The sequence below is a fragment of the Xanthomonas sp. NCPPB 2250 genome (assembly GCF_056725265.1).
The window spans coordinates 1609624-1667294 of the sequence record NZ_CM161520.1; the positions used below are offsets into that span (position 1 = coordinate 1609624).

The following is a 57671-nucleotide window of genomic DNA, read 5'->3' on the forward strand; positions in this document are numbered from 1 at the left end:
CCTGTTCCGCCGCGACCGCGCCGGGCGCTGGTTGCGTGCGGACTGGATCGGCGCGCTGCATCGCGCGGCCAACGCGATCGCCGAGGACGGGGCCGGCGGCTACTGGCTCGGCAACGGCGAAGGCCTGTGGCACAAGCCGGCCGACGGGCCGGCGCGGCGGGTGGACACCGGCGGCGCGGCGGTGTCCGGCGCCAGCGTGGTGGAGACCGTGCTGCGCGACCGCGAGGGCGGCCTGTGGGTGCCGCTGCCGACGCGCGGCCTGGGCTACCTGCGTCCGGACTGGCGCCGCCTGGCGGTGCTGGGCACCGCGCAGGGCCTGCCCGCCGACCAGTATGTCGGCCTGGCGCCGGCGCGCGCCGGCGGCGTGTGGCTGCTCGGCTCCGGCGCCAGCGTGTTTCGTCTCGACACCACCAGCGGTGCGCTGAGCGCGCCGCATTGGGCCAACGGTGCGCCGAGCGGGCGCTTGCTGTCGGTGCTGGACGACCCGCGCGGGGCGTTGTGGATGGGGGGCAGCAGCACGCTGCTGCGCGGCCCGCTGGACGGGGGCCGCCTGCAGCGCTGGACCCGCGCCGCCGGCGAGGCCGATCCGATCCCGGACGGCACGCTCGCCTGGCTGCAACTGGACGCACGCCAGCGGCTGTGGATCGCCGCGCCGGGCTACGGCGTGCAGGTGCGCGATGGCGACGGCCACGTGCTGCAGAACCTTCCCGGCGGCCAGCACGGCCTGGCCGGCACCGACATCGCGGCGTTCGCGATGGCGCCGGACGGCACGCCGTGGGTGGCCGCCGAACAGTTCCAGCACTGGGACGGCGCGGCCGGGCAGTTCCGCACGCCGCCGGAACTGGCCGGCGAGAAGGTGCAGTCGTTCGCCTTCGCCGACGCGCGCACGCTGTGGGTGCACCGGCTGTCCGGGCTGGAACTGTGGCGGCGCACCGGCGCGCATTGGCAACGCAGCCAGCGCTATGCGGTGGCCGACGGGCTGCCGGCCACCGAGTCCAGCGCGCTGGTCGCCGATTCGCAGGGACGCGCCTGGCTGGGCATGCGCCGTGGCCTGTTCCGGGTCGATCCGCGGCGCACGCCGGCGGTGCGCGCGTTCGGCACCCGCGACGGGCTCGGCAGTCAGGAACTGGTGCGGCGCGGCCTGCTGATGACCGCCGACGGCGTGCTGGTGGCGGCCGCCGCGGACGGCAGCGTGGCGCTGCTGGACACGCAGCAGCCGGATCCGGTGCCGGTGCCGCTGGCGCTGAGTATGGAGAGCGTGCAGGTGCGGCGCGGCCCGCAGCTGCTGACGCTGCCGACGCGCGGCGACTTCACCCTGCGCTCGGACGACCGCGACCTGCGCGTGGCGGTGCGACTGCTGTCCTACATCGATCCGGAACACATCGTCTACCGGTTCCGCCTGCCGGGTTACGACCGCGACTGGGTCAGCACCGGCGCCAGCGGCGAACGCACCCTGCCGCAGCTGCCCGATGGCGCACAGGTGCTGGAGATCCAGGCGCGCACCCGCAACGGCGCCTGGTCGCCGACGCTGCGCCTGCCGTTCCGGGTGCAGCCGCCGTGGTGGCGCAGCGTCTGGGGCATCGTCGGGTTGCTCGCCGCGGCCGGCCTGCTGCTGCTGATGTCGCTGCGCGCCTACCGGCGCCGCCTGGGCCGCCAGCACGCCTGGGAACTGGCCCTGCACAAGCAGGAACTGGCCGAGCAGGCTTCCTTGGCCAAGACCCGCTTCCTGGCCACGCTCGGCCACGAGGTGCGCACGCCGCTGACCGGGGTGCTGGGCATGAGCGAACTGCTGCTGGCCACGCCGCTGGATCCGAAGCAGCGCGGGTATACCGAGTCGATCCGCCGCGCCGGCACCCACCTGCTGCACCTGGTCAACGATGCGCTGGACCTGGCGCGGATCGAGGCCGGGCGCCTGCGCCTGGAGTCGCAGCCGTTCGCGCTGCAGGCGCTGATCGCCGAAGTGGTCAACCTGATGGCGCCGCTGGCGCAGGCGCGCGGGCTGCGCTTCGATCTGCACGACGGCATGCCCGGCGCGACCACGGTGGAAGGCGATGCGCTGCGGGTGCGGCAGATCCTGCTGAACCTGCTCGGCAACGCGATCAAGTTCACCAGCAGCGGCTCGGTGGCGCTGAAGGTGGCGCCGGGGCAGGACGGCCAGGGGTTGTGCATCGAGGTGGCCGATACTGGCCCGGGCATCGGCAGCGAGCAGCAGGCGCGGCTGTTCCAGCGCTTCGAACAGGGCGACGGCCCGCGCACCGCGGTGCGCCAGGGCGGCAGCGGCCTGGGCCTGGCGATCAGCCAGGAACTGGCGATGGCGATGGGCGGGCGCATCCAGGTCGAGAGCCGGCTGGGGCATGGCGCGCGTTTCCGCGTGGGCCTGCCGCTGCGCTGGCGTCCGGCGCAGGAACCGGCGGCGGTCCCGGCGCCGGCACCGCGGGCGCGCACCGCGCTGCGCATCCTGCTGGTCGAGGACGAACCGACCGTGGCCCAGGTGATGGTCGAACTGCTGCGCGGCCGCGGCCATCAGGTAACTTGGGCCGCGCACGGTCTGGAGGCGCTGACCGAAGCCAGCCAGGGCAGCTTCGACATCGGCCTGCTCGACCTGGACCTGCCGGCGCTCGACGGCCTGGCGCTGGCGCGGCAGTTGCGTGCGCTGGGGCATGGCTTCCCGCTGCTGGCGGTGACCGCGCGCTCCGACGGCGAGGCCGAGGCCGCCGCACGCGCCGCCGGATTCGCCGGGTTCGTGCGCAAGCCGGTCACCGGGCAGATGCTGGAAGGGGCCATCGACGCGGTGCTGGACGGGGCGCCGCCGCCGCTCTGAGTCGATGCGGGACGCGGTTGCCAGCGCCGGCGCTTATCGCCGACGATGGCGTCGGTGGCGCGGGACGGATGCCCGTCGGGGAGACAGAGGCGATGCGGTCGAGACGGATCTTGGGATGGCTGCTGCTGGCGTGGTCCGCGGTCGCCGGCGCGGCAGTGCCGCCGACGCCGCAGCCGCGCCAACTGACCGTGGCCGACGGCTTGCCGTCCAACAGCATCAATGGCTTCGCCGAGGACAAGCTCGGCTACCTGTGGCTGGCCAGCAGCGATGGTCTGGCGCGCTTCGACGGACGCGGCTACCGCATCTGGCGGATCGAGGACGGCCTGCACCACAACAAGATCTGGTCGGTGCACGTCGATGCGCAGAACCGGGTCTGGTTCGGGACCGACGGCGCCGGCCTGGGCATGCTCTCGGCCGATCGCCGGCAGTTCCGCTACTACGATCGCAGCACCTATCCGCAGATCGGCTCCACCACTGTGTGGGCCATCGCGTCCACGCCGGACGGCAGCGTCTGGTTCGGGACCTCCGCCGGCGGCCTGCACCAGCTGCAGCCGGACGGCCGCCTGCGCCGCTTCATGCCGATCCCCGGCGACGCGCGCAGCTTGCCTTCGGCCAGCGTCGCCCACCTGGCGACCACGCCGGACGGCACGCTGTGGGTGGGCACCCGCGGCGGCCTGGCGCGCTGGACCGGCCACGATTTCCAGCGCGTCGCCGCCGACGCGCTGCCGCGGCCGGACGTGCAGGGGCTGACGCCCGAACGCGACGATACGCTGTGGGTTTCGACCCTGGGCGGGATGCGCCTGCTGCGCGCCGACGCCAGCGTGGTGGAGCCGTACTGGCGCAACATGCCCGGCGACAGCGTGCTGGGCATGCTGGTCCACGACCGCCACGGCACGCGCTGGTTCGACACCATGGACGGGCTGGGCCGCGAGAGCGAGTCCGGGGTGATCCGCAACGTGCCGCTGTACAGCAATTCCGCGCACGGGCTGGTCAAGCCGAACTGGTCGCTGGCCTTCGAGGATCGCGAGGGCGGGCTGTGGTTCGCCAGTACCAATGCCGGCCTGTGGCACCTGCCGGCCAACTGGCAGCAGTTCTCGGTGCTGTCCTACCGGGTGGACGACCCGGAGTCGATGGGCAATCCCTACGTGCTGGCCACCGCCGCTTCCCGCGACGGCGGCGTGTGGCTGGCCGGCACGCGTGGCGTGCTGGACAAGCTGGATCCGGCCACCGGCGCCGTGCATCGGCACATGCGCGCGATGTTCGGCCTGGACTGGGCGCGGGCGATCGCCGAAGACCCGCAGGGCCGGCTGTGGGCGGCAGCGGCGGGGGCGGTGCTGCGCTACGACCCGACCAGCGGCGAGGTCCGGCGCTGGGGCAAGGACGCCGGGGCCGATGCGCCGATGATGGACCAGGTGGATCGGATCGTCTTCAGCAGCGACCGCCACGTCTGGATCTTCAGCGACATCACCGGCGTGCAGGTGCGCGACCTCGATGGCCACGTGCTGCGCACCATGGCGCCGGGAAGCGCCGGCCTGCCTGCGGATCTGACCGTGCAGGAGGCCAGCCTCGGGCCGCAGGGCCAGCCGTGGTTGCTGGGGCAGCACGGGCTGCTTGCCTGGAGCCCGGAGCGCGCGCGATTCGAAGCGGTGCACGGCGCACCGCAGCGCCCGCTGAGCGCCCTGGCGATCAGCGACGGCAACGTGGTCTGGCTGGCCAGCGTCGGCTGCCTGGAGCGCTATCTGTGGGACGGTAGCCGGCTGAGCCTGCTCGACCGCATCGACGCCGAGCAGGAGTTCCCGGCGCTGGCGCCGAACGGCCTGGTGGTCGATGCCAGCGGCGTGGCCTGGCTGAGCAGCGTGCGCGGGCTGATCCGGGTCGATCCGGCGAGCAAGGCGATCCGCTCCTACGGCGTGCACGATGGCCTGCCCAACCAAGAGTTCCAGATCCGCACCCTGGTGCAGGCGCGCAGCGGGCAGATCCTCGGCGGCACCCCGGACGGCGTGGTGCTGTTCGAGCCGGCGCAGGTGGTGCCGTCGCGGCGGCAGCCGCCGCTGGTGATCGAGCGTATCGGCGTGCGCCGCGGCGAGCGCGGGCTGGACCTGCTGCATGCCGACCGCATCGTGCTGCAGGAAGGCGACCGCGATCTGCACGTGGTCGCGCGCCTGCTGTCGTTCTCCGACACCGACGCCAACACCTACCGCTTCCGCCTCAGCGGCTACGATCCGGATTGGGTCGATGTGGGCGCCAGCGGCGAACGCCTGTTCTCGCGGCTGCCGTCGGGTCACTACACCCTGGAGATGCAGGCGCGTACCGCCGACAAGGTCTGGTCGAACGTGGTCAGCCTGCACTTCCGCGTGCTGCCGCCGTGGTGGCGCAGCCCCTGGGGCATCGCCGGGCTGGCGGTGCTGGCGGTGCTGGCGCTGTGGCTGCTCGCGTACCTGTACCGGCGGCGCCTGCGCCGGCGCGCCGCCTGGCAACTGGCGGTGCACAAGCAGGAGGTGGCCGAGCAGGCCTCGCTGGCCAAGACCCGCTTCCTGGCCACGCTCGGCCACGAAGTGCGCACGCCGATGACCGGGGTGCTGGGCATGAGCGAACTGCTGCTGTCCACGCCGCTGGACACCAAGCAGCGCCGCTACACCGAATCGATCCGCGACGCGGGCTCGCACCTGCTGCGCCTGGTCAACGATGCGCTGGACCTGGCGCGGATCGAGGCCGGGCGCCTGGAACTGGAACAGCAGCCGTTCGACCTGGGCCGGCTGATCGCCGAACTGGAGGCCATGATGGGGCCGATGGCGCGCAGCCGCGGGCTCGCCTTCGCCCTGGACAACGCAATGCCGCCGCAGGTCACCGCGCGTGGCGACGCCACGCGGGTGCGGCAGATCCTGCTGAACCTGCTCAACAACGCCATCAAGTTCACCGAGCACGGCAGCGTGCAGTTGCGGGTGGCGCCGCTGCAGCCGCAGCAGGGCGTGCGCTTCGAGGTCGCCGACACCGGGCCGGGCATCAACGCCGAACAGCAGGCGCGCTTGTTCCAGCGCTTCGAGCAGGCCGACGGGCCGCGGACCGCCGCACGCTACGGCGGCAGCGGCCTAGGCCTGGCGATCAGCCAGGAACTGGCGGTGGCGATGGGCGGGCGCATCGAACTGCGCAGCCGCCTCGGCGCCGGCACCCGCTTCGTGGTCGACCTGCCGTTGCCGTGGGTGCCCGAGCCGCTGCCGCAGGCGCCACGCGACGCCCGCGCATCCGCCAGTGCCGCTGCGCCGCGGCGGATCCTGCTGGTCGAAGACGATCCGACCGTGGCCGAAGTGGTCGGTGGCCTGCTGCGCGCCCGCGGCCACCACGTCACCCACGCCGCGCACGCGCTGGCCGCACTGACCGAAGCGGCGGCCAGCGCGTTCGACATCGCCTTGCTCGATCTGGACCTGCCCGGCCTGGACGGCCTGGCGCTGGCGCGGCAGTTGCGCGCCTTCGGCTACGGCATGCCGCTGATCGCGGTCACCGCCCGCGCCGACGCCGACGCCGAGCCGCAGGCCCGCGCTGCGGGCTTCAGCGGCTTCCTGCGCAAGCCGGTGACCGGCGAGATGCTGGCCGAGGCAGTGGAGGGGAAGCCGGGCCTGGAAGAAGCGCCGGGTTCCGGGGAGCGCGAGGGCAGCGACGATCGCGCTTAGCCCGCGCGCTGCGCCGCCTCTGTAGGAGCGGCTTCAGCCGCGACCGGCATTCTCGGCAATGCCCGGTCGCGGCTGAAGCCGCTCCTACGAGAGCCCAGGGACCGTACAGACCGCAACGCCGCCGCCGTTGCGAATCCCCAATCCCAACTCCCTAATCCCGGCTACTCGGCCACCTCCTCCACCTGCTTCGGATGCGGCCGCGTATCCGGCAGCTGCCAGAAGATCAGCGTCGAGGTCAGGGTGATGGCGCCGACGCAGACGAAGGTCGCGTGCAGCGCCGCGGTGGCGCCATGGGTATCGCCGAGGTGGGTGTTGAATGCCGCCAGCAGGCTGCCGGCCGCCGCGGCGCCGAAGCCGGTGGCCAGCATCATCACCATCGACAGCAGGCTGTTGCCGGCGCTGGCCTGGTCGCGGTCCAGGTCGCGCAGCGTCACGGTATTCATGACGGTGAACTGCAGCGAGTTGACCGCGCCGAACAGCGCCAGTTGCAGCAGCCGCCAGCCCAGCGGCTGGCCGGCGTCGAACAGCAGGAAGCTGGCCATCGCGGTGCCGACCAGCACCGTATTGGTCATCAGCACGCGGCGGTATCCGAAGCGCTCCACCAGCTTCACCGCCGCGCGCTTGGAGGCCATGCCGGCCAGCGCCACCGGGATCATCATCAACCCGGCGTTCATCGGGCTCATGCCCAGGCCCACCTGCAGCAGCAGCGGGATCAGGAACGGCATGCTGCCGCTGCCCACGCGCGAAAACAGATTGCCGAGGATGCCGATGCGGAAGCTGATGACCTTGAACAGGTGCAGCGGGAACAGCGGCGCCGCCGCGTTGGCCGCGTGCAGCCAGTAGCCGATCAGCGCCGCCAGCCCGGCGATCGCCAGCAGCATCACGAAGGCGTGGCGCAGGCCCAGTTCGGAGATGCCGTCCAGCGCCAGCGACAGCGCGACCATGCCGAAGGCCAGCATCGCGTAGCCGACCAGGTCGAAGCGGGTGCGTTGCTCGCCGTAGAAGTCCGGCATGATCCTGAGCGCGGCGGCGAAGCCGATCGCGCCGATCGGCAGGTTGATCAGGAACACCCAGTGCCAGGACGCCACCTGCACCAGCCAGCCGCCCAGGGTCGGGCCAACGAGCGGCCCGATCAGCGCAGGAATGGCGATGAAGCTCATCGCGCTGAGGAACTGCGCGCGCGAGACCGAGCGCATCACCGCCAGCCGGCCTACCGGCAGCAGCATCGCACCGCCGATGCCCTGCAGCACCCGCGCGGCCACCAGATACGGCAGCCGCGGCGCCGCCGCGCACAGCAGCGAGCCGAGGGTGAACAGCACGATCGCGGCCAGGAAGGTGCGGCGGGTGCCGTAGCGGTCGGCGATCCAGCCGGAGGCGGGAATGAACATCGCCACCGCCAGCGCGTAGCTGAACACCACCGACTGCATCTGCAGCGGGCTCTCGCCGAGGCTGCGCGCCATCGCCGGCAACGCGGTGTTGACGATGGTCGCATCGAGCATCTGCATGAAGATGGCCAGCGACACCAGCCACAGCAGCGGACGGAAACTGCGCGCGTCGGGAACGGCGATCGGATCGGAGGAGGGCGCGGACATCGGCACGCAGGGCGACGCGAGGGAGCGATAGGATCGCGCAGATCGCGTCGCCGTGTCGTGCAGTTGCGCGCGTTGCGCGCTTGCGATGCAGCGCGCGCTCAGCGATCAGCGCTGTCGACGCAGGGGTGGACGGCGCCTTGCAGACGCTCGCGTAGGCGCGGCTTCAGCCGCGACAGGGTGTTCTAGGAACGCCCATCGCGGCTGAAGCCGCTCCTACGCGACATTGCGCACGCACCACGGGCCGCCGGCGATGCAATCCCGCCTCCCGAATCCCCAATCCCGGCTCTTAAGCGCGCCGACTATGCCGCTGCACCGCCGCCACCAATGCCCCGACATGCTCCGGCTGCATGTCCGGCGACAGGCCGTGACCCAGGTTGAACACGTGTCCATCCAGCGAGCCGCCGTTGCCGTCGGCATAGCTGCGCAGCACGCGCTGCACTTCGCGGTCGATCGCCTCCGGCGCGCCGTACAGCATCGCCGGGTCGAGGTTGCCCTGCAGGGCGACGCGGCCGCCGGTGCGGCGCGCGGCGTCGGCCAGGTCGATGGTCCAGTCCACGCCCACGCCTTCGGTGCCGGAGCTGGCCAGCTCCTCCAGGTAGGGCGCATTGCCCTTGCCGAACAGGATCAGCGGGGTGCGCTCGGCGCCGTCGCCGCGCGCCAGTTCGCGGGCGATGCGCTGCAGGTAGGGCAGGGAGAACTCGCGGTACATCGCCGGGCTCAGCACGCCGCCCCAGGTGTCGAACACCTGCAGCGCCTGCGCGCCGGCCGCGCGCTGCGCCGCCAGGTAGGCGATCACCGCGTCGGTGTTGACCGACAGCAACTGGTGCAGCGCCGCCGGGTCGTTCAGCGCCAGCGCCTTGATCCGCGCGTAGTTGTCGCTGCCGCCGCCCTCGACCATGTAGCAGGCCAGGGTCCAGGGGCTGCCGGAGAAGCCGATCAGCGGCACGCTGCCGTCCAGTTCGCGGCGGATCACCCGCACCGCGTCCATCACGTAGCGCAGCTCGGTCTCCATGTCCGGCACGCCGAGCCGGGCGATCGCCGCGGCGTCGCGCACCGGGTGGCGGAACTTGGGGCCTTCGCCTTCGACGAAGTACAGCTCCAGGCCCATCGCATCGGGAATGGTGAGGATGTCCGAGAACAGGATCGCCGCGTCCAGCGGGAACCGCGCCAGCGGCTGCAGGGTCACTTCGCAGGCCAGTTCCGGGGTCTTGGCCATGGCCAGGAAGCTGCCGGCGCGGGCGCGTGTGGCGCGGTACTCGGGCAGGTAGCGCCCGGCCTGGCGCATCAGCCACACGGGGGTCTGGTCCACGGGCTCGCGGCGCAGCGCGCGCAGCAGGCGGTCGTTCTTGAGCATGGGGGATTCCTTAGCGCGGCGCGTCGGCGCCACGGGTGAACATGACCTGGAAGCCGCGCTTGAGCTGGGCGTCGCGGGCTTTCTCGAAGGCGGCGTGGGCGTCGTCCTGCTGCAGGTACAGCTCGCGCCGCAGCTGCGCGCGGCCGCCGATCTGGCCGCTTTCGCGCAACAGCTCCCAGCCGCCGAACAGATCCGGCTGCAGGGTCAACTGCAGGTAGCGTGGCGGCTCGTTGCCGTCGGGGCGTTGCTGGAGGAAGACGCGCATGCGCCGATTGTAGCGGGTGCCGGTGCGGGCGACGTGGCGCGACTGGCGGAACGCAGCGGGCCGGCCTCAGCCGGCGCGAAAGCCGCGACGGTAGGCCGAGGGCGGCACGCCCAGGGCGCGCGCGAACTGCTGGCGCAGCGCGCCGGCGCTGCCGAAGCCGCAGCTGGCGGCGATCCGCTCCAGCGCCAGGTCGGTGCTCTCCAGCAGCTGCTGGGCGCGGACCAGGCGCTGGTGCGCCAGCCACTGCACCACGGTGGTCCCGGTCACCTGGCGGAACTGGCGGGTGAAGCTGCGCCGGCTCATCCGCGCGTGCGCGGCCAGCGCGTCCAGGCGCAGCGGCTGCTCCAGCCGCTGCAGCATCCAGTCCAGGGTCGGGCCGAGCAGGGCGTCGCGGCGGCTGGCCGGCAGCGGCTGTTCGACGTACTGCGCCTGCCCGCCCTGGCGGTGCGGCGCCACCACCAGGCGCCGGGCGATGCGGTTGGCGACCTCGGCGCCGTGCCGGCGGCGCACCAGGTGCAGGCAGCAATCGATGCCGGCCACGGTGCCGGCCGAGGTCAGCACGTCGCCGTCGTCCACGTACAGCACGTCCGGCTGCAGCCGCACCTGCGGGTGACGCTGCGCGAAGCGTTCCAGGGCCGCCCAGTGGGTGGTGGCGGGGCGGCCGTCGAGCAGACCGGCGTCGGCCAGCACGAAGGTGCCCAGGCACAGGCCCACCACCTGTGCGCCGGCGGCATGGACGCGGCGCAGCGCCTGGCACAGCGCCGCCGGGGCCGGCTCGGCGGCATCGCGCCAGGACGGCACGATCACCGTGTCGGCGCCATCCAGCGCCTCCAGGCCGTGCTGCACCTGGATGGCGAAGCCGGCATCGGTGCGCAGCAGGCCTGGCTCGGCGGCGCACACGCGCAGGTCGAAGGCCGGCAGGTCGGTGTCCGGCCGCGCCTCGAACACCTGGCAGGGCACCGCCAGATGGAAGGGGCTGATGCGGTCGAAGGCGACCACGGCGATGCGATGCGGCGACATGGCCCGATTTTAGCGAAAACCGTGTTTCGGGCCACTCGTCGCCGCGCATCCGGCCGCCGACACTGGCCGCCTCTTCGCCCCGGAGTCATCGCATGTCTTCTCCCCGCCGCGCCCTGCTGGTCATCGATGTCCAGAACGACTACTTCGACGGTGGGCTGCCGATCGCCCATCCGCCGGTGGCGCAGTCGCTGCCCCACATCCTGCAGGCGATGGACGCGGCACAGACGCATGGCGTGCCGGTGCTGGTGGTGCAGCACACCGCGCCGGCGCAGTCACCGGTGTTCGCCGACGGCAGCGCCGGCTGGGCGTTGCACCCGCAGGTGGCCGCGCGGCCGCACACGCGGCTGCTGCGCAAGACCCGGCCCAGCGTGTTCGCCGACACCGACCTGGCCGCCTGGCTGCAGGCGCAGGCGATCGACACCCTGACCGTGGTCGGCTACATGACCCACAACTGCAACGCTTCCACCGTGTATGAGGCCTTCCACCGCGGGCTGGCGGTGGAAGTGCTGGGCGACGCCAGCGGCGCGCTGGCGTACGCCAACGCCGCCGGCCAGGCCAGTGCCGAGGAGATCCACCGGGTGTTCGGGGTGGTGTTCCACAGCAACTTCGCCGCGGTCGCCGCCACCGCGCAGTGGATCGCGGCGGTGCAGGCGGGGCTGCCGCTGCCGCGCGACAACGTGTTGCAGTCCAACCGCCGCGCGCGCGGCCTGGCATGAGCGCCGCGCCGCGGGTGCTGCGTGCACGCGACTTCACCGGCAGCCGCGCCTGGGAGGCGCTGCCGGTGGCGCTGCTGGACGGCATCGGCGTGCGCATCCACTGGACCGATCAGGCCTATGTCTGGCACGTCAACGACGGCCAGGAGGTGTTCGTGGTGCTGGACGGGCAGGTGCAGATGCGCTGGCGCGTGCAAGGCATTGAGCAGGCGGCGCTGCTGCAGGCCGGCGACGTGTTTCATGCGCCGGAAGGCACCGAGCACGTGGCGCACCCGCAGGGCCCGGCGCGGGTGCTGGTGGTGGAGCGCGACGGCAGTCCGTGAGCGCCGGGATCCGCTCCTGGCCGGCGGGCGCCGCGATGGTGCCCGGGACGTGCCGCTGTCGATGACGTGTGTACAGGGCGACGCACACTGCGCGTTCTGATGTGCGTTCTATCACGGAGCCATCACTGGCGATCTGGCGTCATTGGAACAGGCTATGCCGCTGCGTGCGCACAGAGATCCTGGTGTCACGGCATCGCCATTCACCACGAGTGCGGACGCGGCCGGTATGCGAAGCCAGAGCGATGGGCGGTTCCCTGGGCAGCACCCCGAGGTTAGCGCGGGACGGGATCTCGCGCGGCCTGCTGCCATTTCCGACGATGTCATGTCGTTGCGCGCGCCACGTCGTCGCGCGAGCGCTTATCAAACGCCACGCAGGGCGTGCGGCCTGGGTCGGGTCACTGTCTTCGCCGGATTGGCGGCGCTGTGCCTGCTGATCCTCGGCGGCTGGTACTGGCGCGCACACCGCCAGCAGCCCACGCCGGCGCCCGAGCCCTTGCGCGTGCAGACCATGACCGTCGCGCCGCACCGGGTCCCGGACATCATCGAGACCTCCGGCACGCTGCTGTCGCCGCAGACCGTGGAGGTACGCGCGCAGGCCGACGGGGTGCTGCAGTCGGTGCTGATCCATGACGGCGAGCAGGTCCATGCCGGGCAACTGCTGTTCACCATCGATCCGCGGCCGCTGCGGGCGGCGTTGGCGCAGGCGCGCGCCACCCTGGCCCGCGACCAGGCGCTGGCGGCGGATGCGGCCGACACCGAGGCGCGCTACGCCAAGTTGTCCAAGAGCGGCGCGGTCGATCCCAAGACCTACACCACCGCGGCCGACACGCTGCGCTCGCTGCGCGGCACCGTCGCCGCCGACCAGGCGCAGGTCGAACAGACCCAGCTGTCGCTGGCCTACACCCAGGTGCGTGCACCGATCGACGGCCGCGCCGGTGCCATCGCGGTCAAGCCGGGCAACCTGGTGTCCAGCGGGTCCAGCACCGCGCTGGTGACGCTCAACGTCAGCACGCCGATCGAGGTGCGCTTCGCCCTGGCGCATGTGCAGGTCGACGCGGTGCGCGCCGCGCCGCTGGGGCACCAGGGCCTGGGGCTGCCGGTGCTGGCGCTGGATGCCGTGAACGGCACGCTGCTCGATCGCGGCGAGGTGGCGTTTCTCGACAACGCCTTCGACACCAGCAGCGGCACCCTGGAACTGCGCGCGCGCTTCGCCAACGCCGGCGCCACGCTGTGGCCGGGGCAGTTCGTCACCGTGCGGGTGATCCTGGCGGAGGACCCGCGGGCCCTGTCGGTGCCCGAGAGCGCCTTGCAGCAGGGACAGCAGGGGCCGTACGTGTACTGCGTGGTCGATGGCCATGCCGTGGCGCGGCCGCTGACCGTGGCGCGGATGATCGACGGGCAGGCGGTGATCGCCAAGGGCCTGCACGCGGGCGATCGCGTCATCCTCACCGTGCCCAACGAACTGCGCGACGGCACCGCGGTGCAATCCTCCAACCAGCACGCCACGCCGACCGCGGCGGCGACCGGACGGCATGCGTGAACCTGTCGGCGCTGTTCATCCGCCGCGCGGTGATGACCTCGGTGCTGATGATCGGCCTGGTGCTGGCCGGCGGCATGGCCTACTTCGCGCTGCCGGTGAGCGAGCTGCCCGACGTCAGCTTCCCGACCATCACCATCAACATGTCGCTGCCCGGTGCCAATCCCGAGACCATGGCCGCAGCGGTGGCGACGCCGCTGGAGCGCCAGTTCAGCGGCCTGCCCGGGCTGGACACGATGAGTTCGACCAGCAGCGTCGGCAGTACGCGCATCGTGTTGCAGTTCGCGTTGAGCCGCAATGTCGATGCCGCCGCGCAGGACGTGCAGAACGCGGTGTCGCAGGCGGCCGGCCTGCTGCCGCGCGAGATCAACCCCGCGCAGATCCAGAAGGAGGATCCCAGCGCCGCGCCGATCATGCACCTGATCCTGCGCTCCAAGACCATCGCGCTGCCGCTGCTCAACCAGTTCGCCAAGGACCGCGTGGCGCTGCGCCTGGCCTCGGTGCCGGGCGCCGGCCAGATCGACGTCAACGGCGCGCAGAAGTACGCGGTGCGCCTGTTCGTCAATCCGCACCTGCTCGCCGCCCGTCACCTGGGCTTCGACCAGGTGGTCTCGGCGGTGCAGGCGGGCAACAGCAACGCCCCGGCCGGCACGCTGATGGGGCGCGCGCGCTCCTACACCGTGCGCGCCGACGGCCAGCTCAAGCGCGCGGCCGATTTCGACGCCATGGTGCTGAGCTATGCCGACGGCGCGCCGGTGCGCCTGCGCGACGTCGGCCATGCCGAGGACAGCGTCGAGAACCTGCAGACCGCCGCCTCGCTCAACGGCCAACGCGCGATCGAGATCAACATCCATCGCCAGCCCGGCGCCAACACGCTGTCGGTGACCCAGGGCATCCAGGCGGCGTTGCCGGGGATCCGCGCGCAGCTGCCCGGCGACGCCCAGCTCGATGTGCTCTACGACCGCGGCGACTACATCGGTGCGTCGGTGGAAGACGTGGAGTGGACCCTGGTCGGCTCGCTGGTGCTGGTGATCGTGGTGATCCTGCTGTTCCTGCGCAGTTGGATGGCGACCCTGATCGTGGCGCTGGTGCTGCCGACCTCGCTGATCGGCACCTTCGCGGTGATGCGCCTGCTGCATTTCAGCCTCGACAACATCTCGATGCTGGCGCTGACCCTGTCGGTCGGCTTCGTGGTCGACGATGCCATTGTGGTCATCGAGAACATCGTCCGCCACGCCGAGCAGGGCGCCAGCCGCATGGACGCGGCCATCGCCGCCTCGCGCGAGATCGGCTTCACCGTGCTGTCGATGACGGTGTCGCTGTCGGCGGTGTTCCTGCCGATCGTGTTCATGGGCGGGCTGGTCGGGCGGCTGTTCTCCGAGTTCGGCATGGTGATCGCGATCGCGGTGATCCTGTCGGGCATCGTCTCGCTGACGCTGACACCGATGCTCGCCAGCCGCTGGCTCGACCCGAAGAAGAGCACGGGCTGGGTGTTCGAGCGCTTCGACCGGCTGGTCGACGCCAGCGAACGCGGCTACGCGCGCTCGCTGGCCTGGGCGACCGAGCGCATCGGCCTGATGTGCGTCATCGGTGTGGCCACCCTGGTCGGCACCGCCGGCGTCTACGCCGTGGTCGAGAAGGGCTTCATCCCGCAGGTGGATTCGGGAAAGATCGACGGCGATACCCGCGTGCCCGAGGGCACCGCGTTCGCCGACTTCGTCGCCAAGCAGGCGGCGGTGGTGAAGATCATCCAGCGCAATCCCAACGTGGCCAACGTGGAGTCGGTGATCGGCTCGGACAATTCGCTCAGCAACAGCGGGCGCCTGCTGATCGGGCTCAAGCCGCTGTCCGAGCGCAGCGGCAGCGCAGAGGAGGTGATCCAGGACGTGCGCAAGCAGGTCGCCGCGATCCAGGGCATCACCCTCAACATGCGCAATCCGCCGGCGATCGACATGGGGCCGACGGCCTCGAACGGATCGCTGCAGTACGTGCTGCAGTCCACCGACCAGAAGGCGCTGTACGCCCAGTCCGACAGCGTCCTGCAACGCCTGCGGCAACTACGCGACGTGCAGGATCCGCAGAGCGACCTGCAGCTCAAGAACCCGGAGATCGAGGTGGTGCTGCACCGCGAGCAGGCCGCCGCGCTGGGCGTCACCGCCGCCGGTCTGCAGGACACCCTGGCCAGCGCCTATGGCGGCCGCAAGATCAGCACCATCTACGGCGACACCGATCAGTACGAAGTGCTGCTGCAGGTGGACCCGGCGGCGCAGGCCGACCTCAACGGCCTGGATGCGCTGTCGTTCAACGGCAACCAGAACCCGGGCATCACCGCGATCGGCACGCAGACCTCCAACAGCAGTTCCGGCACCAGCGCGGTGCTGACCGCGGCCGGCGGCCCGATGGTGCCGCTGCGCGCGGTTGCCGACGTGCGCATGGGCGTGGGGCCGGTGGCGATCAACCATTACGCCGGCCTGCCGGCGGTGACGCTGTCGATGAATCTGGCACCCGGCGTGTCGCTGGGCGATGCCGCCGCCGGCATCGGCAACCTGATGGCGCAGACCCTGGGCAAGGGCGACGCGCGCGCCATCAGCGGCCAGTTCGCCGGTTCGGCGCAGGCCTTCGAGAATTCGATGAAGACCTTGCCGATGCTGCTGCTGATCACCGTGCTGCTGATCTACGGCGTGCTGGCGATTCTGTACGAGAACGCGCTGCATCCGATCACCATCCTGACCTCGCTGCCGCTGGCCGGGTTCGGCGCCATTCTCATGCTGGTGCTGTTTCGCCAGGAGCTCAATCTCTTCAGCTTCGTCGGCCTGATCCTGCTGGTCGGGCTGGTCAAGAAGAACGGCATCATGATGGTGGACTACGCGCTGGACCTCGAGCGCTCGGGCGATGCGCGCTGGAAGCAGCCGCGCGCGGCGATGCTGGAAGCGGCGACCGTGCGCTTCCGCCCGATCATGATGACCACCCTGGCGGCGGTGCTGGGCTCGCTGCCTATCGCGCTGGGCGTCGGCGCCGGCGCCGAAGCGCGGCGCCCGCTCGGCATCGCGGTGGTCGGCGGCCTGCTGTTCTCGCAGGCGCTGACCCTGTACCTGACCCCGGCCTTCCACATCGCGATGGCCGAGTGGCTGGCGCGCCGTCGCGCACGTCGCGACGGCACCGCGCCGCCATCGGCACCGACGCTGCCGGAGCCGGCCTGATGCGCGCGTTCGCACTCGGTGCCGCCTGCCTGCTGTCGGCGTGCAGCCTGACGCCGGCCTATGTGCGGCCCGCCGCACCGATTCCGCCGTCGTGGCCGGTGGGCGATGCCTACCTGGCGCAACACGAGGCCACGCTGCCGTCGCTGGGCTACCGGCAGGTGTTCGGCGACCCGCGGCTGCAGGCGCTGATCGCGCAGGCGCTGGACAACAACCGCGATCTGCGGATCGCGCTCGCCGATATCGCCCAGGCGCGGGCGCAGTACCGCATCCAACGCGCGGCCCTGCTGCCGGAGGTGGGGACCAGCGCGACCTACACGCGCACCTATCGCGGCAAGGGCGCGGCGCCGGCCAACGACGCGACGCAGGGCGGCAACGCAGCGGCCGCGCCGGCGGCGGGCTATGCCAGCAATTACGATCTGGGGCTCGGCGTTACTGCTTTCGAACTCGACCTGTTCGGCCGGATCCACGCGCTGACCGCGGCCGCGCAGCAGCGCTACCTGGAACAGGAGGCGGCGGCGCGGGCCACGCGCCTGACCCTGGTCGGCGACATCGCCACGGCCTGGCTGACCTATGCCAGCGATCGCAGCCTGCTGACGCTCGCGCAGGACACCGAACGCAGCGCCGGCGCCAGCGCTGCGCTGACCGCGCAGCGGGTGGACGGCGGCATCGTGCCGCACTCGGCGCTGGACCAGGCCAATCAGGTATTGCATGCCGCGCAGTCCGACCTGGCCGCACAGACCACGGCAGTGGCACAGGACGTCAATGCCTTGCAGTTGCTGGTGGGCGCCCCGGTCGATCCGGCGCTGCTGCCGGCCTCGATCGAGGAGGCCGCGGCGCACATCGGCGATCCGCCTGCCAGCCTGGATACGAGCATCCTGCTGCGCCGGCCCGACGTGGTGCAGGCCGAATACGCGCTGCGCGCAGTCAATGCCGAGATCGGCGCCGCCCGCGCCGCGTTGTTTCCGCGCATCAGCCTGAGCGGCCTGCTCGGGCTGACCAGCACCGCGCTGTCGGACCTGTTCACCCACGACGCGTTCAACGGCTCGGTGGGTGCGGGCGCCGCCTACACCCTGTTCGATGGCGGTGCGGCGCGCGCCAACGTGCGCTACACCGAGGCGCAGCGCGATGCCGCCGTGGCCGGCTACGAAAAGACCGTGCAGACCGCCTTCGGTGAAGTGGCCGATGCGCTGGCCCGGCGCGGCACCATCGATGCGCAATTGCGCGCGCAGCACGCTCTCCTTACCGATGCCGCCAATACCTACGACGCCAGCGCGCAGCGCTACCGCGTCGGCGTGGAGAGCGCGCTGTCCAACCTGGATGCGCAGCGCAGCTACTACGCGGCGCAGCGCAGCCTGGTCGCGGTGGAACTGACCGCGGCAACCAATCGGGTGACGCTGTACCGCACCCTGGGCGGGGACGCGTCGCTTGAGGCTGCCCAGCCCTGAATGCGCTCGGCGCGGGTGGGCGGCACGCTGCAGCCGGAACGCGCTGCATGGCGTGCCGCCGGTCATGCGCTTACTTCAGGTGTTCGCGCAGTCCGTCGCCGGCCTGCTGGATCGCGGTCCGCACCGCGGGCACCTCGCGCAGGGCATTGAGCAGGCCGAAATCGTGGATCAGGCCGTTGTAGCGGGTCACCGTGACCGTCACCCCGGCCTGGTCCAGCTTGCGGCCGAAGGCTTCGCCCTCGTCGCGCAACACGTCCAGCTCGGCGGTCTGGATCAGCGTCGGCGGCAGGCCGGCGAGTTGCGCCGGGGTCGCGCGCAGCGGCGAGGCGGTGATCTCGGCGCGTGCCTTGGGATCGGTGGTGTAGTTGTCCCAGAACCAGGTCATCATGTTGCGGGTGAGGAAATAGCCGCTCTGGAACTGCTGGTAGGACCCATCGTCGAAGCGGGCGTCGGTCACCGGCCACAGCATCAGGTCGTAGCGCAGCGCCGGGGTGCCGGCGGCCTTGGCCTGCAGTGCCACGGCCGCGACCATGTTGCCGCCGACGCTGTTGCCGGCCAGCGCCAGGCGCTGGCCGTCCACGCCGATCTGCGCGCCGTGCTCGGCGACCCAGCGGGTGGCGGCATAGGCCTGGTGGATGGCGACCGGATACTGCGCTTCCGGTGACGGCGTGTAGTCCACATAGACCGCCACCGCGCCGGAGGCGTTGACCAGGTCGCGGATCAGGCGTTCGTGGGTCGGGAAGTCGCCCAGCACCCAGCCGCCGCCGTGGAAGAACATGAAGGCCGGCAACACCTGGCCATCCGTGTGCGGCGGCCGCACGATCACCAGGTTCAGCGGCTTGCCGTCGGCCTGGATGGTGGTGCGGCTGACCTCGGCCGGCGGCAACGGCGTATTGGCCTGGGCATCGCGCAGCACCTGCCGCGCCTGCGCCGGCGTGAGCTGCTCGATCAGCTTGCCGCCGCTGCCGTTGAGCGCATCGAGGAACTGCGCGACCGGGCGCAACGGCGCAGGCTGGTCGGCCGGCGTCGCGGCGGCGGCGGTGCCGATCGCACCGGCCAACATCGAGGTGGCGAGCAGGGGAAGCAGGGTCTTCATGGCGTTTTCCTGTGGCATGCCGGGCGGGGTGCCGGCGACAGGAGTGACTTTGCGCGCCAAGGCGATACGATAGGTGGCGAATCGTCCGCAAAACTTTACCTGGAGTCCTGATTGACCGATCGCCTGGCCGCCTTGTTGACGCACTTCTCGGTCAGCGCCGAGGTCTTCCACGCCGGCACGCTGTGCGGCCTGCACCGGCTCGACGACGGCGACCGCGGCCAGCTGCATCTGTTGCGCCAGGGCAGCGTCGTCGTCCACAACGGCGATGGCAGCGTGCTGCGAATCGACCGGCCCAGCCTGCTGCTGTACCCGCAGGCCATGCCGCACCATTTCGAGACCGATGCGCAACGTGGCGCGGATTTCGCCTGCGCGCACCTGCGCTTCGGTGGCGGTGCGGCCAATCCGCTGGTGCGCGCCTTGCCGGCCTGCATCTGCCTGCCGCTGGACGCGCTGCGGCAGGGCGAGGCGCTGCTGCACCTCCTGTTCGAAGAAGCGTTCGCGCAGCATTGCGGGCGCCAGGCGGTGTTGAACCGGCTGTTCGAGGTGGTGCTGGTGCACGTGATCCGCGAGCTGATGGAGCAGGGACTCGCCGACAGCGGCATGCTCGCCGGCATGGCCGATGCGCGGCTGCGGCTGGCGCTGACGGCCATCCACGACGCCCCGGCGCAGCCCTGGACGCTGGAGAGCCTGGCCGCCCGTGCCGGCATGTCGCGCAGCGCGTTCGCGCGCAGCTTCCGCGAGATCCTCGGCTGCACGCCGGGCCAGTACCTGCAGGACTGGCGCATCGCCCTGGTGCAGCGCGGCCTGCGCGAAGGGCGGCCGCTGAAGCAGCTTGCCGACGAAGTGGGCTACGGCAGCGAGGCCGCGGTGTCGCGCGTGTTCAAGGCGCAGGTGGGGCAGAGCCCGCGCGCGTGGCGGCAGGCACGCTGAGTGCGTGTGCGGGCGTATGCAGGCGCGCCAGCACCACCGGCGCGCGTGGGGGCGACTGTCGCCTAAGCGCTGCGCCGGCTCAGCCGGCGGCCAGCACCGCCAGCACCTCGGCCTCGTCCACGTCGGGCACGATCTCGGCGTGGCCGATGCCGCGCCACAGCACCAGCCGCAGGCGTCCGGCCAGGTTCTTCTTGTCCAGGCGCATGCGCGCCAGCAGCGCCTCCGGCGCCAGGCCGGCCGGCAGCGCGGTCGGCAGGCCGAAGTCGTGCAGCAGCGCGCGCAGTTTCTCCATGTCCTGCGCGCTGGCCATACCCAGCCGCGCCGACAGCGCGGCCGCCAGCACCATGCCCACCGCCACCGCTTCGCCGTGGTTGAGGTTGGCGTTGTCCGGGGCGCCGTAGCCCTGTTCGGTCTCGATGGCGTGGCCGAAGGTGTGGCCGAGGTTGAGCAGGGCGCGCTCGCCCTTCTCCAACGGATCGCGGGCGACGATCTCGGCCTTGTGTTCGCAGCTGCGCGCGATCGCCTGCGCCAGCGCGGCCGGCTCGCCGGCCAGCAGCGCGCGGCGTTCGGCATGCAGCCATTCGAAGAACAGCGGGTCGCGGATGGCGCCGTACTTGATCACCTCGGCCAGCCCGGCGCGCAGTTCGCGCGGCGGCAGGCTGCGCAGGGTGGCGGTATCGGCCAGCACCGCGCGCGGCGGATGGAACGCGCCGACCAGGTTCTTGCCCTGCGGGATGTCCACCGCGGTCTTGCCGCCGACCGAGGAATCGACCATCGCCAGCAGCGTGGTCGGCAGTTGCACGCAATCCACGCCGCGCATCCAGCAGGCGGCGGCGAAGCCGGCCAGGTCGCCGACCACGCCGCCGCCCAGCGCCAGCACGCAGGCGTCGCGGGTGGCGCCCAGGGCGGCCAGCGCGGCGATCGCCGCGGCGAAGTGGTCCAGGGTCTTGGAGGCTTCGCCGGCCGGGATCACGAAGTCGCCGATCTGCAACTCCGGGCGTGCCGCCAGCAGCGCGCTGCGGACCTGCGCGGCATACAGCGGCGCCACCTGGCTGTCGCTGAGCAGCAGCACGTGGCGGCCGCGCACGTGTGCGGCGAGGGCGGCGCCGTCGTCGAGCAGGCCGGGGCCGATGTGGATGGTGTAGGCCGGGTCGCCAGCGACCTGGACCCTGCGCGATGCTGCGGTCATGCAGTGGGTTCCGGAAGTTTCCACGACGCGGCCAGGCGCACGACCAGCTGCGCGGTGGCCTCGGCCGGGGTGAAGTGGTCGGTGTCCAGGATCAGGTCGGCGACCTCGCGGTACAGCGGTTCGCGCACCGCGTGCAGGTCGCGCAGCACCTGCTCGCGGTCGCCACGCTGCAGCAGCGGACGGCTGCGGTCGCGGTGCAGGCGCTGCAGTTGCGCGGCCACGCCGACCCGCAGGTACACCACGAAGCCGTGTTCGCGCATCTCGCGGCGGCTGTCGGCATTGAGCACGGCGCCGCCGCCGGTGGAGATCAGGTGGCCGGGCGTGCTCAGGATGCTTTCCAGCACCGCGCGCTCGTGCTCGCGGAAACCGGCTTCGCCGGCGTGTTCGAACAGCGAGGCGATGCTGGCGCCGGTGCGCTCGACGATGGTCTGGTCGCTGTCGACGAAGACCAGGCCGAAGCGCTCGGCCAGGCGGCGGCCGATGACGCTCTTGCCGGCACCCATCGGGCCGACCAGCACCAGGTTGGGGGCGGGATTCATCCGCCGATGCTAGCAGAGACCGGCGCCGCCTCGCGCGCTGCGCGGGACCCGTGCGCGTGCCGTTGCGCGGCGAGGCGTGCGTCGCGCGGTGCATGGCGCGACAATGGGGGATCGTCCGCCGAGTGCCTGTCGCCATGCCCGATCTCTACGCCGAAGCCCTGTCCACGTTCGCCGACCTGTTCGCCGAGGCGCGCACCAGCGACGAGGCCGAATACAACGCCATGGTCGTGTCCTCGGCCACGCTCGAGGCGCGGCCGTCGTCGCGGGTGGTGCTGCTGAAGGCCTACGATGCGCGTGGTTTCGTGTTCTACACCCACCTGGACAGCCAGAAGGGCCGCGAGCTGCAGGCCAATCCGCAGGCCTCGCTGCTGTTCCTGTGGCGGCGCATGCGCGAGGACGGGGTGCAGGTGCGCATCGACGGCGAGGTGCAACTGGTCGCCGCGGCCGAGGCCGACGCCTATTTCGCTTCGCGTCCGCGCATGAGCCAGATCGGCGCCTGGGCCTCGGCGCAGTCGCGCACCTTGGCCTCGCGCGAGGAATTCGAGGAGCGCGTGGCCAAGGCCGAGGCCACCTTCGAGGGCCGCGAGGTGCCGCGTCCGGACGGCTGGGGCGGGTTCCGCGTGGTGCCGCGCAGCTTCGAGTTCTGGTACGGCGCCAAGTACCGCCTGCATGAGCGCTGGCGCTACGAAGCCGACGCCGCCGGCCACTGGAGCAAGCGGATGCTGTTCCCGTGAGCGGCGCCGGCCCCGCCTGCCGCGGTACCGCCGCCGCGGTGCGCGCGTGCTCGGGCGAGGCGCGCTGAGCATGGGCCCGCAGCGCATCGTCTGCCTGACCGAGGAGCCGACCGAGACGCTGTACGCGCTCGGCGAACAACAGCGCATCGTCGGCATCAGCGGCTTCACCGTGCGCCCGCCGCAGGCGCGCCGCGACAAGCCCAAGGTCAGCGCTTTCACCAGCGCCAAGATCGGCGAGATCCTCAAGCTGCAGCCGGACCTGGCCATCGGCTTCTCCGACATCCAGGCCGACATCGCCGCCGAACTGGTGCGGCATGGCGTGGAGGTGTGGATCGCCAACCATCGCAGCGTCGACGGCATCCTCGACTACATCCGCCGGCTCGGCGCGCTGGTCGGCGCCGGACCGCGCGCCGTGGCCTATGCCGACGAACTGCAGCGCGGGCTCGACGCCATCGCCGCGCAGGCCGCCACCTTGCCGCGGCGGCCGCGGGTGTACCTGGAGGAATGGGACGAGCCGATCATCACCGGTATCCGCTGGGTGGCCGAACTGGTGGGCATCGCCGGCGGCGAGGACGTGTTCCCGGAACTGTCGGTGCAGCCGCTGGCCAAGGCGCGGATCCTGGCCAACGGCGATGAGGTGGTGCGGCGCGCGCCGGACATCATCCTCGGCTCCTGGTGCGGCAAGCGCTTCCGTCCCGAGCGCGTTGCCGCGCGGCCGGGCTGGGCGGCGATGCCGGCGGTGCGCGACGGGCAACTGTTCGAGATCAAGTCGCCGCTGATCCTGCAGCCGGGGCCGGCGGCCCTTACCGATGGCGTGCGCGCCATCGCCGACATCATCCAGGCCTGGGCCAGGGGCGTCGGCGCGCGCTAGGGCTTTTCTCGATCCCCGGGCACGCCGCGTCGTCTGGCCGGTGCGTCGGCAGCGTTGCGTGGCGCAGGGCCTGGCTGGCGGTCGGCGCACGCCGCGCGGCGTCGGCGGCACACCGGACAGGGCCCACCGGAAGCGCCGCGATCCCCGCATCCATGGCCGCGTCAGCGTTCGGACGCGGACAGAGGATCGTCGCCTCGCGCGTCTCTGCCGCGCGTGTGCGTCACCACGGCGCGATGTGCGCGGGGATGGAGGACACGGCCTAGCCCGGCGCCGGCTGGGTGCGGCCGGCGATGGCCAGGCCGAGCAAGGCCATCAGCGCGGCGACGGCGAAGGTCGACAGGTAGGCCGCGGCGGCCGAGTACGCCAGCAGCGCGGCGAACAGCGAGCCGCCGACCGCCAGCGTGGTCGCCACCGCGATCGCCTCGCTCAACTGCAGCGCCGAACTGTTGCGGCCCTGCCGCGCCGGCGGCGACAGGGTCAGGGTCAGTACCGCCAGGGTCGGGTAGATCAGGCCCATGCCCAGGCCGGTCGCGGTCCAGCCGCCGATCGCCAGCGCGGCGGGCACCGCCGGCAGCAGCGCCAGCGTGGTGGTCGCGATGCCCAGCGCCATCAGCGTGCAGCCCAGCCGCAGCCGCCGCAGGCGGGTGGCGTCGCGGCCGTAGTGGCCCTGGTACCAGGAGCCGGCGAACCAGCCCAGCGCGCCAGCGCTCAACGCCACGCCGGCCCACACCGGCGACAGCCCGCGTTCGCGCGACAGCAGCAGCGGCAGGAACGCCTCGCAGCCGAAGAACGCCGAGCCGGCGATGCCGCGCAGCGCGATCACGCTGGGCAGGCCGCGCGCGGCGCGCAGGGTGCCGGCCGGCAGCAGCCGCCAGGTGCACAGCGCCAACAGCGCCAGCGCCGACGGCAACAGCAGCGCCGCCCACAGCCCGCGCTGCTGGCCGCCCAGATACAGCAGGCAGACGCCGGCCGCGGCGCCCAGTGACCACCGCCGCGCCGCACCGCTGGCGCCGTCCGCGCTCGCGGCCGGCGGCAGGCGCCGCAGTGCCGGCCACAGCAGCGCCGCCGCCGGCAGCGCCAGCAACGGCACCGCCAGGAACACCCAGCGCCAGTCGACGTGCTCGACGATCAACCCGCTGATGCTGGGGCCGATCAGCGACGGCACCACCCAGCCGGCGGAGAACGCGGCGAACATGCGCGGGCGGATCGCCTGCGGATACAGCCGCGCGACCAGCACGTACAGCACCACCGAGATCGCGCCAGCGCCCAGGCCCTGCACCAGCCGGCCGGCCAGCAGGAATCCCATCGACGGAGCAAAGCCGGCCAGCAGCAGGCCGCAGACGAAGCAGGCCAGGCCGGCCCACAGCGGCGCCGCCGGTCCGTGCAGATCGCTCCAGCGCCCGGCCACGGTCATGCCGATCACGCTGGTGGCCAGGGTGCCGCCGAAGGCCAGCGCGTACAGCCGCAGGCCGTCCAGTTCGCGGGCCACGGTCGGCATCGCCGCGGCCACCGCCAGCGCCTCGAAGGCGATCAGCGAGACCAGCGCGACCATGCCGACGGTGGTGGCGCGGTAGGCCGGCGCCAGCACGGAGCCGGCAACGGCAGGGGTGGGTGGAGCAGCGGCGGTGGTGGCGTGGTCTTGCATCGGCGTACCTGGGAAAGCGGGTGGACGTCTGCCGGCGGCGACTTGCGTGGGCGCGTGCAGCCCGTGCAGCATGCAACCTCAACCGGACTCGAGGTCAAGCGATGCAGGAGGAACTGAGCGTCGGACAGGTCGCCGCGCGCAGCGGGGTGGCCGTGTCGGCGCTGCATTTCTACGAGAGCAAGGGCCTGATCCGCAGCATGCGCACCGCCGGCAACCAGCGCCGCTACACGCGCGACGTGCTGCGCCGGCTGGCGGTGATCCGCGTGGCGCAACGCGTCGGCGTGCCGCTGGACAGCGTCAAGGCCGCCTTCGCGCAGTTGCCCGACGCACGCACCCCGACCCGCGCGGAGTGGGCACGGATGTCGGCGGTGTGGCGCGAGGAGCTGGACGCGCGCATCCTGCAGTTGACCCGCCTGCGTCACCAGCTCACCGACTGCATCGGCTGCGGCTGCCTGTCGCTGCGCCGCTGCCGGCTGAGCAACCCGGCCGACACCCTGGCCGCGCACGGCGATGGGCCGCAGCGCTGGGCGGAGGAGTGAGCGGCGCGTCTGTGCGTGGCGACTTCTGTGATTGCCTTGCTCGTGCTTACGTCGGTTTGTCCGTAGGAGCGGCTTCAGCCGCGACATACCTCACCGGTAACGCCCGGTCGCGGCTGAAGCCGCTCCTACGGCAAGCGACGGCGCCGCGATGTGGGATCGAGACGGTATGGGAGGGACTTTCAGTCCCGGCGCGATGCCGGTGGACGTTGCGGTTGCCGAGCTCATCGAGAAGAAGAGTGGAGACGTGGCGCTTTACCGTGGGCTTCCGTCCCGACGGGCGAGGAGGAAAGGGGCCTGACGCTGCATGCAGTCGGGACTGAAGTCCCTCCCACAACGGGCGCCTGTGGTCACCGCGCTCGTTTGCATAGATCGGTCTGTCGGTTTGTCCGTAGGAGCGGCTTCAGCCGCGACATGCCTCACCGGTAACGCCCGGTCGCGGCTGAAGCCGCTCCTACGGCACGCGACGGCGCCGCGATGTGGAACGTAGAGGATGTGGGAGGGACTTCAGTCCCGACGCGATGCCGGTGGCCGTCGCGTTATGGCCGCTTTTGCGCGCTCAGGTGATGCGCAGAGTGATTGTCTTGAGCGCGGCGCGGGTACAGAAATTTTCGAGATGATGAAGACGCAGGTTCCTTCATCGTGCTCTCAGTCGCACTGGCGAAAAGGAAAGGGCCCCTGACGCTGCATGCAGTCGGGACTGAAGTCCCTCCCACAACGCGTACGTGGAATCACCTTGATCGGTGTCCCTATGTCGGTGTGTCCGTAGGAGCGGCTTCAGCCGCGACCGGGCCTTCCCGGTAACGCCCGGTCGCGGCTGAAGCCGCTCCTACAGATGGGACGGCGCATGTGGGACGGCGCGCATTACGCTGCGTGCGCTAGAAATTGCGGGTGAAGCGCACCGTGCCGGTGCCGTCGGCGCTGCGCACTTGCACCACGAAGCGCAGCTGGTCGTGGGCGCTGCTGCGCACCGTGCCGACGTAGTCGGTGTAGGCGTCGGTGCGGACCGCGCGCAGCGCCACCGGCTGGCGCTGGCCGCTGAGGTCGGTCGCCACCGCCTCTACCGCGCCCACCGCCGGTGCTTCCTCGCCGCCATGCAGGGTGCGCAACGCGATCATCACCAACGCGGTGTCGGCCTCGCGGGCGATGCCGTAGCGGCGCGCTACGTCTTCGCTCATCGCCAGGGTGGGCAAGGCGTTGTAGTGCACGCGCAGCGTGCCGAAATCTGCCTGCGCCGGCGTGGCGGCGAGCAGCGTCGCCGGGCGTGGGGTGTCCTGGTCCGAGCAGGCGGCCAGGGCCAGGCACAGCAGCGCAACGGGCAGGACACGCATCGGCGTTCTCCGGGTTGGCGTGGCGAACAACACGTCGTGCGCAGTCGCCAGCGAGATGCGGACGGCGCGCAGCAACCGCAGTGTACGAGGGGGCGGCACCGATGCCGAGTACCGTCCGCGCCCGCCTGGCGGCAGCGCAGCATGGCGTCAGCCGCGCTCAGTCGTCGTTGGCGGCGGACAGGGCACGGCCGCGTTGCGCCGCCGCGGCGATCGCGGCTTCAGTCAGCGCCTCGAAGCCGCCGTGCTGGAAGGTCTCGATCGCGGCCTGGGTGGTGCCGTTGGGCGAGGTCACCCGGCGGCGCAGTTCGCTCGGCGCCTCGCCGGACTCGGTGAGCATGCGCGCCGCGCCGAGCACGGTCTGCAGGGTCAGGGTGCGCGCAGTGTCGGCGGGCAGGCCCTGCGCGATGCCGGCCGCTTCCATCGCCTCGGCGAGCAGGAAGACGTAGGCAGGCCCGCTGCCCGAGACGGCGGTGACCGCATCGATCAGCGCTTCGTCCTCGACCCACACGGTGACCCCGGCGGCGGCCAGCACACGCTCGGCGTGGGCGCGCTGTCCGGCGTCGACGCCGGCGCTGGCGAACAGACCGGTGACGCCGGCGCCGAGCAGGGCCGGGGTGTTCGGCATCGCGCGGACCAGGGCGTGGCCACCGCCGAGCCAGCGGTCCAGTTGCGCGGTGGTGATGCCGGCGGCGATGGACACCAGCAGCGGCCGCTGCGCCAGCGACAGCGCGGCCAGTTCGGTGCAGACCCCGCGCAGCACCTGCGGCTTGACCGCGAACATCCACAGCGCGGCGCCGTCGGCGGCCTCGGCCGCGGAGGCGACGGCGTGGACGGCGTACTCGGCGACCAGGGCTTCGCGCAGTGCCGCCACCGGCTCGGCCACGCGGATGCGGCGTGGATCGGCGCCCTGCCGGACCAGGCCGGCGATCAGGCTGCGCGCCATGTTGCCGCCGCCGATGAAGGCGATGTCGGCGGTGTGGGAATCGGGGGAAGCGGAAGCCATGGCGCAACACCGTCGCGAAGAGGGAGCGTCATGGTAGCGGCTGCGCCGCGCCGCAGTGCTGCGGTGCGGCGCAACCGGATGGTGTCGGGCGAGAACGCGCCAGCCGCTGCGTGCGGTCTGGCGCGGCGGCCTCAGTTGGACTCGGTGAAGGTGATCGACGGCGTGCTGCCGCCGGCCGTCGAGCAGCTGCCCAGGTTGAGGTTGTTGGTCTCGCCGGTGCTGCCGGCATTGGCTGCGCAGGTCGGGGCGGCGGTGGAGCCGTTGGTGGCGGCCACCTTCACCGTGATCGACGAGCCGGAGTTGAAGTTGGCGCTGGAACCGCCGGCGTTGCCGACCACGTTGAACTCGGCGTCCTTCCACACGGTGGCCAGCTTGACCACGCTGTCCTTGGCGCTGACGCTGTAGGCGGTGCCGTTGTTGGTGAAGGTGATGGTGTCGTTGCCGTTGGCGGTGGCCGAACCGGTCAGCTTGAGGTTGGCCAGTTGCGTGGCCGGAACGTCCGGCGCGCTGACCGCATTGCTGTTGCGGTAGCAGTCCGAACCGCCGCCACTCATCCAGCCGCTCGGGCAGCTGCTGCCGTAGCCGATCAGCCAGTACTGCATGAACACCGCCGCCTGGCCCTGGGTCTCGTAGTCGGTGGCGTAGACGAACTGCTGCCACACGGTGCAGCCGGAGCGGCCGCCGCAGACGCTGGTGGTGGCGTTGTAGTTGGAGTTGATCTGCAGCGAGTACTCGTTCGGGCCGAGGATGCCGCCGCCGCCGAAGGAGGCCACGCCCACGCCTTTCTCCGAGGTCACGCCGGTCACCTGCGGGAAGCTGCCCACGACCTTGCTGATCAGGCTGCTGGAACGCAGCGCGTAGTCGTAGCCGTTGCCGGTGGTTTCGGTGGCGCCGAACAGGATCTTGTGAGGGATCGGATGCACGCGGCGGGTCAGGGTCTTGCAGACGTCCGTTTGCCACTGCGTATCGGGGAAGTTGGCATGGAAGCAGCCTTCCGCCGGCGTCGGTTGATGCGCCATGGTTTCGCGCCAGGCGGTGCGTGCCTGGACTTCCGCGGGCGACATCATCGCTTCTTCGTTGGTCCAGGCCGGCGTCGCCGTCGGCGCGGCCATGGCCGCGGGGACGTGCAGCAGACCAATGACGCAGGAGGCGAACAGCAATCGGGTGGATGCTTGCATCTGTGACCTCGTTCGAGCCGAGCGCATTCGGCAATGGACTGCGGAGTACCCGCGGTCGGCCGACATGGAAGCGAAGCGCGTGCGTCTGAAACGTGACTGAATTAACGGTTTGCAACCGTGTCGCATGGTTCAGGAAGCACTGTCGGCGCCAACCTTTCATTCATCCCGAAACTCTATGGTTTTCAACGAGATCGCCTACGACAGAATTCCGATGTTGGTGAATCGATTTTGAAGCGTCCGTAGACAAATCATCACGGTGTCACGGGCACTGCGGTAATGCGGCGCGGCAGCAGCGGGTTCAGCCGGAAGCGCGCGGGCCGCGCGCCCCGAACAGGGCGGTGCCGACCCGCACCATGGTGGCGCCGGCGGCGATGGCGTCGGCAAAGTCGCCGCTCATGCCCATCGACAAGGTGTCGACCTGCGGATGGGCGGTGCGCAGCCGCGCGAACAGGGCGTGCATGCGCGCGAACGCGTCGATGCGGCGCTCGGCCTCCGGCCACGGCGCGGGAATGGCCATCAGCCCGCGCAGCGTCAGCGCCGGCTGCGCGGCGATGGCCGCGGCCAGCACGTCCACGGCGTCGGGCTGGCAGCCATGCTTGCTGGCCTCGTCGTCGATGTTGACCTGGATCAGCACGTTCAGCGGTGCGTGCGCGGACGCCGCCGCGCGGCCCTTTGCCAGGGCGGCGACCAGCTTGGGCCGGTCCACGGTCTGCACCCAGTCGAACAGCGTCGCCGCCTGTTCGGCCTTGTTCGACTGCAGGTGGCCGATCAGATGCCATTCCAGTCCGGCCGCGGCGAGCGCGTCGATCTTGGCCGCCGCTTCCTGCACGTAGTTCTCGCCGAACGCGCGCTGCCCCTGTGCGGCCAGCGCCGCCACGGCCTCGGCCGGCTGGGTCTTGGACACCGCCAGCAACTGCGCGTGCGGGCGCCCTGCGGCGTCGGCGGCGCGGTCCATGTCCAGGCGAATCTGTTGCAGCGGAGAGAGGGGCACGGCGGCGTTCCGGCAAAGGGAAGGGCGCTATACTGCCGGCCGGGGAATCATCCTTCCAGTCGCAGCCCAAGGGGAAAAGCAGCGTATGGATATCGCTGAACTATTGGCGTTCTCGGTCAAGAACAAGGCGTCCGACCTGCATCTGTCCGCGGGTCTGCCGCCGATGATCCGGGTCGATGGCGACGTCCGCCGCATCAACATTCCGGCGCTGGACCACAAGCAGGTGCACGCGCTTGTCTACGACATCATGTCGGACAAGCAGCGCCGCGACTACGAGGAATTCCTCGAGGTCGACTTCTCCTTCGAGATTCCCAGCCTGGCGCGCTTCCGCGTCAATGCGTTCAACCAGAACCGCGGCGCCGGCGCGGTGTTCCGCACCATTCCCTCGGAAGTGCTGACCCTGGAAGACCTCGGCTGCCCGCCGATCTTCCGCCAGCTGATCGACCAGCCGCAGGGCCTGATCCTGGTCACCGGGCCGACCGGCTCGGGCAAGTCGACCACGCTCGCCGGCATGATCGACTACATCAACAAGAACGAATACGGCCACATCCTCACCGTCGAGGATCCGATCGAATTCGTGCACACCTCGCAGAAGTGCCTGATCAACCAGCGCGAGGTGCACCGCGACACCCACGGCTTCAACGAGGCGCTGCGCTCGGCGTTGCGCGAAGACCCGGACATCATCCTGGTCGGCGAGTTGCGCGACCTGGAAACCATCCGCCTGGCGCTGACCGCGGCGGAAACCGGCCACCTGGTGTTCGGCACCCTGCACACCAGCTCGGCGGCCAAGACCATCGACCGCATCATCGACGTGTTCCCCGCCGGCGAGAAGCCGATGGTGCGCTCGATGCTGTCCGAATCGCTGCGCGCGGTGATCTCGCAGGCGCTGCTGAAGAAGGTCGGCGGCGGCCGCACCGCAGCCTGGGAGATCATGGTCGGCACCCCGGCCATCCGCAACCTGATCCGCGAGGACAAGGTCGCGCAGATGTACTCGGCGATCCAGACCGGCCAGCAGAACGGCATGCAGACCCTGGACCAGCACCTGCAGGACCTGGTCAAGCGCAGCCTGATCACCCGCAACCAGGCCCGCGAGTACGCCAAGGACAAGCGGTTGTTCGAGTAGCGGGGATTGGGGATTCGGGATTGGGGATTCGCGAAAGCAGTTATCCCACCGATCCTAGGATGCCCGCTCTGACCAATCCCCAATCCCGACTCCCCAATCCCCGCTCCGAAGGAGCACGCCATGAGCACCATCGACTTCACCTCCTTTCTGAAACTGATGGCGCACCAGAAGGCGTCGGACCTGTTCATCACCTCGGGCATGCCGCCGGCGATCAAGGTGCACGGCAAGATCACCCCGATCACGCAGACGCCGTTGACCCCGCAGCAGAGCCGCGACCTGGTGCTGAACGTGATGACGCCGGCGCAGCGCGAGGAGTTCGAGAAGACCCACGAGTGCAACTTCGCCATCGGCGTGGCCGGGGTGGGGCGCTTCCGCGTCAGCTGCTTCTACCAGCGCAACCAGGTCGGCATGGTGCTGCGCCGGATCGAGACGCGCATTCCCAGCGTGGACGAGCTGAACCTGCCGCCGGTGATCAAGACCCTGGCGATGACCAAGCGCGGCATCATCATCTTCGTCGGCGCCACCGGCACCGGCAAGTCGACCTCGCTGGCGGCGATGATCGGCTACCGCAACCAGAACTCCACCGGGCACATCATCACCATCGAGGACCCGATCGAGTTCGTGCACAAGCACGAGGGCTGCATCATCACCCAGCGCGAGGTCGGCATCGACACCGACAGCTGGGAGAACGCGCTGAAGAACACCCTGCGCCAGGCGCCGGACGTGATCATGATCGGCGAGGTGCGCACCCGCGAGGGCATGGACCATGCCATCTCCTTCGCCGAGACCGGCCACCTGGTGCTGTGCACCCTGCACGCCAACAACGCCAACCAGGCGATGGACCGCGTCATCAACTTCTTCCCCGAGGACCGCCGCAGCCAGCTGCTGATGGACCTGTCGCTGAACCTGCGCGGCGTGGTCGCGCAGCAGCTGATCCCGACCCCGGACGGCAAGGGCCGCCGCGTGGCCATGGAGATCATGCTCGGCACGCCGCTGGTGCAGGACTACATCCGCGAGGGCGAGATCCACAAGCTCAAGGACGTGATGAAGGAGTCCACCAACCTGGGCATGAAGACCTTCGACCAGAGCCTGTTCGAGCTGTACCAGGCCGGCGAGATCAGCTACGAGGATGCACTGCGCCACGCCGATTCGCAGAACGAGGTGCGCCTGCGCATCAAGCTGGCGCAGGGCGGCGACGCGCGCACCCTGGCGCAGGGCCTGGACGGGGTCGAGATCGCCGAGGTGCGCTGAGCCGGCTTGGCAGGCGAGCGCAAGTGGGGCGTGGGATGCGGTGAGGGGTGGCCCACGTCGTAGCGGCTGCCTCAGTTGCGTCCACGGGTGTCGTGTTTTCAGTCAACTGTCCGCCGGCATCCATCGCGGACTGTTCAGCCGAGGAGAAGGAAGCCGCCATGAACGACGTGCCCGAGGTGCTCTGGTCGACACAGCCGCATGCCGGCTACTACATCAATTCCGTGGCGGTGTCCGACGATGGCAATGTCATCGTCGCCGGCACCTTTTTCCACCAGTACGGCGGTCTGTCGCAGGTTCCTGGGCTGGATGCGGTGCCGCTCGAGCAACGCAAGATCTTCGAACGCATCGCACCCGCGGCCACGCGCAGCGATGTGGGCGACGACCAGCAGGGGTGCTTCGGCACCTATGCGTGGGATCGCGCCGGCAACCGCTTGCTGACGCAGGAATTCCAAGGTTGGCAGGGCGTTTACTGGGTCGACGTGGCAGCGGACGGGAGCACCGTGGCCAGTTGCGGCTGGAAGAGCCAGCAACCGTATGCAGGCTTCATCAGTGCCTGGGCGGTCCCGGGCGGAAAGGAACTGCTGTCCCATGCGCTCCCTGTCCGCGGCAACATGGTGGCGCTGGATGCGCGTGGGCGCACGTTGCTGGCCGGTGCCGAGCAGGGCTATCTGTTCTGCCGCGAGGGCGACGCGTCCTTCGGTGCGCCCGTGTGCATCGCGCTGAGCGCCGGTGGCACCGGCGACAGCGCCGACAGCGTCATCGCCACCGGCCTCGCCGCCGATGGCACGGTCGGACTGGTGGCCAGCGCACAGGGCGAGATCATCCTGTTTTCGATCGCAGCGGGGCAACCTGGGACGCTGACGCGCTGGCAGTTGCCCAAGCAGGCCCGCGTCCATGCCGCGGCGCTGTCGGGCGATGGCCGCCGCGCCTATGCCGGTGCCAGCGACGGCACGCTGTACGCGTTCGACGTGTCGGCGTTCCAGAAAACGCCGGGGCCGGCCTGGACCGAGACGGTGCCCGAGGGCGCCACGACCATCTACGGGGTGGCCTGCGATCGCGCCGGAAACAAGGTCGCGATTGCCGGCAATCTCAAGGGCGGTGGCGTCGTCGCCGTGTACGCCGATGCCGGTACCGCCGCGACGCCGCAGTGGACCGCGCACAGCGCGCACTCGCCCAACGACCTGGCGTTCGACCCGGACGGGCAGTGGCTGGGGCTGGCCGATGGCCATCCCGACGGGACGCCCGGCGCGTTCACCCTCTGGAACGCGGGCGACGGCACGCTGCAATGGTCCTATGGCACGGACAACATGAGCTGGCCGATCCGTCTGAACAGCGGTGCCACGGTAGTGGTGGGCGGCAGCGACGACAGCGCGGTCACCGCCTTCGTCGGCCCCGGTTCGGCCATCGGCCGTGGCCGCGCGGAGTCGGATGGATGACAGGCCGGGACGCCGAGGCGCCGTTGCGTACGCGCGTCGCGGCGCCGCGCCGTCCCGGCGCGCTGCTGGTGCTGTCGGTGGTGCTGGTGGCGGCGTGGCTGGCGGTCTTCGAGTTGGCGCGGGTCCTGGACTATCAGCCGCATGCGAGCCTGTGGTTCCCGCCGGTGGCGGTGACGCTGGCCACGTTCATGGTGCTGGGCTGGCGCGGTGCGCCGGCGATCGCCAGCGCCTGCGTGCTGGCCACGCTGCTCAGCTTCTATCGCACCAGCGGCCATCCCGTCGTCCCCGGTCGGGCGGTGCTGGGATACGCGCTGTTGTTCACCGCCCAGCAGTTCTGCGTCTGGGGTGGGCTGGCCTGGCTGCTGCGCCTGGTCGGCCGCGGGGTGTCCTCGAGCAGCCTGCCACGTGTGGTCACCTGCTTCATCCTGGGGGGCGGCGTGGCGTCGCTGCTGTCTGCCTGCCTGGGCGGCGCGGGGTTGGCCGTCACCGGCGCGATCGACTTGCCAAGCATGCTGGCGCAATTGATCCCATGGGCGATCGGCGACTACGCCGGCCTGCTGGCACTCGGCCCGCTGGCGATCGTCGGAGTGCTGCGCCTGGCCGAGTGGCTGCAGATCGTGCCGCAGCCGGGTATCCCGCGCCTGTCGGGGATGGTCGCGCCGGCCGGAAGCGTCTCTGCCTACTTGGTCAAGCTCGCGTTGCTGCTCGGCGTCACCCTGGTGGTGATGGCGCTGGCGGCGGCGTTACCGCGGCAGCCGGCCGTGGTGTTCGCGCTGTTCGTGGTGGTGGTGATCCAGTTGTGGATCGTGCATACCCACGGGATGCTGCAGGCGCTGGTGGCGATCGCGGCCTTCAGCCTGCTGATCGCCGTGGCCACGCCGCTGTTGCGGCTCGAGGCGCAGGCGCTCGCGCTGCAGTTCGCCATGATCAGCCTGGCGGCGAACAGCTACTTCGGCCTGGCCGTCCCTGGGCTCTATGCCGACAACACGCGGCTGCGCCATGCGCTGGTGCGCGATCCGGTGACCGCGGCGCTGTCGCGCACCGGATTCCTGGAGCAGGTGCTCAACGATCTGCAACTGGCCGCGCAGGACCCTCGTCCGCTGGCGGTGATCGTCGCCGACATGGACAACCTCAAGGCGATCAACGACCAGTTCGGACACGCCGCCGGCGATGCCGCCCTGCGTGCCTTCGTCAAGCGCTGCCGGCGCTGCCTGCGGCCGGGCCAGTTGCTGGGGCGCCGGGGCGGCGACGAGTTCGCGCTCTACCTGCCGCTGACCACGCCGGAGAAGGCGCAGGGGTTGATCGACGCGCTGCGCGGTGCGCTTGCCAAGCCCGGCGACGACGACGGATTCGCGACTGCACTGTCGGCCAGCTTCGGCCTGGCCCTGTGCCACCGCCGGGATCTGGACGCGGAGGCACTGGAGGAACTTCTCGAACGCGCCGATGCGGAGATGTACGCGGACAAGCGGCAGCGCCGCGCGGTGGCTGTGCGTTGAGTGTTCGCCGTCTCCCGTCGGGACCAGGGTGTCCTTCTCGGGGAACGGGTCCCCGAAAAAGCGGATGAGGGTAGGGCGGAACCTCGTGTTTCTGTTTTGGCGGGACGCTTCGCGCCGGACCCTCACCCAAACCCCTCTCCCGATGGAGGGGCTTTGCTCTCCCTTCTCCCATCGGGAGAAGGTGCCCCGAAGGGGCGGATGAGGGTACGGGCGCAGCTTCGTGCACTCGAACTCCGCGAGACGCTTCGCGCCGGACCCTCACCCCAACCCCCGCTCCGCGCCCCGGCCCGCGCTTGCGGCGCGGGCGCTCCAGGGTGCGCGCGCCAGTGGCGCGCAGGCCGCACCCTGTCGCCCCGGCGGGAGAGGGGCTTTGTGCCCCCCTTCTCCCCCCGGGAGAAGGTGCCCCGAAGGGGCGGATGAGGGTACGGTGCGCCAGAATGCGAGCCATGCAAACCGACAACCCCTACGCCGCCCCCGTCGCCGCGCTGCCCGACACCGCGATCGCTGCGGCACCCGCCGACCCGCTGTCCACGCTGTTCGCGCCCCCGGCGGCCAAGCTGGCGCTGCTGTGTGCGACCAGTTTCGGCTGGTATGCGTTGTACTGGTTCTATCGCAACTGGCGCGCCTTGCGCCTGCTGTCCGGGCGCCGGCGCATCTCGCCGGTGTGGCGCTCGGTGTTCTCGCTGCTTTGGGTATTCGCCTGCTTTCGCGGGCTGGAACGCACCATCGGCGCGCAGCGTGGCGCCCTGGTCGGCTGGCTGGGGCCGGCGTTGGCCTATGTCTGCCTGAGCCTGCTCGGCGTGTGGCCCTCGGCGCTGTCGCTGTTGACGCTGCTGACCTGGACGCCGGTCCTGCTGGTCAACCAGCGCCTGGTGCGGTTCAAGCAGGCGCGCGGCCTGCCGCAGAGCGCGGCGGAGCGCTTCACTGCCTGGACCTGGGCGTGGCTGGCGATCGCCGGGCCGTTGGCACTGGTGATACTGGTTGGGATGGTGATGACGATTGTGGTGGCGCAGCACGAGATCCAGGTCAAGTTGCCGACTCGATAGGAGCGCGGTGCGCTGCTGGGGCGGGTTGCACGGTGTCCTGCAATCGCCAGCTGCACACGGCCATCAAAGTTTCATATGCAACAGACTCGCGGCTGGTGTCTAATACCGCCCCCCACGCTGTGCCCCCTCCCGTGAGCCTTCTCGATTCCGATCTGCGTCCGGACCTGGACCCGTTGCCCGACGACGGCACTGTCGTCACCGCCGGACCGCTGACCCCGCCGCCGGATTCGGCCGGCACCGTGCAGGATGCGCGCGCGCTGCGCCACAGCGTGGCCGAGGACGTGCAGGGCATGCTGCTGGCGACCCTGGTGGCCTCGCTGGGGCTGGCGGTGTTCGCCCATGGCGGGCTGATGATCGGCGGCATGGCCGGCGTGGCCTTCCTGTTGCACTACGCGCTGGGCTGGAACTTCGGCCTGATGTTCGTGCTGGTCAACCTGCCGTTCTACTGGCTGGCGGTGCGGCGCATGGGCTGGGAATTCACCCTCAAGACCTTCGTCGCGGTCGCCGCGTGCGGCCTGCTGACCGACCTGCTGCCGCGCTGGGCGCAGTGGGCGACGATGACGCCGCTGTTCTCGGCACTGGTCGGTGGTGCGCTGGTCGGCCTGGGCATCCTGTTCTTCATCCGCCACCGCGCCAGCCTCGGCGGCGTCGGCATCCTCGCGGTCTACCTGCAGCGCAGCCGCGGCTGGAGCGCGGGCAAGGTGCAGATGAGCTTCGACGCGGCGCTGATGGCGGTGGCGTTCTGGCTGCTGGCGCCGCAGCAGGTGCTGTACTCGGCGATCGGCGCGGTGGTGCTGAGCCTGGTGCTGATGTTCAACCACCGCGCCGGCCGCTACATGGGCGTGTGAGGTCCGCCGCCGGTCGCCGTCGCGCGATCGACGATGTGCGCATCGCAGCACGCGGGTGTTCCTTGCGGATGCGCGAACGTCGCGCGATCCGCGCGTGCTGCGCTTGGTCATGCACGACATGCACGCAATGCCCGCCGTCCATCGGCGTGCCGCTGCACGGTGCTGGGCACGGCATCGCCCGTGCATGACGGCAACTGTCTACGGAATTGCCGCGGTGTCTACGAAACGGTCTTGCTGTCCAAGTGTGACGCAGCGCATGCTGCTGTCGAAGAAAGGATGAGTGCGCACGGACGGCGCAACGCGATCGCGGGGAGCGCGATCCCACCTGCATGAGGTTCACCACGATGTTCGACGCCGCGCCTGCGCGGCGGCGCGGTGCTGCCTGTCCGGCGCACTGCGGCGGATGCCGGCGCTTACAGCTTTTCCACGGAACGAGGGGCAGTGCGATGAAACGTGCGATGGGATTCGCGGCATTGGTCTGTGTGGTGGTCGCGGCGTGCTCCGCCGTGAATCCTGGGTCGGGATCGAAGCCCGGCAGCGGTGGCGGGACGGTCACGCCGGGGCCCGCGCCAGGGCCGGCACCGAGTGCAGCGGCGTGCGCGCCACCGGCGGCGCCAGCGCCGTCCTGGTTCCCGCATGCGCAGACGCCGGCGCCGGATTCTGCGGGCTTCCAGTCCAGCAGCAACTGCGCCTTCCATCAATGGTCCTGGAACGCCTTCCTGTGGCTGACCCAGGACGTGGGCGGGCAGCCGCGCTTCCTGAGCATGTCTAGCGATGGCATCGGCGGCGTTGCCGACGGCGTGCTCGATCCGTTGATCGGCCGCTCGCAGCAGGCGCGCACCGTCGAACTGATCGATCAGGCGGGCCCGGACGGCGTGCTGGTGGATCGGCATGGGCGCGCGGTCTATTACTCGATCCATTCCAACGACGTGTTCGGCCAGTTCATCGACAGCAATCACCTGCAGGATCCGAAGGCGTTGCGTGCCTTCGATCCGAAGGCGCCCTTTCCGGTCGGCAGCATGACCCTGAAGGCGGCATGGAAGGTGGTGCAGCCGGGCGAGGACGTGTCCACGTTCTATACCCGGCAGGCCACGATCGCCAAGCTGGCCATGCGCAAGGGCAAGCTCATCGCCACCGGCGATACCGAAACCCAGACCGTGGCGCTGGTCGGTTTCCACATCGGCGGCACGGTCGCCGGCCATCCGGAGATGATCTGGGCCACGTTCGAGCACCAGGACAACGCGCCGGACCTGCCGAAGCCGGCGGAGGAGATGCTGCCCAACGACGTCGTTTCCGCAAAGGACTGGACGTTCTACCAGGCAGGCACGCCGATGAAGCAATGCAACGTCAACGCGGCCGGTGCCGGTGCGCTGACCTTGAACGCGCAGACGCAGACCCTGAGCCCGGTCACGCAGGTGTGCCGCATGGTGCCGTTTGGCGGGCAGAAGCCCTGCCCGAGCGGTCAGGACTGCAACATCGCCAACATCCAGTCGATCAACGCGTCGGTGCAGGGCCAGTTGAACGACGTGTGGAAGAACTACTTCGAGGTCGGCGCGATCTGGTTCGTCGCCGAGGATGCGTTGGCGCCCAACTGCACGTTCCAACCGGGTTCGGCCCTGGAATGCATTCCCACGCCGACACCCGCAGGCGCACCGCCGCTGCTCACCGGCTCGATCAAGCTGTCCAATTCCACCATCGAGACCTTCACCCAGGTGCAGAGCACGCAGAACAACTGCTTCGCCTGCCACAACACCACCCAGGTGATCTCGCCCGATCCGCGCGCGCAGTCGTTGCCGGGGCTGAACGTCAACATCAGCCACGTGGTGATCAACGACTACTTCCAGGCGCAGCTGCCGCAGAAGGCACCGCCGGCGGCGCGGCCGGCCACGCCGCGCTGAGGCGCGTCCCTCTCACCCGGATCAGGAGCAAGTCATCATGACCAGCAACGTGTTTCGCGTGCATCCGGCGATCGGCATCGGCCGCGTCGGCGACAGCCAGGAGTTCTATCTCGCGCCGGTCACCGCGGCCGGTACCCGCGATGCCGACGGCCTGTTCGGCGGACTGCCGGTGCAGCCGGGCACCGAATCCACGCCGATCACCGCCGCGCAGTTCCGCGACGCCGACGGCAACGTCAAGCGCCAGGCCGCGCGCTTCCACATCTACGCCTACCCCAGCGGCAGTTCCGGCACGTATCCCAACGGTGGCGGCGTGCGCGTGGACGTGGGCAGCACGATCGACGGCAAGACGGTCAAGGACATCGTCTGGACCGTGCACCTGGCCAACAAGAAGCTCAACAACTATTCGACGGTGAGCCAGGGCGGCCAGTTCCGTGGTATCGGCGCCTACGAGTCGCCCGGGCTGCTGGAACTGCGCAACCCAAACTATCTCGATGCGGCCAATCCGGCCGATCCCAACGATCCGACACGGTTGCGGCAGTTGGTGATCGATGCAGGCCCGCGCGCGCTCAGCGCCGCCGCCGCGGGCAGCAGCGTGGTCGCCTTCGACATGACCACCACCGCCAGCTACGCCGATGCCGGCGGCACGATCCAGCCGCAGCCGGCCTATCCGGTCAGCTTCCCCTCGATGTTCCATACGCTGCACGAACCGCTCGGCAAGCTCGATTCGTTGGGCGACATGCGCGTGGAGGCCAACGGCGCGCTGATCGTGGCCGGCGGCTTCGCCCGCACCTCGGCGGTGATCGGGGCCGATGGCAGCTACCCGCCGCTGGAGGACGCGACCGAAAACGGCCTCTGGTACGACGATGCGGCCGACGGCCCGGTCAATGCGGTACTGCTGTTCGACGACGGCAGCACCGCCAGCGTGCAGGGCGCGTGGTACGTCACCGGCGATCCGGGCTATGCGCCGCAGACCCGCAACGTGGTGTCCACCTGGGACGATGTCTACGACGTGTGGGTACGTACACTGGGCCTGGTGCCGTCGCTGTACGCCAACGGCGGGTTCCTGCCGACCTATCAGCCGTCCTTCAGCGACGACATCCAGCCGATCTTCCACGCGGCGATGCTGCAGCGCTGGAACACCAACCTGCCGTCGGGGGCAGTCAAGGGCCACGACACGATCGGGCAGATCCTGCCGACCGACGATCCGAGCGCCAAGATTCCCAACCTGAAGACGCTGATCCGCGATCCGGCTTCCGCCGCGGACACCGAGACCGGCTCGCCGATGATGCCGCTGTCGCTGGGCGATGCGCAGAAGAGCTTCCTCAGCGTCAGTTCCACCCAGTACTTCCTGCTGAGCCAGTGGCACGGCAACAACTACGTGCAGGTGGGCGCGCCGACGCTGGGGCCGGGCGAAGCGCTGGACCGGGTCACCCTGCAGAACTGCCTGGGCGGCCGCTACAGCCCGGGCATCGAGGTGTCGTTCCCGATCCGCGACGTCAATCTCTACGTGCAGGACTGGCAGGCCAAGGACTGTGGTCCGTTCCGCATCAACCAGGCGCCGCTGGACTACAGCAAGGCGAGCAAGGACAGCGCGTTCCTGAGCTTCGGCTATGTGCCGCTGCAAACGCATCCGGTGGAGCCGGGCGATCTGTCCAAGTTCATGTCGGTGCCCTGGCACACCGACTACAACTCCTGCGCCACCCATCTGCCCGATCCCAATCCCGGGCAGCAGACGGTCAATCCGAACAACACCCTGTTCTGGTCGTGGCCGGCGGAGCGGCCATTCGCGGTCTACCCGCTGGAGTTGTGCCAGTTCGACGAGCAGGAGCAGACGTGGTACGTGAGGCAGCAGGTGTATTCGGTGCGCGGCAACGGCACCGATACCGACTACCCGGCGCAGGCCGGCCGCTTTCAGGAGTACGAGGACTTCGTGGCCAACTGGGCCAAGGTCGGCTTCATCATCAGCGGCGCGCAGATCCCGCAGGCGACGGGGCTGCCGCCATACCCGCCCGACCTGTTCCTGGAAGTGGCCAGCGAGTTCGAGGTGGGACAGGAGTTCGTCGCCCGCTGGCCGATGGCGAACATTCCGGCCTATTCGTCGGGATCGGCCAAGGCGCGCGCCGACAGCGATGGCCTTGCCTGAGCCGGCGGCTGCGCTGACCTCGGACGACCGCTGCGCCGTCGCCATCGTCGGCGGCGGCGCGGCCGGCTGCGCCACGGCGCTGGCGCTGGCCGCGCGCGGGGTCGAGGACGTGGTCGTGGTCGACATGGGCCGCGCCGCAGGCTGGCGGCTGGGCGAGGCGCTGGCGCCGACCGCCAGTGCCGCGCTGCAGCGGCTGGGCGTGTGGGAGGCGTTCCTGGCGCAGCGGCCGCTGGCCTCGGCCGGCAGTTGCGCCAGCTGGGGCCGGCCGGAGCTGGGCTACAACGATTTCATCGTCGCCGGCCACGGCAAGGGCTGGCACGTGGACCGCGGCGCCTTCGACGCGATGCTGGCCGCGGCGGTGCCGGCGCAGGGCGGCACGCTGCTGCGCGGCCTGCGCCTGGGCGCGGTCGGCCGCGCCGCCGATGGCGATCACGTGCTGGAGCTGCACGAAGAGCAGGGCGGCGTGCGCCGGCTGCGCGCCGGGTTCCTGGTGGACGCCAGCGGCATCGCCGCCGCGGCGGTGCGGCGGCTGGGCGTTGCCCGCAACGAGGTGGATTGCCTGGCCTTCGTCGCCGGGGTGTTCGCGCTGGAGCAGGCCGAGGCGATTCCGTCGCAGGCCTTGCTGGAGGCCTGCGCCGACGGCTGGTGGTACGCGGCGAAGCTGCCACATGAGCGCTTGATGCTGGCCTTGGCGCTGGAGCCGCGCCGGCAACGTCAGTACCTGGACCGCGACGTGTGGCTGGCGGCGGCGCACCAGACCCGGCATGTCGCGCAGTGGTTGGCGCAGGGCGGGGCGCGTGCACCCGAGGCCGATGGCCTGATCGCCGCGCTGGGGCCGTCGGCGATCCTCAGTCGCGTGGTGGGCGAGGATTGGCTGGCGGTGGGCGACGCGGCCAGCGCCTACGATCCACTGACCGCGCACGGCATCGTCAAGGCCCTGCACGACGGCGAGGCCGCCGCGCACGCACTGGCAGCGCATCTGCACGGCGCCGGCCCGGCACCGCTGGCGGCGTACCAGGAGGGCGTGTTCGCGCGCTTCCGCGCCTACCTGCGCGAACGCGGGGCCCTGTACGCGCGCGAGCGGCGTTGGGCGCAGGCACCGTTCTGGCAGGCGCGGCTGGCGGGGTGATACGGCAGCGCTGGAGCGCGGTGCCTGGTCCGCCCAGTGCGTGGGCAGCGCGTCTTCGAGCACGATGGGAGACGCAGGCACGCCTGGGGTGACGTCAACGATCCTTTGATCACGACGACAGGCAAGGCGTAGGAGCGGCTTCAGCCGCGACGGGGATGGCCGATAGCGCCGCGACGTGGCGGAGGCCGCTGCGACGGGGCGATGTCATGGTGCGAGGCTCAATCCCGGAATGCCGCATGCGGCGAGCTGCCGTTCAATCCTCGCTGTCGCTGTCGCTGTCGTTTTCGTCGCCGCGCGCCGGGCATGGCGTCGGCACGCCCAACCGTTGCGCCAGGCGTCGCGCATCGAACGGCGCGTGCACCTTCATGTCGTTGTCGAAGTAGCAGTACACGTCGCGTCGCGCGCGCGCCGGTGCGCGCGGGCCGACCCGCTGCACATCGGCCGGTTCGCTGCCGCGATGCCAGGCGTCGATGCGCCTGGCCCAGGCGTCGAGCGCCGTATCGTCGTAGCCGCTGGCGTAGAGCTGCGCATCGCCGTGCAGGCGCAGGTACAGGAAATCGGCGGTCACGTCTTCCAGGTAGGGCCACTTGCCGGTGGTGTCGGCCTGCACCAGCGCCACCCGGTGCTTGCGTAGCAAGGCCACCGCTTCCGGCGTGGCGAAGCTGGGATGGCGCACTTCCAGCGCGTGGCGCAGGCGCCGGTTGCGGTCGATCCGCAGCACGCTGCGATCGCGCATGCGTGCAGCGTCGCGCTTGCGCGCCAGCGCCAGTGCGCTCTCGCTGGTACGCGGCAGCAGCGAAAGGAAGGCGTCCAGCAGGTCGTGATCGAAGGCCAATGACGGCGGCAACTGCCACAGCAACGGCCCCAGCTTCGGACCCAGCGCGAGCAGGCCGGAGGCGAAGAAATTCGCCAGCGGCTGCTCGCAGTCGCGCAGCCGTTTCAGGTGGGTGACGAAGCGCGGCCCCTTGACCGCGAACACGAAGCCGCGCGGGGTGGCGTCGTGCCAGGCGGCATAGCTTTTCGGGGTCTGCAGGGAGTAGAACGAGCCGTTGAGTTCCACCGAGCGGAAGCAGTGCGCGGCGTACTCCAGCTCCCGCCGCTGGGTCAGCTCGGACGGATAGAACACGCCACGCCAGCGCGGGTAGCGCCAGCCGGAAATGCCGATGCGCAAGGCCATGCGCCGACCATGCCGGCGGCGGCGTGCAGCGTTCGTGCAGGCCGCGCCAAGGTGGCGTCGTGCCGCTCCTCGCGCACCAGCAGCTTCAGCCGGCGCGCATCCACGGCGGATCCAGCTGCGCGATGCGCGCGAACGCCGGGCAATCTTCGCGGTGCGCGCCGGGCAGGTAGCCCAGGCTCATCAGGAACTCGCCGGTGATCTCGCCGCCGGTGAAGCGGAAGGTACGCTTGAACAGCTTGATCCATTCCGCCTTGCTGCGCGGATGCTGCGCGTCCAGCCAGACGGCGAAACTGCCGTGGCTGGCGCGCAGGCCCTGGATCACCTGTGCGTTGTGGATCGCCGCCTGCACCTTGAGCCGGTTGCGGATGATCCCGGCGTCGCCGAGCAGGCGCAGCACGTCGGCCTCGCCGAAGGCCGCCACCGTGTCCACGTCGAACCCGGCGTAGGCCGCGCGGAAGCCGGCGCGCTTCTTCAGCATCAGCTCCCAGCTCAGCCCGGCCTGGTTGATCTCCAGCACCAGCCGCTCGAACAGGTCGGCTTCGGCGCGTTGCGGCACGCCGTACTCGTGGTCGTGGTAGTGGCCGTGCACCGGGTGCCCGGGGGCGATATCGCAGTAGCTGCTCATGCGGCGGGTATCCCTCAGTCGGTCTGCTCGTTGGGGTCGGCGGGGTACACCTCGGTCCGCCGCGCGCCCGGCAACTGCAGGTCGGGCCAGCGCCGCGGCAGCAACTGCAGCTTGCCCTCGCGCAGCGCCTGGTAGAGCGCGTCGGCGTTGTCGCCACGGCGCGGGAAGAAGTGGGTCCGCGCCACGTCGCGCCAGCCGCTGCCCAGGTCGGTGTGGATCCGGCATTCGACGCCGTAGCCGGCGCTGGCATTGCACAGCAGCACGTCGTCGTGGCCATCGCCGTCCAGGTCGCGGCGCAGCGCCACGCACTGCGCGCCCCCGCGCCGGCAATTGCCGTCCTCGATCTTGCCGGCCAGCAGCGCCTGCCACCAGGCGGCGTCGGGCTCGGCGCTGCCGGCGGCCGGCACGATGCGCTGGCGCACCTGCAGCGGATCGGTGCTGCGCGGCGCATCCTCGTTGTCGCCGCCCCAGCGCTGCTGGCGCTGCAGCATCTGCTGCAGGCGTTCGCGCTGCACCGGGTCGTCGGCGAACGCGGGCACCTCGCGCAGCGCCTGCACCGCGCGGTAGCCGCGGCGGCCGCTGTCGAAGCGCAGATAGGCCAGGTCCAGTTGCGCGGCGCTGGTGCGGCCGTCGGCCAGGCGCTGCAACTGGTCGCCGACGACGAGGCGGTAGGGGTCCAGCAGCGGCGAGCTGGCCGCCAGCGCCAGGCCGATCACCACCCACGACAGCACCCGGTTCACCGGCGCCAGCGGCTGCAGCCAGCGCGCGCCCGGTCGCAGCACCGCCCAGGCATAACCGCATGCGTAACCGCAGGCGACCACCGCGACCAGGACCCCGGCAAAGCGCTCGGTACTCCAGCCGTACTGCCCGATGCGCAGCCACAGCGCGTACAGCGCCAGCCCCGCGTACAGCGGCAGGCTCAGCAGCCCGGCGTCGATCACCCGTTGCAGCCAGGCCGGGTAGGGCGCGTCGGCGGTGCCGTCCTGATACACCGCATTGACGAAGACCACCAGCGTGGCCACCACCGCGATCAGGATGCTGGCGGCGGCCCGGGTCTCCCACAGCGGCTGCAGGCCGGTGAACGGCAGGCTCAGCGCGAACAGCACCGCCACGAACGCCAGCAGCGGCAGCAGCCCGGTGCAGATCGCGAACAGGATCTGCCGCATCACCTGCACCGCGCGCTGCTGGGTGCGGCCGATCAGCAGGCCCAGGCCGAACATGGTGCCGGTGGCCAGGTAGACGAAGGCGGTCTGCCGGAACAGGTCGCGGAACAGGGTCAGCTTGACCAGCGCGAACAGCGCGCCCCACAGCCACAGCACCAGCCAGCAGATCCCCACGAACAGCAGCGCCAGCGCCAGGGTCAGCGCGTTCTGCCAGGCATGCTCGAACAGGTCGCGGTACGGCGCCTGCCAGCGCCCGTGCTGGAGCCGGCACTGCAGCCACGGCAGCAGTACGAACATCGCCAGCGCCAGGGTCGCAGCGAACGGGCCCAGCACCTGGCCGGTGCGCAGGCCGGGCGCGCCGGTGGCGTTCCACACCGCCCAGGCGGACAGGGCCGCCACCAGCACCGCCAGCACGATGGTGTGCTGCCACAGGCGCAGCGCGCCCAGGTGCCGCACCGACAGCAGGGTCATGGTCGGCACGGTCAGCACCAGGGTGTACCAGCACACCTGTCCGCCCAGGGAGCCGAACGGCCACAGGCCGCTCTCGGCGCCGCGCTGCGCCAGGTACAACAGCGCGCCCTGCAGCAGGGCCACCAGCACGATGAAGGCGCGGGTCTGGCGTGGCAGGTCGGGGGGCGTGTCCATGCGTGCGTGCTCCTGGGCGACCGGTCGGGGCCGCGATCGGGCGGATTATGGCAGCCCGCCGCAGCCCGGGCAGCGCGCACGCGGGAGGGACGATAGAATGGGGCCATGTCCGCTTTGCCCACGCCTCTGGCCAACCAACTGCTGATCGCGCTGCCGGCGCTGTCCGATCCCAACTTCGCCCGCAGCGTGGCGCTGATCTGCCAGCACGACGAGAACGGCGCGATGGGCGTGGTGGTCAACCGCGCCTCCGAATACACCCTGGGCGAAGTGCTGGAGCAGATGGGCATCGAGACCATCGACGCCACCCTGCGCGAGCAGGTGGTGCTCAGCGGCGGGCCGGTGCATCCGGAGCGCGGCTTCGTCATCCACGATGGCGCGCACGGCTGGGATTCCAGCCTGGCGTTCGCCGACGGCCTGTTCCTGACCACCTCGCGCGACGTACTCGAGGCGATGGCGCGCGGCGAAGGGCCGCGCAACGCGGTGGTCGCGCTGGGCTGCGCCGGCTGGGGCGCCGGCCAGCTCGAATACGAACTGGGCGAGAACAGCTGGCTGACCGCGCCGGCCGACGCCGAACTGCTGTTCGAGCTGCCGCTGGAGCGGCGCTGGCAGACCGCGGCCGGGCGTATCGGCGTGGACCTGTTCCGCCTCACCGACTACAGCGGGCATGCCTGAGTCCGGCCTGCCTGCGCCTGGCGCACCCGCGCCCACCAGCGCCGCGCCCGCGACGATCCGCCGCGACGGCACCGTGCTCGGTTTCGACGTCGGCCACCGCCGCATCGGCGTGGCCGTCGGCAGTTGTTTCGGCAACGGCGCACGCGCGCTGGCGGTGATCGACGTGCATGCGCAGGGGCCGGACTGGCCGGCGCTGGACCGCCTGCATGCCGAATGGCGGCCGCACGGCCTGGTGGTCGGCGATCCGCTCACCCTCGATGGTGCCGACCAGCCCAACCGCAAGCGCGCGCACGCCTTCGCCCGCGAACTCGGCGCGCGCTACCGCCTGCCGGTGGTGCTGGTCGACGAACGCTCCAGTTCGGTCGAGGCCGCGCAACGCTTCGCGGTGGACCGTGCCGCCGGCCGCAAGCGCCGTCGCGACGCCGCCGCGCTGGACGCGGTGGCCGCCGCGGTGATCGTGGAGCGCTGGCTGGCCGCGCCCGACGACGCCATTCCCCCTCCCTGATCCACTGCCCGGACCCGCCATGACTGATCCGCAACTCGATTCGAACGGGCGCCTGCGCCACCTGCTGACCCTGGAAGGGCTGCCGCGGGCGACCCTGCTGCAACTGCTGGACCGCGCCGGGCAGATCCGCGACGCGGCAGTGGGCCGGGTCGGCAAGCGCAACGTGCTGGCCGGCACCGCGGTGTGCACGCTGTTCTTCGAACCGTCCACGCGCACCCGCAGTTCGTTCCAGCTGGCCGCGCAGCGGCTCGGCGCCGACGTGCTGAACTTCGACGCCTCCACCTCGTCCACGCGCAAGGGCGAGACCGCGCGCGACACGCTGAAGAACCTGGAAGCGATGGGCGTGCGCGGCTTCGTCGTGCGCCACCCCGAGGACGGCGCGGTGGAGCGCCTGGCCGAGGCGGCGGGCGAGGGTACCGCGCTGATCAACGCCGGCGACGGCCGCAGCGCGCATCCCACCCAGGGCCTGCTCGACATGCTGACCCTGCGCCACGCCAAGGGCGGCGACTTCTCCAAGCTCAAGCTGGTCATCGTCGGCGACGTCAAGCACTCGCGGGTGGCGCGCTCGGACCTGCACGCGCTGCGCACCCTCGGGGCCGGCGAAGTGCGCGTGTGCGGGCCGCGCGCACTGCTGCCCGACGACGACACCCTGGACGGCTGCGTGGTCGGCGAGGACTTCGACGCCATGCTCGACGGCGTGGACGCGGTGATGATGCTGCGCCTGCAGCGCGAGCGCATGGAGGAAGGCCTGGTGACCTCGCTGGAGGATTACCATGGCCAGTACGGCCTCACCGCCGAGCGCCTGCGCCGCGCGTCCAAGGACGCGGTGGTGCTGCACCCGGGCCCGATCAACCGCGGCGTGGAGATCACCGACGAGGTCGCCGACGGCGCGCAGTCGTGCATCCTGCGCCAGGTCGCCAACGGCGTGGCGGTGCGCATGGCGGTGCTGGAGACCTTGCTGGGCTGAGCCCGGCGCGCGTCGCCCTTTCGTCGTAGGAGCGGCTTCAGCCGCGACGGGCTTTACCGGGAATCCCCATCGCGGCTGAAGCCGCTCCTACGCGGCCTTGCCAAGCATCCGCTGCCGAAGGTGGCGAACGGCACATTCGCGCCAACCCCCAATCGGCCTACCATCGGCGGCGATCCTCCCCACGGACGTCACCATGATCCTTGTCCTGCGCCGCGCTGCGTTCGCCGCGGCCTGCCTCCCGCTTGTCGCCGCCGCCCAGTCCGGCGCCGCCGCTGCCACCGCCGACCGTCAGGGCGGCTACGATCCGCAGGCGCTGTTCGCGCCGCTGCAGTTGCCGCAGCCGGCCAACGCCTACCGCAGCGGCGGCGGCGTGCCCGGCCCGCAGTACTGGCAGAACCGCGCCGACTACGACCTGCATGCCACCCTGGAGCCGGCCACGCACACGCTGCGCGGCCAGGAGACCATCACCTACAGCAACCGCAGCCCGGACACGCTGGACGTGCTGTGGCTGCAGCTGGACCAGAACCTGTACCGCGGCGATGCCCGCGCCCGCACCCTGCGCGCCGCGCGTGCCGACCGGCCCGCGCCGCAGAGCACCGAGGGCTACCGCATCGCCAAGGTGGAACTGGAGCAGGGCGGGAAGCGCGTGGCGGCGACCTTCCTGATCGACGACACGCGCATGCGCGTGGAGCTGCCGCAGACGCTGGCCAGCGGCAAGACGCTCAAGCTGCACATCGACTACGCCTACACCGTGCCCGGCACCTGGGGCGGCCGCACCGCGGTCACGCCAACTCCTGATGGCGAGATCTACGAGATCGCGCAGTGGTATCCGCGCATGGCGGTGTACGACGACCTGCGCGGCTGGGACACCCAGCCCTACCTGGGCGCGGAGTTCTACCTGGAGTACGGCGATTTCGACTACGCGGTGACCGTGCCGTGGGACTACCTGGTGGCCGGGTCCGGCGAACTGGTGAATCCGGCGCAGGTGCTCACCGCCACCCAGCGCCAGCGCCTGGCGCAAGCCGCCGCCAGCGACACGACGGTGACCATCCGCGGCGCCGATGACGTGGGCAACGCGGCCAGCCGGCCCAGCGCCAGCGGCACCCAGATCTGGCGTTTCCACATGGACCACACCCGCGACGTGGCCTTCGCCGCCTCGCCGGCGTTCGTCTGGGATGCGGCGCGGATCAACCTGCCCGAGGGCAAGCATGCGCTGGCGATGTCGGTGTATCCGCGCAGCGCGGTCGGCAGCGACAAGTGGGGCCGCTCCACCGAATTCGTGAAGGCCTCGATCGAGCACTTCTCGCAGTGGTATCCGTACCCGTGGCCGGCGGCGGTGAACCTGGGCGGCCACGGCGCCGGCATGGAGTATCCGGGCATCGTCTTCGACGACATGGAGGACGGCGGCAAGCAGCTGTTCTGGATCACCGCGCACGAACTCGGCCACGGCTGGTTCCCGATGATCGTCGGCTCCAACGAGCGCCGCCATGCGTTCATGGACGAGGGCTTCAACACCTTCATCGACGTCTACGCCTCCGACGCGATCAACCATGGCGAATTCGCACCCAAGCGCGATGGCGAGTATGCGCCCGGCGGCGGCAACCCGGTGGACGAGATCCTGCCGCTGCTGGCCGACGCGCAGGCGCCGACCCTGCTCGATCGCGCCGACGCCACCAGCGAGAAGTACCGGCACCCGCTGACTTACTTCAAGGGCGCGCTGGGCCTGGTGCTGCTGCGCGAACAGATCCTGGGGCCGGCGCGCTTCGATCCGGCGTTCCGCAAGTACATCGCCAGTTGGGCCTACAAGCATCCCACGCCGTCGGATTTCTTCCGGCTGATGGAGAGCGAAGCCGGCGAGGACCTGAGCTGGTGGTGGCGCGGCTGGTACCTCAACAACTGGCAGCTGGACATGGGCGTGCGCGCGGCCGCGTACGTCGATCATGATCCGGCCAAGGGCATGCTGGTGACCTTGGGCAGCCGCCAGAAGCTGGTGATGCCGGCGACCTTGCGCATCGACTTCGCCGACGGCAGCCATCTGGATCAGCGCGTGCCGGTGGAGACCTGGATGCAGCAGACCGAGCCGCAGATCCGGGTGCCGAGCACGCAGAAGGTGCTGCACGTGACCCTGGATCCGGACCACGTGCTGCCCGATGCCGACCGCAGCGACAACCGCCTCGACACGGTGAGCTGAGCGCGTCGCGGCCATCCGGCGCCTGTTCGGCGGCGGATGGCCCGCGCAAACGTGCTGCGGCCGCAACATTCGCGGCCGCGCAGCGTCGGCGTGTGCTTGTCCCTGCGCAGTGTGCCGAGGGCGATGGCGGTGCGCGCGATACACGGCCGTTCGCCGTCGTTGCCGGCGAGGTGCGTCCAACGCAGCGTGCGTGCGGACAGCCTGTCCCCGGCTGTCGCTGTCTGTCTCCTGCGGACCGTGCGTGTCCGCTTGTCCTGTCTCGCGCGGCGAACGGAGCGCAGGGTTCCAGTTCGGCGTCGCGGCGATTGCGCGGGCCGCCGCGCGCATTCCAAGAATGCCGCCGGCCCCCACGCCCCCGTGCCGGCGCATGCATGCACTGTCATGCGTCCTGCACTCATCGCGACAGATGGGAGAGACATCATGCAGCAGCAGTTCCGCAGGGGCGCCCTGGCGCTCGCGCTGACCGTCGGCGCCGCCCCGGCCTTCGCCGGCCCGGTCGGCTACGGCGCCAACACCACCGGTGGCGGCAGTGCCATTCCGGTCAACGTCGCCACGATGGAGGCGATGCAGGCGGCGATCGACAACTACGCCGGCTCCGGCGGCCTGGTGCTCAACTACACCGGCAGCTTCAACTACGCCAGCATCACCGACGTGTGCACGCAATGGAAGCTGCCGGCCAAGACCGTGCAGATCAAGAACAAGCGCGACATCACCATCAAAGGTGCGAACGGCTCGTCTGCCAACTTCGGCGTGCGCGTGGTCGGCAATGCGCACAACGTCATCATCCGCAACATGACCATCGGCCTGCTGCCGGGCGGCGAGGACGCCGATTCGATCTCCCTGGAAGGCAATTCCAGCGGCCAGCCGTCCAACATCTGGGTGGACCACAACACCATCTTCGCCTCGCTGACCAAGTGCCCCGGCGCCGGCGATGCGTCCTTCGACGGCGGCATCGACATGAAGAAGGGCGTCAACCACGTCACCGTGTCGTACAACTACATCCACGACTACCAGAAGGTCGCGCTCAACGGCTACAGCGACAGCGATACCCAGAATGCCGCCGCGCGCACCACCTACCATCACAACCGCTTCGAGAACGTGGAATCGCGCCTGCCGCTGCAGCGGCGCGGGTTGAGCCACATCTACAACAACTACTTCAACAACGTCTTCACCTCCGGCATCAACGTGCGCATGGGCGGGGTGGCGCTGATCGAAGCCAACTACTTCGAGAACATCAAGAACCCGGTGACCTCGCGCGACAGCAGCGAGATCGGCTACTGGGACCTGATCAACAACTACGTCGGCAGCGGCATCACCTGGACGGTGCCGGAGAGCACCAGCAAGCCCTACGCCAACGCCACCACCTGGATCTCGTCCAAGACCTATCCCGAGCCGCTGGGTTACCTGTACACGGCGATCCCTGCCGCGCAGGTCAAGGCCAAGGTCATCGCCACCGCCGGTGCCGGCACCAACCTGGCCGAGTAAGGCACGCCGCCTCCGCGCCCGACGGCGCGGAGGCGGGTCGCCCAGGCGGTGGCGGATATATGCCGTTTACGACATTTTGGGTGTGCGCCTGTCGGCGTCTGCGACGGCAAGGGCGACGTGCGCCAGCGCTGACAAGGCACCTTCCAGCCTTTGTTTCACATGGATTTTACGGGTGCGCAAAGGTGGCGTGATGTAGACATGCAACGTGTACATCACAGTCACGATGCTGAGGGAATTTAGAAAACTGTGCGCAGTTGCGCATCAAGATTCCAGGCGGGTCGCCGTTACCTAGTACGAGTACCCGCATGGGACACCCCCGATGCGGTCGGTGCTGGAAGTGTCGTTTCCTTCTTCTCCGTCGCATCGCGCCCGGCCGTTGGCCCGAGGGTGTCCTGCGCGATCCAGGTCGTGGCGCGGGCTGCTCTCCTTTTCTTACTTGGTGGCCCCTCATGATCGGAATCCTGCAACGCTACAACGTCGGGACGCGGCTCGCGTCCGCCTTCGGCGTCCTCATCCTGCTCTCCTGTGCGCTCGTCGTCGCCGGGTTGCTGACGTTGAAACAGGCGCGCGAGATGATGGACACCATCGTCAACCGGCGCATGCAGATCCTCGATTACACCGGCGAGATGCGTAACGCCAGCGCACAGGTGGCGGTCAACCTGCGCAACATCGTGCTGCCGACCACGCAGGAAGAGAACGAGCGGTTCGCCAAGGCGGTCGACCAGCAGCGCCGCTACTACGGCGAGATCCACGACAAGCTCTATGCGATGCCGGTCAGCGACGCCACCGGCGCGCAGATGCGCAAGGCCATCGACGACGCCTACGAACGGACCCGCCTCGCCAACCAGCAGGTGTTGGATCTGGGCATGGCCAACAGGTCCGACGAGGCGTTGAAGGTGCTGATGACGCAGGCCGGGCCGGCGACCCAGCAATGGCAGGACGCGATCAATACCTACGCCAACCGGCAGCGCGCGCGCGGCGCCGAAGCCTACGCCAGCGCCAACGTCGCGATGGACCGCGGCCGCAGCCTGCTGGTGGCCGGTGGCGTGCTCGTGGTGCTGGTCAGCGGCCTGCTGGCCTGGCTGATCACCCGCAGCCTGACCGTGCCGCTGACCCGCGCCACGCGTGTCGCCGAGGCCATCGCCAGCGGCAAGCTCGACAACGACGTACGCACCGACGCCCGCGACGAAACCGGACGTCTGCTGGTTGCGATGCAGGGCATGCAGCAGCAGGTCAGCAACCTGATCGGCGCGCAGCTGGAGATGGCCAAGCGCCACGATGCCGGCGAGGTCAGCCATCGCATCGAAGCGCAGGCCTTCCCCGGCGACTACGGACGCATGGCCGCCGAGACCAACGCGCTGGTCGCCTCGCACCTGGCGGTGAAGACGCGCCTGGCGCAGATCATGGGCCGCTACGCGATCGGCGACCTGTCGCAGGACATGGATCGCCTGCCCGGCGAGGAAGCGGTGCTGAGCCAGACCATGGACGAGGTCAAGGCCAACCTGTCGGCGATGAACGGGCAGATCAAGCAGCTGGCGACGTCCGCGGCCGACGGCGACTTCAGCGCGCGCGGCGACGCCGAGCGCTTCCAGTACGACTTCCGGGTGATGGTGGACAGCCTGAACCAGCTGATGGCCACCGCCGACGGCAACCTGCAGGCGCTGTCGACCCTGCTGCAGGCGATCGCCGCGGGCGATCTGACCGCGCGCATGCACGGCGATTTCCGCGGCGTGTTCGCGCAGATGCGCGACGACGCCAATGCCACCGCCGAGCAACTGGCCGGCATCGTCGGCCGGATCAAGCACTCGGCGGTGTCGATCAATGCCGCGGCCAGCGAGATCGCCGCCGGCAACGACGATCTGTCGCGCCGCACCGAGCAGCAGGCCGCCAGCCTGGAAGAAACCGCGGCGTCGATGGAAGAACTGACCTCCACCGTTCGCCAGAACGCCGAGCACGCGCGCCAGGCCAATCAGCTCGCCGCCGGTGCGGCCTCGGTCGCCTCGCAGGGAGGCGACGTGGTCGGCCAGGTGGTGACCACCATGAGCGGCATCGAGGATGCGTCGCGGCGCATCGCCGACATCATCTCGGTGATCGACGGCATCGCCTTCCAGACCAACATCCTGGCACTCAACGCGGCGGTGGAAGCCGCGCGTGCCGGCGACCAGGGCCGCGGTTTCGCCGTGGTCGCCAGCGAGGTGCGCACGCTGGCGCAGCGCTCGGCCAGCGCGGCCAAGGAGATCAAGAGCCTGATCGACGATTCGGTGAGCCGCGTCGCCGAAGGCTCGGTCCTGGTCGACCAGGCCGGCAAGACCATGACCGAGATCGTGACCTCGGTGCAGCGTGTCACCGACATCATGGGGGAAATCTCCGCGGCCTCGCAGGAGCAGTCGGCCGGCATCGAACAGGTCAACCAGACCGTGACGCAGATGGACGAGAGCACCCAGCAGAACGCGGCATTGGTGGAAGAGGCCAGTGCGGCAGCGCGCTCGATGGAACAGCAGGCGGTGGAACTGAGCCAGGCGGTGGCGCTGTTCAAGCTGGACGCATCGGCGGCCACGCCGGTAGCGCAGGCGCCGCGGCACCAGGCCACGGCAACGCCCGCGGGCAAGCGCAGCGTCCGTCCGGCAGCGGCCAAGGCCGCACCTTCGCGGCGTGCGGCGCAGCCGGCGGCGGCGACGGCGCTGGACAAGGATTGGCAGGAGTTCTGAGCCGTACGGCGTCTGTCATCGGCGAGCGGCGCAATGCGCGTCGCTCGCCTGTCGCGTGCCGGCGGCCTTGCCGCTGCCGGTGCCGCGTTCCGCCGATCCGAGGACGTTCCACTGCGGTCGCGATGCCGTGCCTGCCTTGGCGCGGCACGCTGTTTCTGACCGACGCGTGTGTTGCCCGCGTGAGCATCCAGCAAGTCGTCACGTGCCGCCGCCGCCGTGCGGCAGACGCCGTGCGCGTGATGCGACGCGTCCCTTGTACGAAGGCATCGCTGCCGCAGTAGCCCGGCCGCGGGTTCCTGGCTGACGCCGCGAAGTGACTGCGATCACATTCCTGGTCGTCGCACGGGTATCGAGGTGGCCGCTGTGCGGCCAACCAGAAAATTTTTCCTCGCTGCGACCTCGCGTCGCAAGCAAGCGCCGTGCCGGCCGTTGCAACACGGCGTGCACGTGCTCTTCACGCAAAAACGCCGATCCGGACGCCGTGTGAATCGGCTCTGCACATCCCTGTGATGTGCCTGAGGACGTTCAATAAATTCCGTGCAATTGCCTCTCAAGTCCCCGCGCAGGGCGCCGTTACATCGCCCGCACATCGAGCGGGATGCGTCATCAAGCGTCTGATTCAAAACGCTTTTTCACGGCTCATTCATCTTGCTTCGATGCGGGCGCGCACAACGGCGGCTGGTCGGCGTGCGTGGTCCGGGGCGTTCCATCGCCCCTCTCATTCCCCCAAAGGCCATTCCATGATTGCATTCCTTCAGCGCTACAACGTCGGTGCCCGGCTCGCCACCGCGTTCGGCATCCTCATCCTGCTGTCCTCGGCGCTGGTCGTCGCCGGGCTGCTGACCCTGTTCCAGGCGCGCGAGCGACTGGACGGCATCGTCAACCGCAACATCGCCGCCATCCGCGCGTCCAGCGACATGCTCAACGCCAGTTCGGTCGTGGCCATCAATGTCCGCAACATCGTGTTGCCGACGTCCCAGGAAGACAACATCCGCTTCGCCAAGATCGTCGCCGAGCAGCGCGCACGCTACCAGGAGGCGCGCAAGCGGGCGGGCGCCATCCCCAGCGGTGCGCAGAGCCAGGCCGTGCTGGAGGAAGTCGATCGCGCGCGGCAGATGACCGTGGACGTCAACAACCGGGTGATGGATCTGGGCATGCACGACAAGCCGGACGAGGCCCTGGCCCTGCTGATGCGGGAGTCCGCGCCGCTGACGCAGAAATGGCAGGACGCCATCGCCCGCTATGCCGATCTGCAGGCCACCCGCAGCAATGAGGCCTATGCGGAAGCGACGGCCGCGATGGCGCGCGGGCGCGCCATGCTCATCGCCGGCGGCCTGGCGGTGGTGCTGGTCAGCAGCCTGCTGGCCTGGATGATCACCCGCAGTCTCACCGTGCCGCTGGCCCGCGCCACCCGCGCCGCCGAGGCCATCGCCGACGGCCGCCTGGACAACGACGTGGCCACCGACGCGCGCGACGAGCCCGGCCGCCTGCTGCTGGCGATGGGCCGCATGCAGACCCAGCTGCAACGCTTCTCCCGCGAGACCGTGCTGATGATCGAGCTGCACGCCGACAAGGACATCAGCCATCGCATGCCGCATGACTTCCCCGGCGTCTACGGCGAGCTGAGCAAGGGCATCAACACCATGATGTTCGAGCATCTGGACGCCATCGTCGATGCCATCGGCGTGCTCAACGAGTACGCCAACGGCGACCTGCGCCGCGACGCGCGCCGGCTGCCCGGCAGCCGTGCGGTGCTGCACGAATCGATGGATGCGGCCAAGGCCAGCCTGCTGGCGATCAACACCGAGATCAAGCGTCTGGCCGCAGCAGCCGCGGCCGGCGACTTCAGTGCCCGCGGCGATGCGGCCAGTTTCCAGCACGACTTCCGGCTGATGGTGCAGGACCTCAACGCGATGATGGAGGTCAGCGACCGCAACCTCGGCAAGCTGTCGGCGCTGCTGCAGGCCATCGCCGCCGGCGACCTCACCGCGCGCATGCATGGCGACTTCCACGGCGTGTTCGCGCGGATGCGCGACGATGCCAACGCCACCGCCGACCAGCTGACCGGCATCGTCGGCCGCATCCAGACCGCCGCGGTCAGCATCAATGCCGCCGCCAGCGAAATCGCCACCGGCAACGACGACCTGTCGCGCCGCACCGAGCAGCAGGCCGCCAGCCTGGAAGAAACCGCCGCGTCGATGGAGGAACTGACCTCCACGGTCAAGCAGAACGCCGAGCATGCGCGCCAGGCCAACCAACTCGCCAGCGGCGCGGCGTCGGTCGCCTCGCAGGGCGGTGCGGTGGTCGGGCAGGTGGTCGAGACCATGAGTGGCATCGAGGCCTCGTCGAAGAAGATCGCCGACATCATCGGCGTCATCGACGGCATCGCCTTCCAGACCAACATCCTGGCGCTCAATGCTGCGGTGGAAGCCGCGCGTGCGGGCGAGCAGGGCCGCGGGTTCGCGGTCGTTGCCAGCGAAGTGCGCACCCTGGCGCAGCGTTCGGCCAATGCCGCCAAGGAGATCAAGACGCTGATCGACGATTCGGTGACGCGCGTCGCCGAAGGCTCGGCGCTGGTCGACCGGGCCGGCAGCACCATGCAGGAGATCGTGGCCTCGGTGCAGCGTGTCACCGACATCATGGGTGAGATTTCGGCGGCCTCGCAGGAGCAGTCGGCCGGCATCGAGCAGGTCAACCAGACCGTCACCCAGATGGACGAAAGCACGCAGCAGAACGCGGCGCTGGTGGAAGAAGCCACCGCGGCGGCGCGCTCGATGGAGCAGCAGTCGGTGGAGCTGACCCAGGCCGTGGCGCTGTTCAAGCTGGACGGCGCGCCGGCTGCGGCGCCGATGCCGGCGCCGTTGCCGCGCGGCAGACACGCGACGCAGACGATGACGCGCAGTCCGCGCCCGCAGGCCGCGGCCGCACCGGCACGCCGCGCGCCGTCGTTCGCGGCGGCGGTAGCGCTGGACAAGGACTGGCAGGAGTTCTGAGTCGTTGCGGTCCGGTCGCCGGACCGCCTTCGGTGCGGCCGCTTCCTCGGAAGCGGCCGCATGCGTTTGCCGATATCGGCCGCTGGGCGATATGGACCGATCCGGGCACCCGCGTACGCCGATCGACGGCGGCGGGTCACGCTGCGGCCGCCGAGTGCGGCCGCAGCGCGGTCGGCACTTATTGCGGCG

At 70.4% G+C, this 57671-nt stretch carries 43 protein-coding genes (2 of these 43 only partly in view); 27 read left to right on the forward strand and 16 right to left on the reverse strand.

The annotated features are described in order from the left end of the window. Positions 1-2821: the 3' portion of a hybrid sensor histidine kinase/response regulator gene (locus tag AC1PMG_RS06635; protein ID WP_481111065.1), read on the forward strand. The gene continues 746 nt to the left of window position 1, outside the view; the window shows 2821 of its 3567 coding nt (coding positions 747-3567); its start codon lies beyond the left edge, outside the window; its stop codon occupies positions 2819-2821. Between the two features lie 68 nt (positions 2822-2889). After that, the gene (locus AC1PMG_RS06640; RefSeq protein ID WP_481111066.1) at positions 2890-6489 is read left to right on the forward strand and encodes a hybrid sensor histidine kinase/response regulator; all 3600 of its coding nucleotides are present in this window, start codon (positions 2890-2892) and stop codon (positions 6487-6489) included. Positions 6490-6650: 161 nt separating this feature from the next. Here the strand turns inward: AC1PMG_RS06640 and mdtD are convergent, their stop codons facing one another. The 4 genes from mdtD to AC1PMG_RS06660 form a co-directional block, all read right to left on the reverse strand. Further along, positions 6651-8081 (reverse strand): multidrug transporter subunit MdtD, encoded by a 1431-nt coding sequence (mdtD, locus tag AC1PMG_RS06645; protein ID WP_342072320.1) that lies wholly within the window; start codon positions 8079-8081, stop codon positions 6651-6653. A gap of 286 nt (positions 8082-8367) precedes the next feature. Beyond that, positions 8368-9435, reverse strand: a complete 1068-nt coding sequence (gene hemE, locus AC1PMG_RS06650) for a uroporphyrinogen decarboxylase (protein ID WP_481111067.1) — start codon at positions 9433-9435, stop codon at positions 8368-8370. Positions 9436-9445: 10 nt separating this feature from the next. Next, positions 9446-9700 carry a WGR domain-containing protein gene (locus AC1PMG_RS06655; protein ID WP_254460865.1) on the reverse strand — a complete coding sequence of 85 codons (255 nt, stop codon included), beginning with the start codon at positions 9698-9700 and terminating at the stop codon, positions 9446-9448. Between the two features lie 66 nt (positions 9701-9766). Next, entirely contained in the window at positions 9767-10720 is a 954-nt protein-coding gene (locus AC1PMG_RS06660) for a GlxA family transcriptional regulator (RefSeq protein WP_481111068.1), read from the reverse strand. 92 nt (positions 10721-10812) lie between these two features. Here AC1PMG_RS06660 and AC1PMG_RS06665 point away from each other — a divergent pair, with 92 nt between their 5' ends. The 5 genes from AC1PMG_RS06665 to AC1PMG_RS06685 all read left to right on the forward strand — a co-directional run bounded on the left by AC1PMG_RS06665 (position 10813) and on the right by AC1PMG_RS06685 (position 17938). Then, positions 10813-11436 carry a cysteine hydrolase family protein gene (locus AC1PMG_RS06665; protein WP_481111069.1) on the forward strand — a complete coding sequence of 208 codons (624 nt, stop codon included), beginning with the start codon at positions 10813-10815 and terminating at the stop codon, positions 11434-11436. Further along, positions 11433-11756, forward strand: coding sequence for a cupin domain-containing protein (locus AC1PMG_RS06670; RefSeq protein ID WP_481111070.1), 324 nt, complete (start codon positions 11433-11435; stop codon positions 11754-11756). The genes AC1PMG_RS06665 and AC1PMG_RS06670 overlap by 4 nt, the downstream gene beginning before the upstream one ends. Positions 11757-12078: 322 nt before the next feature. After that, on the forward strand, positions 12079-13296 hold the full coding sequence (locus AC1PMG_RS06675; protein WP_481111071.1) for an efflux RND transporter periplasmic adaptor subunit: 1218 nt from the start codon (positions 12079-12081) through the stop codon (positions 13294-13296). Beyond that, complete coding sequence (locus AC1PMG_RS06680; RefSeq protein WP_481111072.1) at positions 13293-16493, forward strand: efflux RND transporter permease subunit; 3201 nt, start codon at positions 13293-13295, stop codon at positions 16491-16493. The genes AC1PMG_RS06675 and AC1PMG_RS06680 overlap by 4 nt, the downstream gene beginning before the upstream one ends. Then, the gene (locus AC1PMG_RS06685) at positions 16493-17938 is read left to right on the forward strand and encodes an efflux transporter outer membrane subunit (RefSeq protein ID WP_481111073.1); all 1446 of its coding nucleotides are present in this window, start codon (positions 16493-16495) and stop codon (positions 17936-17938) included. The genes AC1PMG_RS06680 and AC1PMG_RS06685 overlap by 1 nt, the downstream gene beginning before the upstream one ends. Positions 17939-18008: 70 nt before the next feature. Here the strand turns inward: AC1PMG_RS06685 and AC1PMG_RS06690 are convergent, their stop codons facing one another. After that, complete coding sequence (locus AC1PMG_RS06690; RefSeq protein ID WP_481111074.1) at positions 18009-19034, reverse strand: alpha/beta hydrolase; 1026 nt, start codon at positions 19032-19034, stop codon at positions 18009-18011. Between the two features lie 111 nt (positions 19035-19145). Between AC1PMG_RS06690 and AC1PMG_RS06695 the strand changes: the two genes are divergently transcribed. Further along, entirely contained in the window at positions 19146-19964 is an 819-nt protein-coding gene (locus tag AC1PMG_RS06695) for an AraC family transcriptional regulator (RefSeq protein WP_481111075.1), read from the forward strand. 79 nt (positions 19965-20043) lie between these two features. Here the strand turns inward: AC1PMG_RS06695 and aroB are convergent, their stop codons facing one another. Both aroB and AC1PMG_RS06705 read right to left on the reverse strand, forming a co-directional pair. Then, on the reverse strand, positions 20044-21153 hold the full coding sequence (gene aroB / locus AC1PMG_RS06700) for a 3-dehydroquinate synthase (RefSeq protein WP_481111076.1): 1110 nt from the start codon (positions 21151-21153) through the stop codon (positions 20044-20046). After that, positions 21150-21692, reverse strand: coding sequence for a shikimate kinase (locus AC1PMG_RS06705; RefSeq protein WP_017910873.1), 543 nt, complete (start codon positions 21690-21692; stop codon positions 21150-21152). The genes aroB and AC1PMG_RS06705 overlap by 4 nt, the downstream gene beginning before the upstream one ends. 134 nt (positions 21693-21826) lie before the next feature. Here AC1PMG_RS06705 and pdxH point away from each other — a divergent pair, with 134 nt between their 5' ends. Together pdxH and AC1PMG_RS06715 are read left to right on the forward strand one after the other, a co-directional pair. Further along, the gene (pdxH, locus tag AC1PMG_RS06710; RefSeq protein WP_017910874.1) at positions 21827-22426 is read left to right on the forward strand and encodes a pyridoxamine 5'-phosphate oxidase; all 600 of its coding nucleotides are present in this window, start codon (positions 21827-21829) and stop codon (positions 22424-22426) included. A 70-nt stretch (positions 22427-22496) separates the two neighbouring features. After that, positions 22497-23297 (forward strand): cobalamin-binding protein, encoded by an 801-nt coding sequence (locus tag AC1PMG_RS06715; protein ID WP_481111077.1) that lies wholly within the window; start codon positions 22497-22499, stop codon positions 23295-23297. Between the two features lie 259 nt (positions 23298-23556). On the opposite strand, the gene AC1PMG_RS06720 is transcribed toward AC1PMG_RS06715, so the two are convergent. Then, positions 23557-24942, reverse strand: coding sequence for an MFS transporter (locus AC1PMG_RS06720; RefSeq protein ID WP_481111078.1), 1386 nt, complete (start codon positions 24940-24942; stop codon positions 23557-23559). A gap of 101 nt (positions 24943-25043) precedes the next feature. Between AC1PMG_RS06720 and soxR the strand changes: the two genes are divergently transcribed. Next, positions 25044-25481, forward strand: a complete 438-nt coding sequence (gene soxR, locus AC1PMG_RS06725; RefSeq protein ID WP_010344143.1) for a redox-sensitive transcriptional activator SoxR — start codon at positions 25044-25046, stop codon at positions 25479-25481. Positions 25482-26356: 875 nt separating this feature from the next. Here soxR and AC1PMG_RS06730 read toward each other — a convergent pair. The 4 genes from AC1PMG_RS06730 to AC1PMG_RS06745 form a co-directional block, all read right to left on the reverse strand. After that, complete coding sequence (locus AC1PMG_RS06730) at positions 26357-26809, reverse strand: DUF4426 domain-containing protein (protein WP_481111079.1); 453 nt, start codon at positions 26807-26809, stop codon at positions 26357-26359. Positions 26810-26966: 157 nt separating this feature from the next. Further along, entirely contained in the window at positions 26967-27812 is an 846-nt protein-coding gene (gene proC / locus AC1PMG_RS06735) for a pyrroline-5-carboxylate reductase (RefSeq protein WP_481111080.1), read from the reverse strand. Between the two features lie 131 nt (positions 27813-27943). Then, the gene (locus AC1PMG_RS06740) at positions 27944-28972 is read right to left on the reverse strand and encodes a hypothetical protein (protein WP_318526801.1); all 1029 of its coding nucleotides are present in this window, start codon (positions 28970-28972) and stop codon (positions 27944-27946) included. A 316-nt stretch (positions 28973-29288) separates the two neighbouring features. After that, on the reverse strand, positions 29289-29945 hold the full coding sequence (locus tag AC1PMG_RS06745; RefSeq protein WP_481111631.1) for a YggS family pyridoxal phosphate-dependent enzyme: 657 nt from the start codon (positions 29943-29945) through the stop codon (positions 29289-29291). A 121-nt stretch (positions 29946-30066) separates the two neighbouring features. On the opposite strand from AC1PMG_RS06745, the gene AC1PMG_RS06750 reads away from it, so the two are divergent. From AC1PMG_RS06750 to AC1PMG_RS06790, 9 genes are all read left to right on the forward strand, one after another. Next, entirely contained in the window at positions 30067-31104 is a 1038-nt protein-coding gene (locus AC1PMG_RS06750) for a type IV pilus twitching motility protein PilT (RefSeq protein ID WP_010344138.1), read from the forward strand. Positions 31105-31224: 120 nt separating this feature from the next. Beyond that, positions 31225-32355: a PilT/PilU family type 4a pilus ATPase gene (locus AC1PMG_RS06755; RefSeq protein ID WP_010344137.1), complete on the forward strand. Its 1131-nt coding sequence runs from the start codon at positions 31225-31227 to the stop codon at positions 32353-32355. A 158-nt stretch (positions 32356-32513) separates the two neighbouring features. Continuing rightward, positions 32514-33791 carry a WD40 repeat domain-containing protein gene (locus AC1PMG_RS06760; RefSeq protein ID WP_481111081.1) on the forward strand — a complete coding sequence of 426 codons (1278 nt, stop codon included), beginning with the start codon at positions 32514-32516 and terminating at the stop codon, positions 33789-33791. Next, the gene (locus AC1PMG_RS06765) at positions 33788-35287 is read left to right on the forward strand and encodes a GGDEF domain-containing protein (RefSeq protein WP_342072307.1); all 1500 of its coding nucleotides are present in this window, start codon (positions 33788-33790) and stop codon (positions 35285-35287) included. Before AC1PMG_RS06760 ends, AC1PMG_RS06765 begins: the two co-directional genes overlap by 4 nt. Before the next feature lie 446 nt (positions 35288-35733). Further along, complete coding sequence (locus AC1PMG_RS06770) at positions 35734-36333, forward strand: MFS transporter permease (RefSeq protein ID WP_481111082.1); 600 nt, start codon at positions 35734-35736, stop codon at positions 36331-36333. Between the two features lie 173 nt (positions 36334-36506). Continuing rightward, the gene (locus AC1PMG_RS06775; RefSeq protein WP_017913917.1) at positions 36507-37181 is read left to right on the forward strand and encodes a YitT family protein; all 675 of its coding nucleotides are present in this window, start codon (positions 36507-36509) and stop codon (positions 37179-37181) included. 764 nt (positions 37182-37945) lie between these two features. Continuing rightward, positions 37946-39079 (forward strand): hypothetical protein, encoded by a 1134-nt coding sequence (locus AC1PMG_RS06780; RefSeq protein ID WP_481111083.1) that lies wholly within the window; start codon positions 37946-37948, stop codon positions 39077-39079. Between the two features lie 37 nt (positions 39080-39116). Then, positions 39117-41222 (forward strand): LodA/GoxA family CTQ-dependent oxidase, encoded by a 2106-nt coding sequence (locus tag AC1PMG_RS06785; protein ID WP_481111084.1) that lies wholly within the window; start codon positions 39117-39119, stop codon positions 41220-41222. After that, positions 41209-42351 carry an FAD-dependent monooxygenase gene (locus tag AC1PMG_RS06790; protein ID WP_481111085.1) on the forward strand — a complete coding sequence of 381 codons (1143 nt, stop codon included), beginning with the start codon at positions 41209-41211 and terminating at the stop codon, positions 42349-42351. Before AC1PMG_RS06785 ends, AC1PMG_RS06790 begins: the two co-directional genes overlap by 14 nt. A gap of 253 nt (positions 42352-42604) precedes the next feature. Here AC1PMG_RS06790 and AC1PMG_RS06795 read toward each other — a convergent pair whose 3' ends face one another. The 3 genes from AC1PMG_RS06795 to AC1PMG_RS06805 all read right to left on the reverse strand — a co-directional run bounded on the left by AC1PMG_RS06795 (position 42605) and on the right by AC1PMG_RS06805 (position 45961). After that, a complete protein-coding gene (locus AC1PMG_RS06795; RefSeq protein ID WP_481111086.1) occupies positions 42605-43528 on the reverse strand; it encodes a DUF72 domain-containing protein in 924 nt (307 codons plus the stop codon). An 85-nt stretch (positions 43529-43613) separates the two neighbouring features. After that, a complete protein-coding gene (locus AC1PMG_RS06800) occupies positions 43614-44153 on the reverse strand; it encodes a DNA-3-methyladenine glycosylase I (protein WP_481111087.1) in 540 nt (179 codons plus the stop codon). A gap of 14 nt (positions 44154-44167) precedes the next feature. Next, positions 44168-45961, reverse strand: coding sequence for a DUF4153 domain-containing protein (locus tag AC1PMG_RS06805; protein WP_481111088.1), 1794 nt, complete (start codon positions 45959-45961; stop codon positions 44168-44170). 105 nt (positions 45962-46066) lie between these two features. On the opposite strand from AC1PMG_RS06805, the gene AC1PMG_RS06810 reads away from it, so the two are divergent. The 7 genes from AC1PMG_RS06810 to AC1PMG_RS06840 all read left to right on the forward strand — a co-directional run bounded on the left by AC1PMG_RS06810 (position 46067) and on the right by AC1PMG_RS06840 (position 57482). Continuing rightward, the gene (locus AC1PMG_RS06810) at positions 46067-46633 is read left to right on the forward strand and encodes a YqgE/AlgH family protein (RefSeq protein WP_342072300.1); all 567 of its coding nucleotides are present in this window, start codon (positions 46067-46069) and stop codon (positions 46631-46633) included. Next, the gene (ruvX, locus tag AC1PMG_RS06815; protein ID WP_407136429.1) at positions 46626-47138 is read left to right on the forward strand and encodes a Holliday junction resolvase RuvX; all 513 of its coding nucleotides are present in this window, start codon (positions 46626-46628) and stop codon (positions 47136-47138) included. Before AC1PMG_RS06810 ends, ruvX begins: the two co-directional genes overlap by 8 nt. A gap of 19 nt (positions 47139-47157) precedes the next feature. Beyond that, complete coding sequence (locus AC1PMG_RS06820; protein WP_152236595.1) at positions 47158-48105, forward strand: aspartate carbamoyltransferase catalytic subunit; 948 nt, start codon at positions 47158-47160, stop codon at positions 48103-48105. 193 nt (positions 48106-48298) lie between these two features. After that, positions 48299-50296 (forward strand): M1 family metallopeptidase, encoded by a 1998-nt coding sequence (locus AC1PMG_RS06825; RefSeq protein ID WP_481111089.1) that lies wholly within the window; start codon positions 48299-48301, stop codon positions 50294-50296. Between the two features lie 420 nt (positions 50297-50716). Then, complete coding sequence (locus AC1PMG_RS06830; protein WP_481111090.1) at positions 50717-51781, forward strand: pectate lyase family protein; 1065 nt, start codon at positions 50717-50719, stop codon at positions 51779-51781. Between the two features lie 449 nt (positions 51782-52230). Then, positions 52231-54489, forward strand: a complete 2259-nt coding sequence (locus AC1PMG_RS06835; RefSeq protein WP_481111091.1) for a methyl-accepting chemotaxis protein — start codon at positions 52231-52233, stop codon at positions 54487-54489. 740 nt (positions 54490-55229) lie between these two features. Further along, positions 55230-57482 (forward strand): methyl-accepting chemotaxis protein, encoded by a 2253-nt coding sequence (locus AC1PMG_RS06840; RefSeq protein ID WP_481111092.1) that lies wholly within the window; start codon positions 55230-55232, stop codon positions 57480-57482. 178 nt (positions 57483-57660) lie between these two features. Here AC1PMG_RS06840 and AC1PMG_RS06845 read toward each other — a convergent pair whose 3' ends face one another. Next, positions 57661-57671: the end of a hypothetical protein gene (locus AC1PMG_RS06845; RefSeq protein ID WP_295933356.1), read on the reverse strand. The gene runs 472 nt beyond the window's last position; only the last 11 of its 483 coding nucleotides appear in the window; its start codon lies off the right edge, out of view; its stop codon occupies positions 57661-57663.

Coding starts and splice junctions, on each gene's coding strand:
- AC1PMG_RS06640 (WP_481111066.1), top strand. CDS start 2,890: ATGCCCGTCGGGGAGACAGAGGCGATGCGGTCGAGACGGATCTTGGGA.
- mdtD (WP_342072320.1), bottom strand. CDS start 8,081: ATGTCCGCGCCCTCCTCCGATCCGATCGCCGTTCCCGACGCGCGCAGT.
- hemE (WP_481111067.1), bottom strand. CDS start 9,435: ATGCTCAAGAACGACCGCCTGCTGCGCGCGCTGCGCCGCGAGCCCGTG.
- AC1PMG_RS06655 (WP_254460865.1), bottom strand. CDS start 9,700: ATGCGCGTCTTCCTCCAGCAACGCCCCGACGGCAACGAGCCGCCACGC.
- AC1PMG_RS06660 (WP_481111068.1), bottom strand. CDS start 10,720: ATGTCGCCGCATCGCATCGCCGTGGTCGCCTTCGACCGCATCAGCCCC.
- AC1PMG_RS06665 (WP_481111069.1), top strand. CDS start 10,813: ATGTCTTCTCCCCGCCGCGCCCTGCTGGTCATCGATGTCCAGAACGAC.
- AC1PMG_RS06670 (WP_481111070.1), top strand. CDS start 11,433: ATGAGCGCCGCGCCGCGGGTGCTGCGTGCACGCGACTTCACCGGCAGC.
- AC1PMG_RS06675 (WP_481111071.1), top strand. CDS start 12,079: ATGTCGTTGCGCGCGCCACGTCGTCGCGCGAGCGCTTATCAAACGCCA.
- AC1PMG_RS06685 (WP_481111073.1), top strand. CDS start 16,493: ATGCGCGCGTTCGCACTCGGTGCCGCCTGCCTGCTGTCGGCGTGCAGC.
- AC1PMG_RS06690 (WP_481111074.1), bottom strand. CDS start 19,034: ATGAAGACCCTGCTTCCCCTGCTCGCCACCTCGATGTTGGCCGGTGCG.
- aroB (WP_481111076.1), bottom strand. CDS start 21,153: ATGACCGCAGCATCGCGCAGGGTCCAGGTCGCTGGCGACCCGGCCTAC.
- AC1PMG_RS06705 (WP_017910873.1), bottom strand. CDS start 21,692: ATGAATCCCGCCCCCAACCTGGTGCTGGTCGGCCCGATGGGTGCCGGC.
- pdxH (WP_017910874.1), top strand. CDS start 21,827: ATGCCCGATCTCTACGCCGAAGCCCTGTCCACGTTCGCCGACCTGTTC.
- AC1PMG_RS06715 (WP_481111077.1), top strand. CDS start 22,497: ATGGGCCCGCAGCGCATCGTCTGCCTGACCGAGGAGCCGACCGAGACG.
- AC1PMG_RS06720 (WP_481111078.1), bottom strand. CDS start 24,942: ATGCAAGACCACGCCACCACCGCCGCTGCTCCACCCACCCCTGCCGTT.
- soxR (WP_010344143.1), top strand. CDS start 25,044: ATGCAGGAGGAACTGAGCGTCGGACAGGTCGCCGCGCGCAGCGGGGTG.
- AC1PMG_RS06730 (WP_481111079.1), bottom strand. CDS start 26,809: ATGCGTGTCCTGCCCGTTGCGCTGCTGTGCCTGGCCCTGGCCGCCTGC.
- proC (WP_481111080.1), bottom strand. CDS start 27,812: ATGGCTTCCGCTTCCCCCGATTCCCACACCGCCGACATCGCCTTCATC.
- AC1PMG_RS06745 (WP_481111631.1), bottom strand. CDS start 29,945: ATGGACCGCGCCGCCGACGCCGCAGGGCGCCCGCACGCGCAGTTGCTG.
- AC1PMG_RS06750 (WP_010344138.1), top strand. CDS start 30,067: ATGGATATCGCTGAACTATTGGCGTTCTCGGTCAAGAACAAGGCGTCC.
- AC1PMG_RS06755 (WP_010344137.1), top strand. CDS start 31,225: ATGAGCACCATCGACTTCACCTCCTTTCTGAAACTGATGGCGCACCAG.
- AC1PMG_RS06760 (WP_481111081.1), top strand. CDS start 32,514: ATGAACGACGTGCCCGAGGTGCTCTGGTCGACACAGCCGCATGCCGGC.
- AC1PMG_RS06765 (WP_342072307.1), top strand. CDS start 33,788: ATGACAGGCCGGGACGCCGAGGCGCCGTTGCGTACGCGCGTCGCGGCG.
- AC1PMG_RS06770 (WP_481111082.1), top strand. CDS start 35,734: ATGCAAACCGACAACCCCTACGCCGCCCCCGTCGCCGCGCTGCCCGAC.
- AC1PMG_RS06780 (WP_481111083.1), top strand. CDS start 37,946: ATGTCTAGCGATGGCATCGGCGGCGTTGCCGACGGCGTGCTCGATCCG.
- AC1PMG_RS06785 (WP_481111084.1), top strand. CDS start 39,117: ATGACCAGCAACGTGTTTCGCGTGCATCCGGCGATCGGCATCGGCCGC.
- AC1PMG_RS06790 (WP_481111085.1), top strand. CDS start 41,209: ATGGCCTTGCCTGAGCCGGCGGCTGCGCTGACCTCGGACGACCGCTGC.
- AC1PMG_RS06795 (WP_481111086.1), bottom strand. CDS start 43,528: ATGGCCTTGCGCATCGGCATTTCCGGCTGGCGCTACCCGCGCTGGCGT.
- AC1PMG_RS06800 (WP_481111087.1), bottom strand. CDS start 44,153: ATGAGCAGCTACTGCGATATCGCCCCCGGGCACCCGGTGCACGGCCAC.
- AC1PMG_RS06805 (WP_481111088.1), bottom strand. CDS start 45,961: ATGGACACGCCCCCCGACCTGCCACGCCAGACCCGCGCCTTCATCGTG.
- AC1PMG_RS06810 (WP_342072300.1), top strand. CDS start 46,067: ATGTCCGCTTTGCCCACGCCTCTGGCCAACCAACTGCTGATCGCGCTG.
- ruvX (WP_407136429.1), top strand. CDS start 46,626: ATGCCTGAGTCCGGCCTGCCTGCGCCTGGCGCACCCGCGCCCACCAGC.
- AC1PMG_RS06820 (WP_152236595.1), top strand. CDS start 47,158: ATGACTGATCCGCAACTCGATTCGAACGGGCGCCTGCGCCACCTGCTG.
- AC1PMG_RS06825 (WP_481111089.1), top strand. CDS start 48,299: ATGATCCTTGTCCTGCGCCGCGCTGCGTTCGCCGCGGCCTGCCTCCCG.
- AC1PMG_RS06830 (WP_481111090.1), top strand. CDS start 50,717: ATGCAGCAGCAGTTCCGCAGGGGCGCCCTGGCGCTCGCGCTGACCGTC.
- AC1PMG_RS06835 (WP_481111091.1), top strand. CDS start 52,231: ATGATCGGAATCCTGCAACGCTACAACGTCGGGACGCGGCTCGCGTCC.
- AC1PMG_RS06840 (WP_481111092.1), top strand. CDS start 55,230: ATGATTGCATTCCTTCAGCGCTACAACGTCGGTGCCCGGCTCGCCACC.